Consider the following 57,671-nt stretch of genomic DNA (forward strand, 5'->3'; position numbering starts at 1 on the left):
AATTTGGTCAAGTGCAGCTTGGAGTTCTTCTCCTTCAAGAGAAAAATCATCCATAATCTCAGGAGCGAGTGTTCTATATTGGGTGCTTACGGCCATTTACTGAATTGCTATTGTTTTGCCATGTGTTTGTTTTATTATTCTTGATATTACTTTAGGAAACGATGCAGCTATTGTAACAAGTATGTTGGTAATGGTTTTGTGAGTTAAAATTTGAGCCAGAATTCTCCCCCAAAGCATTCTTTTTCCAAAATGAATATTCCATTCTTCAGTATACTTTTTTTCGACTATTTCGCGAGGCATTTGTTGTTCCGAAAAATATTCTAAGATTAATTCTGATGCTATTTTGGCGCTGTGTATTGCCATCGCCATTCCGTTGCCGCAAAGCGGATGAATAAGTCCAGCTGTATCGCCGATCATTAAAATATGATTTTCAACAGCTTGCTTTTTGTCAAAAGAAATTTGACTTATAGTTAAAGGCTTATCAAAGAGGAGTTGACTATTCTCAAAAATGGCCTTGAGATGTTTATTTTTATAAAGTACATTTTGTTGATAGTCTTCAATGTTTTTGTATTGTTTGAATGTTTTGTAATCTGCCAGATAACAGATGTTTATGACATTGTTTTCGACTTTAGAAACTCCGCAATAACCTCCTTTAAAGTTGTGAAGCGCCACAAGATCATTGTCTAAACTACCCGAATAGTGTGCTTTTACGGCTAACCAAGGCGATTTTTTATGAATAAAGTTTCTTGTCAAAACTTGATCTATGTTTGATCTTTTTCCAAAAGCACCTAAAACTATTTTTGCATTAAAAGTTTGATCAGAAGTATTTATGGTGAATATATCATTATTAAAAAATACGTTAGTAACAGTCTCATTAATAATAGTACAGCTATGGGCTGATGCTTTTTGATATAAAAAATTATCAAGCATATATCGGCTTACGCCAAAGCCTCCTAATGGAAGTTGTGTAGAAGCTTTTTTTGCGTTACTGGCAGTAAATTCAAATTTTGAAATGCTGGTGGGATTTAGTTCTAAAACATCGGCGCCGAGCCATTGTAAATAGGGAAGGATTTCATTAGAGATATATTCACCGCAGACTTTGTGTCTAGGATAACTGGATTTTTCGATCAAAATTACTTTTAGTTTCCTTTGAGACAAATGAATAGCCGCAGTCAAACCGGCTAGTCCGCCGCCAATAATGAGTACATCCGGATTTGTTTCCATATCACTAATTTAGAAATTATATCTTAGATAATGGTTAAAATGAGGATATTAAGTTCGTTTCGAATGATAAATAAAATAAATGATCAAGAAGTATTAAATTATCAAATAGAAAAAGCTGGATTAATAAGGCATGAAATCGTTTAACCAGCTATTTCTATTTTATACTGCTTCTTCTTTTGTAATTTGAACGGAATCATTATTATATTTATATCGTTAAATTTCAAAAGAAAGTTTTTTACCTATCAGTAATTCTATTCAAAGTACTTATGAAACATTCGCAAAAAGGGGAGTTTTACGGAGAAACAAACAAAACAGTTTGTTTTGACGGACTTACTTTGACTGATACTGTTTATACACATCCTAAAGTGGAGTGGCATTATCACGAACATGCTTATTTTACTTTTATTCTTGAAGGAAATGTGATTGAAGGAAATAAAAAAGAAGTCTATAATTGTGTTCCTGGAAGTTTGTTGTTTCATAATTGGCAAGATGCACATTATAATATCAAACCAGATGTGTTTACTAGAGGCTTTCATCTTGAAATAGAGAAGGAATGGTTTGATAAACTGTCCTTAACCAGCGATGTTTTAGAAGGAAGTACTAAAATTAGTAATCCCGATATTAAACTGCTGATGTATAAAATTTTTAGGGCCTCAAAAATTGATGATGGTGATTCAGATCTTTCTACACAAACTTTATTGCTGGAAATATTGTCTAAACTTAAAAAAAGCTCTGAAGATGTCTTGCATAAAAATCCAAAATGGGTCAAGATGATTGACGAAATTCTTCACGAACAATTTACCGATTTGCTGACTCTAGATTATTTATCGCAAATACTTAATATTCATCCGATGCATCTTTCACGAGATTTTTCGAAGTATTTTAATTGTACTTTGGGTGAATATATTAGGAAATTAAAAGTTGAAAAGGCGCTTTCGTTAATGAGTTCTAAACAGCAGTCTTTTACAGAAATTGCGTATCAATGTGGCTTTTCAGATCAAAGCCATTTCAATCGTTGCTTTAAGGAAATCAACGGTATAAATCCTTCTGCACATAAAAAGATTCTTTTCAAAAAATAGTTGTAACGTTAATTCTGTACAAGTTTTACAGTTTTAGGAGACTTATTTTTGCCTTTAATCAATCAAAAAAATCAAATCATGAATCGAATTCTTACAATGTTTCTACTTTTTCTATGCCACAATCTAACGGCTCAGAATAATAATTTGTATCCCACAGATGCCATTACAACAGATCTTCAAAAATCGAATATTGGTAAAGTGACTTTTATGAATGGAAATATTCCATTAGAGCAATATAAAAGTTCGGATATGCTAAAATCATTTGAGCTTAAACGCAAATCGGATTTAAATATCAGGGTTTTTATGGGGAATTCTGTTGTTAATTATCTGCATCAGTTAGCGCCAGATGTACCGGCAGAAAAACTTTTAGAATCTGGAAATCTTCAATTTTCCTTTTATGTAGATGGTAAGTTTATTTATAAAGAAAATATTCATTTTGGAGCTAATTTTGGATCTGGAGGAAATAAAAAAACATCTATTACTTTTCGTGTTCCTCTAACTAGTTCAAAAGGAGAGGACTGGTGGGCAATTTATATGTGGGAAAGATTTAAGAATAATGGAGGAGAAAAAGCTTTAATAGAAGGGAAGCATTTACTAAAAATAGAAATCAGACCGTATATAAAATTAAATGATGCAAGTGAGGTTAAAACGGGAAGTTTAATTGCCGAGGGACAGGTAGAATTAATTATAAAAACACCTCAATTAACGGCAAAAGAAATCGAGATTCAGGAAATACAACCCAATAGCGGCTGGGAGGTTTCGACTTTGCCATTTGACAAAAAGAAAATTGAGGAACTTAATACGGCTATTGGTCAATATAATTTAAAAGAAATAACAAGTGTGGTGGTAATTCGAGAAGGTAAATTAATGTTGGAAGAGTATTTTAATGATGCCAATAGAAAAACGTTACATGATACACGTTCTGCAGGAAAATCATTTGCTTCAACATTCATGGGATTAGCGATACAGGATGGTTATATTAAAAATGAAAATGTTACTTTAAGCAAGTTCTATGATTTAAAGCAATTTGATCATTACGACGTTGAAAAAGAGAGGGTAAAAATAAAAGATTTGCTTACAATGAGCTCTGCTATTGACGGATCTGACATAGATGGGCAATCGCCTGGCAACGAAGAAAATATGTATCCAACAGACAACTGGGTTAAATTTACTCTTGATTTACCAATGAATAAAGCTAAAACAAACGGAGGTCAATGGGATTATTTTACAGCAGGAGTTGTAGTATTAGGCGATATTTTGAATAAATCTGTTCCTGGTGGTTTAGAGAAATATGCAGCAGAGAAACTTTTTAAGCCTTTAAATATTACCGAATATCAATGGCAATATACGCCTCAAAAGGTGGTTAATACTGCTGGAAGTTTACAAATGACTTCACTGGAATATGCGAAATATGCTCAATTGTACAAAAACAACGGTATCTGGAACGGAAAACAAATATTAAGTAAAGATTGGATAGATAAAACGTTTACTAAACAAATTCAGATCCCGGAAAGAGATAATCAGTTTTATGGTTATTTGTTTTGGAATAAAACCTTTGCTTTTAAAGGTAAGAATTATGAAACTTTTTATTGTGCAGGAAATGGCGGAAACGAATTTATTGTTTTTAAAGAGCTTCCTCTTGTCATTATTATTACATCAAAAGCGTATAATAAACCTTATGCTCATGCTCAGGCAGATAAGATTGTACAGGAATATATTTTGCCTGCGTTATTGAAATAATACATAGTATTATAAAAAAATCCCTCAGTTCCATTAAAGGTGGAACTGAAGGATAATCAAAAAAAAATCAAACAAATTCTTTTAGAACGAATACCTAAGTCCAAGCTGTCCTTGGAATCTTGAGGCTAATTGATCTACAGTATAAGGTGCTGACGTAGGTTTTTGGAAAGTATAAGTAGGATCGCCAGTAGCAGTTCCGCTAATATTTCCTGATTTTGTTAACCCAAGACTTGCTGTTGAATTATAGGTATTTGGAACAAAATAACTTCTTCCCCAATCTTTGTTGATTAGATTTCCAACGTTTGCCATGCTGAATGAAATTTGGAATGTACCAACTTTATTAACTTTGATTTCGTCCATTAATTTCAAATCAGCTTGAATGTTCCATGGTGTAGTATCGCCATTTCTTTGTGTGAATGTTCCTCTTCTGCTTTTTAAATAATCATGTCCATTAATGAAAGCTTCGTAGTCTGCAACTTGTTGTGCTGCTGTAGCTGAAGGAACTCCTGCTGCATTTACTCCAATATATTTTGCTGCTTCTGCGGCATCTTTAAAAATGTAAGCCAATCCTGCTGCTTGTCCAGTTCCTGCAATTGTTGAGTTTACAAATCCCCAAGAGAACGGATTTCCTGATTGTGCATTAAAATACACATTTGCAGAGAAAGTATTATTATCAGCAAGTTTTACAGCGTATCCAACATTAGAAACAATTCGGTGTTTAATATTGAAATTCGAAGTTGCTAATTGTGGATCATTTGGTGTTAAAGATTGGTTCATTTGGAAGTTACTTTCCATCGAGTTACGAATTCCGTTTGTAACATCTTTAGAATCTCCGTAAGTATAAGCTACCATGAAGTTAAGACCAAAATCATACGTTTTTGTAATCATTTCAGTAATACTGTATCGATATCCTTTGCTTGTATTTGAAAGTAAGTAAGCATTTGAAAATGCAGGATTGATATTTGCCGCGTAAATTGGCATTTGATGATTTGTATCGTATGAGAAGTAATACGGATTATCGGTTTTATTTACTTGTTGAAATTCTAAATCACGAATTACTTTTGTATACATTCCTTCAGTAGTAAATTTATAACCGTCGATAATTTTATCAATTGCAAGTGTATTTCTTAAAACGGCTGGCATTTTAAATTTATTATCAATTAAATCTGCTTGTACTTTTGGTATTGCATCATGATAACCGTTTAAGCCATTAGCTTTTAAAGGATCTCCCGTAGCAGCTACCTGAGCTGGAGTTAAATTATTTTTATCGTAGCTTCCGTAACCTACACCATCATTATAATAAGCATATCCTAACCATGCAAAAGGAACTCTTCCTGTAAATACTCCGGATCCACCTCTTAAAACAAGCGTTTTGTCTTCGTCTACATTATAAGTAAATCCAACTCTTGGTGAAATTAATGCTGTGCTGAAAAAGTTGTTTTTTATTTGGCTTAAAGGCGTGTAAGAATACGTTGTTCCATAGTTTGGATCGGCAGGAGAGTTTTGAACTTGCGGGCTTAAATTTGGCTTAGTCGGCATATCTGTATAATCAACTCTTACTCCAGGAGTAACTTTTAATTTACTGCCAATTCTAATTTCGTCTTGCACATAAACACTGTAAAGGTTTACTTTGAATTTTGCATAAGGATTATTAAAGATCTCATCTCTTGTTGAACCGTCAAACGGATAAGTACCACGAACACGAGTAGGCAGTTTACTGTAGAAATCTGCAAGAGATTTATAGGAAACTCTTCCGTTAAGAGCGTTTACAAAACCGTAGTTAATATCGTAAAATTCGTTGTGTGTACCAAACAATAAAGTATGATTTCCTGTTTTGTACGTTAGGTTGTCAGTGATCTCAGTTGTGTTTTGTTTCATGTTAAAAACAGTCGCTTCACGATCATTTCCTAAGAATATTGTTCCTCCATTATAACCAATTTCTGTTTGGGGAAACATAATATTGCTTGATTTTGGATCACGATAATCTTTAATGGCTGAATAACTTGCAATGAAGGAGTTTGACCACTGGCTGTTGAAATGACTTTTGCATTCTAAAACAGTACTTATTGCTTGATTTTTTTGTGTAAAATCCATACTTGAGAATCTAAAGTTTGCCGCATCACGTTCTAGGTTTGAAGCTTGAGAAACTACTGTATTATTTCGCAACGAAAGAGAATGTTTATTGCTGATTTTCCAGTCTAATTTATTGAAGAATTTTTGACTTTTAGAAAAGTTGTTGTAAGAACCATAAGTTCCTGGATCAAAACCGTAATTGGTTTTTACAAAATTTGATATTTGTTCTGCTGTTGCATTATCGATCAACGAAGTTACTTTTCCGTTTGCATCAGTTTGTCCTGCATTGTAAAATAAAGGGTCAGTTCTTTCAGCATATTCCATATTAGTAAAGAAGAATAATTTGTCTTTTACAATTGGAAGTCCTAATCTAAAACCAACTTGGTAATCCCCAAAAGCATTTGGCATTTTTGAGCCGTCGCCAGCATTATTTGGTCCTGTGATTGCGGCGCTTCTTCCATAACTGTAAATAGATCCGCTTACCGTATTTGTACCGCTGCGTGTAACAGCATTTACACTTCCTCCTAAAAAGTTTCCAAGTTTAATATCATAAGGAGCAATATAAACCTGAATATCTTGTATAGCATCTAAACTTATTGAGTTAGAACGTGTACTGCTTCCCGGCATACCTGAAGTACCAGATTGACCGCCTAAAGATGGACTAAAACCAATTGCATCGTTATTGATAGAACCATCAATAGTTACGTTGTTGTATCTAAAATTGGTTCCTGCAAATGAGTTGTTTGAACTTTGTGGAACTAGTTTTGTAACATCCTGAATTCCTCTGTTGATTAACGGAAGCCCATTTACTTGTTTTTCGTTAATATTGGTTCCGTTATTTTTAGAAGAAGGTTTAGAACTTGTAATAACAACTTCTGCCAATACAGTATTATCTGCTTTATTAACTACAATTGCAGGTAAATCGTTGTCACCAAGAGCTAAATGTATATTTGCATTTGAATAATCTTTAGTGTCTGCACTTTTAATTTCTAATTCATAAGGACCGCCAGCACTTAAATTCTCGAAACTGAATCGGCCTTGTTTGTCTGTTACAGCTTTGTAAACTGAATTTGTAGGTAAATGAGTAAGCGTTACTTCGGCCTCAATTAAAGGACCTGTTCCGTCATTAACTTTTGCAGTTAAAGATGAAGTTGTAATTTGAGCAAAAATGTTTCCTACAGTAAGGAGCATTAAAGCTGAAAAAAAGAGTTTTAGTTTTGTCATTATTTTTAGTTTTTATTTGACAAAGAAACTCAGTTTGTTTCGATCGGATTTAACGTTTTTGTTAACTTAAAATGATAAAACTATTCCGTGTTATCTTAAAATTACTAAGGTGTTATTTTAATGAAAATGATTTAACGCTTTAAAATCAATGCTTTATTTAAATGTGTGAAAATTAATAGATTAGAGTTAGGTTTAAAGTAGATTAGAAAAAGATTAGAGTGTTAATTCAATGTTACGGATTGTAAAAAGGAGTGAAATAATTTAATACAGGTTTCTTGAAAAATGAAGATTTTTTTAAGGAAACAAAAGAGAAAATGAAGTGCCTTTTTTGGGTTGAGAATCCACCGTTATTTTGATATTATGAAGTTTTAATATCTGCATGGTTATAAAAAGGCCTAATCCTTGTCCTTGTATATGACGCGTGTTATCACTTCTAAAAAAGAGATCAAAAATGGCATCTTTATCATGATCTGAAATTCCAGGTCCCTGATCTATAATTTTTATTAGAAGTTTATCATTTTCTGAAAAAGCAAAAACATTCACTTGCGCAGGCGATGAGAATTTAATGGCGTTATCTAAAATATTGTACAAAGCTATAAATACCATGTGTTTATTGACGTAAACAGAAAGCAGATCTTCATGATTTGCGATGGCGTCTAAATTTACCGAAACTTTAGATTCAGGATATTCAATAGCTTTTTTCTCCAGAACATTCCATAGAATTTCATCTATTCTCACCGTTTCCATCTGCTGCGGTTCAGAAAGTTCAAGTCCAGATAATACTAATAAACCTTCTAGAGTAGCTTTTAAGTGTAAAGTGTCATTTCGGAGCGATTTTAATATATCCTGATATTGCTCGTTTGCTCTTGGCTGCTGCAATGAAACATCAATATCTCCAATAATAATCGTAAGGGGGGTTTTTAGTTCGTGAGAAACATTTTTCAGAAAGTTTTTCTGAATCATAATCCCTCTTTCTAATCTTTCTAACAGATAATTGAAAGTGGTTGCCAATTCTTTAATTTCGTCTTTATTGCTGGTTTGCGGAATTTCTAATCTAGAATGAAGATTTTCTGTAGTTATGGTATTTACTTTGGCAATAACTTCTTCAAATGGACGAAATGTTTTTCTTGACAAAAAAGTGCCTAAAAAGTAGTTTAAAGGTATGCCAATTAAATAGAACAGTAAGAACATTAATCCTAATGTTTCAAGCTGTCTATTGCCGGCACGATCAATTCCTGAAACAACAATTATAAAATCTCCTTGATTGTCTTTGTAGAATAATCCAACAAATTGTCTGTCATTAATAGTAAACGACATCATTTTGTTTTTGATTATATGGTCTAAATATTGATCATTTAAATCAATATCAATATTGTCGCGTACATAAAGTTTTTTTGTTTTGGCATCGTAAACCCGAATAGATTCGTTGTCGATTTTATTGTATTGAATTTCAATCTGTCGATAACGCTCGTTGTTGATTTCCTTAATTTCATCTTTTTCAAAGTAAAAAAGGGCAGTAGTCATGGCATGATCTTCCAGTGTATCGATGTACAAATCTTTCATATGACTTCTAAACAAGAAAAAAGCACCTGCCATAAGAAGCCCCATCGTAAAGGCAAAAAGCAGAGTCGAATTTAAAGACAGTTTGTTTTTAAGATTCATGACTCTTTTGTTTGAGCATATATCCTGTTCCTTTAATAGTATGAATTAATGGAACTGCGAAGTTTTTGTCTATTTTATTTCTCAGATAATTAATATAAACGTCCACCGTGTTTGATGTTGAATCAAAATCGATACTCCAAACGGCTTGAGCAATTGCAGTTCGAGATAAAGCCTTTTCCCGATTCTTCATAAAAAAGATTAAGAGTTTTAACTCTCTGGATGAAAGATTTAATTCCTTTCCGTCTCTAGAAGCACTTTGTTCTTTCATATTAATTTCGACTCCGGCATACGATTGAAAATCTAGAATTCCGTTACTAAATTCGGCACGACGAAGCTGAGCGTTTATTCTTGCCAGCAGTTCTTCGAACATAAACGGTTTTGAGAGATAATCATCGGCACCGGCTTGCAATCCTTTTATTTTTTCTTGTGGTGTATCGAGCGCACTTAAAATGAGAATTGGAACTATAATTTTTCTGCTTCTTAAGGCTTCGCAAACTTCAAATCCTGTTATATCAGGAAGCATAATATCTAGAATGATAATATTATATTCATTTTCAGTAACTTCTTTTATGGCTTCAAAACCTTTTGCTATTGTTTTAACTTCATAAAGATGTTCTTCAAGTCCTCTTTTAATAAAGGAAGCAACTCTTGGATCATCTTCAACTAATAATACTTTATTCATAATTAGATATAATTGTAATGCTGACTATTATAAACTAAGAAATACAATAATCATTTGAGTTTTTTATTGGAGTTACTTTTTTATTATTCAATTCTAAAAGTGTGTTTTCTATCATTTGCGACATTGCATCTAGAGCAAGATCGTTGGGCTGAAGTCCAAAAGGATTTTCTAACTCATCAGCAATTGCTTCAAGTGCAACAAAGGTATAGGCAATAAATACAATTATAAAAGGTGTAATCCATCCCATTGTTTCTACAAAGCCAAAAGACAATAAAAAACAATAAATGTAAACGGTTCTGTGTAATAATACACTATAAGTATACGGAATTGGTGTGCTCGCGATTCTTTCGCAGCCGCCAACTATATCGGAGAGTTTGTTTAGGTTTTCTTCAAAAGCTAGTTGGGTAATGCTGTCAATCTTGTCTTCCGATTTGGCATTTTTTACCCAAAGACCTAATTCACGTAAAATGATGATAGGTTTAAACTGAACTTCTTTAAGCTGTTCTGCAAGTTCTTTTGGAAGTAGCCGAGTCATATCATGTGCGGAATCTGTTTCTCTAAGCTGATGTTTTAAGCTGTAAACAAAAGCAATAAGTAAGTTAAGAAAGTTATCACGTTTTGCTTCATAAGTGTTGTCATTAATCAAAGTAATGCTTTGTCTGGCTAGAGATCGAGTGTCGTTAAGCAGTGCGCCCCAAAGTTTTCGACCTTCCCAAAATCTGTCGTAACTTACACTGTTTCTAAATCCGAGGAAAATAGCCAGTGCAATACCAAATAAAGTAAAAATGGCAGGATTTATATGTAAGTTGTATTGAATAAGATAAGGCTTAAAATAAACTACTGCAAAGGAGAATAACAGCAATAATACAAGTCTGGGAAGAAGCTGAGGCAGAACAGAACCTTTCCATTCAAAGAGCATTTTAAACCAAGTATCTTTTTTCTTTATAATCATCTGAAAGCGGAGAAATTATTGACCATAAAAATAGTTAAAAGTACAACCTGTTACAAGAAAAATAATAGAGAATGTAGGATAGTATTATTTATATCACGTGTAAGTAAATGATTTCAGAAAAAGTTTATATTTGGTTCTTAAATTTATCATTCAACAAAACAATCAAAATTTTATTGTTAACTAATTGATCGCAGTTTATGAAGTTTTTTTTAATCAAAACAATGGCATTTTTACTGTTACTAACTTTTTTAGGCTGCGACAGCAAAAAGAAAAAACCAGAACCAAATTCTTATGAGGCTGGCGTAATTTTATCTTTTGATGATGCTTATGTTGATGAATGGTTTGAGGCTGATCAGGCTTTGAAGAAATATGGATGGAAAGCCACTTTTAATGTGTGCAGAATTGATTCTATTGGAGCTCCTCAAATGAAAAAACTGCTGCAGCTTCAAAAAGAAGGACATGAAATTGCAGGCCATGGTTATCATCATTATAATGCAGTAAAGTTTGTGCAGAAAAATGGAATTGATGAATACATGAAGCAGGAAATTGATCCAATGATTGTTTCCATGAAAAAGAAATCTTTTAAGGTGACTTCGTTTGCATATCCTTATGGAGAAAGATCGGATGCTCTTGATAAAGCGCTATCTGCCGATTTTAAAATTATTAGAGGAAGAGCTTTTGGAGGTGAAGTTCCAGAAAAACAGGATAGCTATTTTAATAATAAAAAAATAGTATTTGCTTTTGATATTGATAACAGTCATATTCATTTTAGTATTCCTTATGTTTTAGAATTACTTGATTATGCGAAGAAAAACAATAAAATTTTGCTTTTGTGCGGTCATAAACCAGTGAAAAATGTAACCGAAAATTATCAGGTAAAAATTGAAACTTTGGAGTTTATCTGCAAGTACATGAAACTAAATGATCTTAAGTTTTATAAACTGTCTGATTTAGATGATCTTCTTCCTCAGAAATAAATAATAGTAAGAGATTATCTTTAATAATCTGAAAATCTTTGTTTTTTTGACTTTAAGACTTTTTACTTTCTACTCAGCTTTTAATTACTTTTGCTAGAACCTGCGGAATTTGGAGCAGATCGTAATCATCATTAAAAACAATATATTGATTTTGCCATGATGGCGAGAATTTCTCTTTAAAATCGCGGAGACATTTATAATGCGAAAATGATTTTAGTTTTTCGTAAGCATATTTCATTGATTTTTCTTGAATAGTCTGCGGGTTTTCGATTCCGCTCATTGGCGCAAGACCAAGATCTACAAAGGAAACATTTTGTGATTTTAAATGATTAAAAAGTGCTACCATCATAAAATCGATAATACCATTTGGTGCATCATTTGTTTTTCGGATTAAGTCATAAGTATTTTCGTTTTTTTTATAATCGGGAATGATATTTAAGAACGCAAGAATTTTACCTTCGCTATTTTCTACTGTAATAATGGTTTGTTTTTTGAGTTCTTCCCAAAGAAAAATACCCTGAGAAAAAAGGACTTCTTTTCGTGAAGTTTCCATAAGCCATTGATCGCTTACGGCTTTTATTTGCTGGAGTAAACCATCTTTTATTGGAGGCTCATTAATAACAGCTCGCAAACCTAAATCGGTGATTTTTTTTATAGAATTTCGCAAAGACTTTCTGTTTTGTCCTTCAAGATGAAACTCCTGTAAATCTACAACTGCAGCCTGACCAACAAAAAAGTATTTTTTCCCCATTTGAGTATACATTTTTAAGTTTGCTTCTGGAATACGATAAAACATACTTCTTAATCCATAATCATAACAATATTGGTCAAATTCAAGAATGCAAGAACGGATTTCCTGTTCATCACGTCCAACAGGATTTTCTAGTACAACCGCAAAATTTCCTGATAATCTATAAGAAAGAAACGCATTTTGATTCTTTGAAATAAAAAGCAGTTTATCAAAATAGGTTTTGAAATAATCCAAACTTGATTTACCGTATTGTTCTAGAAGTGCATTGGCAGTTTCTTTTTCTTGTTGAGTGACAGTGTTTTTTAGAATTGAAGGTTTTACCAATGTAAAAATTAAGAAGGCAAAAGAAAGAAAGCCGCTAATTTTGAGTGATAGTAAAAAATGCATCGCAAAAGTTCCTGTTGGATGCAGGTTATCACTGCCAATTAAAAAATAGTTTTGAAGTGTATATCGAATAGATTCCATAAAACTAAAATCAATATCAAAATGTTTTTTGTCGAAGAAATAAAAGCCTAGAACTCCATAAATTAAAACGGCTAATATGCTTAATAATGAAGTTTGTAAACCGATGAGTCCAAGTTTTGGATTGGTTTTTATGTAATATTCTTTTCGTGTTCCAATTAAAACACAAAGTACTAAAAAAGCAATAGTAGATTCTTCAAAATCAATGGCTTTGGTAAGATTCCCAATTAATGAAATTATAGATAATAATACGGCAAACCACCAAGCTACTCGAAGTCCTTTTAGCATAAAAGCTGCCGTTACCAAGAGAAATAAACCTGTTGTGAGCACCAAATAGTTTGAGGTATGTATGGCTTCAATAGGCAGAATATCTTTAAGAGTTAAAAGCCTGCTGTGAATGGCAGGCGTTACAACCGAAATAATATTTATAACACCTAGTACAAACAAAAGTAGTGCAGGAACTATTCGTAAAATTAGTTTTTGGATTCTTGAAGCAAACAAAAATACAGCCGCAAGCAAAGGCAGCCAAAATTCGAAAACACGATAGAATAGTGTTATTGCAACGGCTTCCATATTATTGAATCCATATTTTATTAAAATATAACTCATAGAGACTTCTACGGCGCCAAGACCTCTTAATAAAGGAGAGACGATTAAAAAGATCACGGCAACTACATAAGCAACTGAAGCGGCTATGAAGGAAGCTTCTAGCTGCATTGCTTTCATTCCGATGTAAATATGTATAATTCCAGTAAGATCAATTAATAAAGAACAAAGTACAATTTTAAGAAAGTTTTTTCTATTGATTTTATGCTGCTGCAAATCGCTTAAAAAAGGTTCTGTTTTAGGGAAGCTTTTCAGTAGAAATTTGTAAAAACTTCCTTTTTGAATTATCGAATTGATTAAAACAAAAAGTAATGGCAGAATAAAGATAACAAGTGCTAGAACCAGCCATTCGCTGCAGCCAATACTTCCCTTTAGCAGAGAAAAGAGAAATAGAGGTATTGCAAGAAGTACAACTGATAAAATTCCAACAAATCCGTATAAAGCAGAGGCTAAATGAATTTCAGTTTTAGTTGTTCCTTTTTTTGATAAACGTTCAGTAAAGAACAAAAGTGAAGTGATGCCGCCGGCAGGAAGAAATACACTAATAAAGTTTCTTTTTATAAACAGGGCATTTGCATCTTTCCAGCTGACTATGGCGCCAATAGCCGAAAATGAAACGACATATAATAAACCCTGAAGAAAAATATATAGAATTGTAACAAGTAAGGCAATAAGAATCCATTGAGGCTGCGCTGCGGTTATGCTGTTTTTTATTTGATACAACTCACTTTGTTCTTCTTTTATAAACCAAAAAGCAATTATAAAGAAAACTAAGGTCAAAGTAATTTGACCTAACAATTTTCCGTTTTTTAAGAAAAAAGCAACAATTTGTTTTTGGAGCGAGTGGAAAGCAGTTTTGGTTTTGTTTATCTCTTTCATAAGAAAAGGACTTATTTATTTTAGGATTAAAACAATCTATAAGTTCTGTATTCTATAATTTTTTAACTCTTTTTTTAAAGGAATGATTGCAAATGTTTAAAACTGAATTTTAAAAAGAAAATAACAGTTAAAAATACGCTTATTTTTTGTAAGATAAAAATTTGCGTTTTTTAGAATTGTTATAGCAAATGAAGTAGAAAAGAGTGCTTTTTTTGTACTATTTTCTTTTCAGGTTGGCCATTTTTCAAATTAAATTCCTGTACTTTGCATCTTAAGATTTACTTAAGAAAAGAAGTAAAAAAGTCTAAGCTGTCGTTTTTTAAATGCAATATTATTTAAGACATTGAGTTAAGACTAATTATCGTATTTGCATTATGGACAATAGAAAGTTTATATTAAGTTTAAAAAATGGTAATGAGGAGGCTTTCAAAAAAGCGTATCTAAGTTATTATGATAAGCTTATTAGTATTGCCAAACGATTTGATTTTACAGTTCTTACTCCACAGGATTTTATTCAAGAAACTTTTTTAAGACTTTATAATAAAAGAGAATTACTTAATGAGGATGTTTTGTTTGACAAGCAATTGTTTACGATATGCAAAAACATCATTATAAATCATGTTAATAGAGAAAACAAAGTAATTCAACTTGATTCGTTACGATTTGAGTTTGAAGAGGAAGATACAGATACCACAGTTTTTGAAGAAAGAAAAGAAAAACTGTATAACTTCATAAATCAGCTTCCTGAACAACAGCAAAAAATATTTACACTACATAAACTGGAAAACCTTAGCTATAAGGAGATTGCAGAGCTTACAGATCTTTCTGAAAAGACTATTGCCAATCATATTTATCTTGCCAGTAAATTTATTCGAAAAAAAATAGAAGATCATTAGGAACTTTTCTGTTCTCGTTTGTTATATATAAAAAAGAGAACTTAAAATGCATATTGAATCTTATAAAACAGATGTAAAAAGCAAGGAAGACGCAAGCTTTATGGTTGCGCTTCTGCAGTTTATCATTTCTGATTGTATCATGAATTTTGATTTGGAGGATTCTAATAAAATTCTTCGAATTGAAACCAATAGAGAAATAAAAGAAATGGTTTATGGCGTTTTTAATAAACAGGGATTTCATTGTCAAAAACTTTAGCGCTCAATAGATATGGATGAAAAGAAATTAGAGGAAGAATTGAAAAAAATATGGGACGAAACTCCTGTTGCGCATTCTGATAGTGAAAAAGAAGCTTCTTGGGAAGCCTTTCAGGCAAAAGCATTTCCTGTAAAAGAGAGGAAGTTTAAGCCATGGCGTTATTATGCGGCAGCGGCAGCGGTGCTGGTTTTTATTTTCATTGGTACAGGAATTTACTTTAATAAAGATGTTACGGCCAGCAGTGTAAATCTTGCTGGAATTACAATCGAAAATTCGACTTCAATATTAAAAATTGTGGCATTGCCAGACAGTTCAAGTGTAGAATTGAGCCCAAATTCTAAAATTGTATATGCCAACAATTTTGCTGTTGACAGAAAAGTTGAAGTTACTGGTCGTGCCTATTTTAAAGTTAAGAAAGACAAAAAGCATCCGTTTCAGGTTTTTTGTAATGAAACGACAACGACCGTATTAGGAACTTCTTTTACAGTTGAAGGCTATACTAATAAAAGTGTGACTGTTGAGCTTTTTGAAGGAAGTGTTGAGATGAGTGTGAAAAATCAAGATAAGAAATGGATACTTAAACCAGGTGAAAAATTTACTTACGGAGAAGAAACTGCTTCAGTATCTCACTTTAATAGATTTACAGATTTTGATAACGAAAAACTCAGCGTTGTCTGTACTTACATAGAAACAAATTATGGTTATAAAGTGACTATTCCTGAAGAATATCAAAGCCAGAGAATCACAGTACGAATAAACAAAAAAGAAGATTTAAAAACAATTGTTCAATTAATATCAGAAATGTATAACCTAAACTTTGAAGTAAATGAGAAATTAAAGCAGATTACTTTTCAGTAGAAAAGAAAAGGATGTCCTAGCCGCGAAACTAAACATCCTTCCCATAGTCAAGACAGCACGAAGCTGTCTATTTAATAATATTCAAAAATACAAAATTTCATGAAGTGTATAATTTCAGCATGCTTTTTTTTATTCAGTTGGTGTATGTGTGCCCAAAACATAAGCGTAACTGTAGATCAAACAGTAACATTAAAAGAATTTTTTAAGCAAATTGAAAATCAAACGGATTATAAATTTGCCTTTACGGATCAGATAAATACCAATCAGAAGTATTTTACTCAAAAAGGGGTTTATAACAATGTCGAAATAAAAGAACTTATTAATCAGCTTAATAAAACGGCATTGGTTCAATTTTCGGTTGTAGGTAATAATATTTTCGTAAAGCATAAAGCTGCAAAAACAACTAAAAAAAAAAATAAGCTGACAGGACAAGTTCTCGATGAAGACAAAGAACCTGTTATTGGTGCTAATGTATACATTAAAGAGATTGCTGCAGGGGCTTCGACAGATGCTAACGGAACGTTTTCTATGGATTTAGAGAAAGGCACTTATACGGTTGTAATAAGCTATGTTGGTTTCAAAAATAAAGAAAAGCAAGTTACAGTTTCTGATGATACTAAGGTAAGATTCAATATGGAGCCAGACAGTCACGAACTGGAACAGGTCGTAATTACCGGTAACAAAGCTGTTGATGTTAGAAATACACAAATGAGTGTTAATAAGCTTTCGATGGCAGAAATTAAAAGATTACCAACGGCGATGGGGGAACCAGATCCTTTAAAATCATTATTGACTTTACCGGGTGTTACAAATGCAGGCGAAGCTTCTTCTGGTTTTAATGTGCGTGGAGGTGCCGCTGATCAGAACTTAATTCTTCTGGATGGCGCTCCGGTATATGGTGACTCGCATATGTTTGGTTTCTTTTCTATTTTTAATGCAGATGTCGTTAGCGGATTAGATTTATACAAAGGAGGTATTCCGTCTAAATTTGGAGGTCGTGTTTCGTCAGTTCTTGATGTAAGTCAGCAAACAGGAGATCTTACTGATTATAAAGTAAATGGTGGTATTGGTCTAATTTCAAGCCGACTTTTAGTACAAGGTCCTTTAAAAAAGGATGTTGGTTCGTTTATTATTGCTGGTCGTGCTTCTTATGCTCATTTATTTTTAAAACTTACCGATATTAAAAGTTCTGTCATGTTTTATGACATTAACGCTAAGTTAAATTATCGTTTAGGCGCAAATAACTCGATTGCTTTTTCGGGTTATATGGGAAATGATTTATTTGATATTAATAATTTTTTTGCCAGTACCTACGGTAATACAATGGGAACGTTTAGTTGGAAACATAGGTTTTCAGACAACTTAAATACAAATCTTTCTCTTTTTTACAGTGATTACAAATTTAATCTGCAAATACCCTTTCAAAAACTTGAATGGGATAGCAAGATTACCAACTATGGTTTAAAATACAACTGGAACCACACGATATCAGACAATTTTAAACTTAACTATGGTATAGACGGTTTATATTATGATTTTAATCCGGGAACTGTACAGCCGTATGGTATTGATTCACAGTATAATTATAAACAATTAGATAAAAAATACGCTTTAGAAACTTCTGCATATCTCGATGTTGAGAATCAAATTACAGAAAAATTAAATCTTCGTTACGGACTTCGTTACAGTATGTTTAATCGTTTGGGCGGCGAAAGTATCAATATTTATGAAAATGGAGAAGCAGTAGTTTATAATCCGTTATATCATATTTATGAAGAAGGAACTCCAATTGGAAGTACTTATTACGGAAAAGGAAAAACCATTAGTACTTTTAATAATTTTGAACCAAGATTGGCATTATCATATGCTTTTAATGATGAAACTTCTGTAAAAGCGAGCTACAACAGAATGGCTCAATATATCCACATGTTGTCTAATACCCGTGCTCCTTTGCCTATGACAATCTGGACACCAAGCGGACCTTTTACAAAACCACAATTGCTGGATCAATATGCAGTAGGGTATTTCAAAAATTTTAAGGATCAAGAGTACTCTTTTGAAGGTGAATTATTTTATAAAAAGATTCAAAACCGTATTGATTACATCGATGGAGCAAATTTGTTAGGTAACAATAATATTGAACAAGATATTTTGAATGGAAAAGCCAGATCTTATGGTATGGAGTTATTATTGAGAAAAAACACGGGTCGTTTTACAGGATGGGTTTCTTATACTTTGTCTAAAGCAGAACAAAAAACACCTGGAAGAACACCTGAAGAACCTGGTATTGCCAATGGCGATTGGTATTTGTCTGGTTATGATAAATTGCATAATTTGAATATTACAGCAAATTACGAATTCAATCCTAAATGGTCTTTCAATGCTAATTTCAGCTTACAATCAGGTCAGCCCGTAACATACCCAAATGGTTATTACGAATTTGGCGGAAGAAACATACCTAACTATACGTTGAGAAATTCAAACAGACTTCCAACTTATCATCATTTAGATATTGGCGCAACTTATACTCCTAAACCAGATAAAAAGAAAGGATGGCAAAGCTATTGGGTATTTAGTATTTACAATCTTTATAATAGGCAAAATGCCGCAGCGATCACGTTTGCACAAAATAATGATACAGGAATGAACGAGTCTAGACAATTATCTATTTATGGATTAGTTCCTGGTGTTTCTTATAATTTTAAATTTTAATAGTATGCTTAGATTAAAACAATACAATTTTAAAAGTAAAGCGTTTACGCTATTCAGTCTTCTTTTTGTTTTACTTTTTTCATCTTGTGATAAGGTTGTAGAACTTGATTTAGAAACAGGAGATCCCAAAATAGTAATTGATGCTGAAATCATTTGGGAAAAAGGAACTGACGGTAGTCAACAATCGATAAAAATAACCCGAATGGCTCCTTATTACAGTGCAACTGCGCCAAAGGTTTCGGGAGCACAGGTGAGAGTGGAGAATAGCAATGGAGTTGTTTTTAAATTCAATGAATCTGAGCCGGGTTTATATGTCTGTACTAATTTTGTTCCTGTAATTAATATGGAATATAAATTATTTGTAGACGTTGATGGACAGAGTTTAACAGCGACTGAAAAATTAATTAGTGTACCGCCAATTGACAGAATAGATCAGGAATTTATGGCCGATATTACAGGACCAGACCTTATTGTGGTAACATTTTATTATAAAGACCCTGCCGATCAGGCAAATTATTATCTGACAGATTATAAAACTGATTTTCTGCCTTTTCCGGAATACACATCTACAAGTGATGAATTTATTAATGGAAATGAAATAAATGAAAAATTTACTGATACAGACTTAAAGCCGGGAAAAGTTTTAAATATTACACATCGTGGTATTTCTAAAAACTTCTCTAATTATATGAGTTTAATTCTGGAAGTAACAAATTCGAATCCGTTTGCTGCCGCACCGGGTAATATAAGAGGAAATATTATTAATACCACTGACGCAAACAATTTTGCACTTGGTTATTTCAGGGTTTGCGAAGCAAACCGAATGACCTATACTGTAAAATAAAAAATAGTTTTTAAGATTGATTTGTATGTACATCTGGCATTTTATAATGTCAGGTGTATTTTTTTTGCAATAAATCTTAGTAATCTTTAAGTTTGATTTAGATAAATCTATTGTTTTTTAAAACCGCTGGAGCTGAATTTTCTAGTTTCTACACGTTTCTCCTTAATATTTAAAGTAAATTTTATTTCTTTAATAGCATTAGGTTCAGCACTTACAAGCTGATTATTATCTTCAACCTCAACATATTCTGAAAGACCTGTTTTTTCAAGACTTACAGTGTAAGATCCTTTTGGTACATACAACACAAAGTTTCCGTTTTCGTCCGTTTTGGTTGTAAATGCTTTTCCGTTATCGCCAATTGCAATGAGCGGCAAACCACCTTTTTTCTTTGTTATATCAAAGCTTCTATCAGTTGTAATGTAAGTTATTGATCCTTTAATGGCAGCTGTTTTATTTAAACCAATAGCAATTTTAGTGTCTTCATTTACATTCACTTTTACTTCGTCAGCATACCATTCATTTGTATTAACGGGTTTTACAGAATATGAACCTGCGGGTAATGATCTGTATTTCAGAATTCCATTTGTATCAGTTCTAAAGGCTTTTCCTTCAATAATTACAAGTTGGTTTACAGCGGGTTCGTTTTTGTTTCCCGTTTCATAGTAAACATAAACCTCAAGTTCATTTCTTGATTTATCAATTTTTATAGGATTAAAACGCTTTGTAAGACCAACTTGAATTGTATTTAAAGTGTTTATACTAGTCGAAAAATCGCTGTAATAATTGTAAAGAAAAACTGTAAAATCTTTTGTTACATCATAATCCAAACGTCCAGTAAACTGAAGCGATTCACTGATTATGCTGTTTTTAGAATACACCATTCCAACATTAACATTAAGTTTATCATTAAAAAACTTGTGCTGCAAGTTAGGAGAGACGGTAAGATTGGTGTATATATCGTTGATGCCTAACTGTGAATTGGCAATGATTTCTCCTAAATAAAAATTATTGTATTGATAGAACGCTAGAAGATTAAAGAATTTCCAACTGTAAATAAAGTTTGTTTTAAAATGAAACTCTTTGTTTTCGATTGTATTAGCAGAAAAAAGTCCGCCCTCAAAAGACAGCGATAAATTTTGTTTTGTAGGTGCATTAAAGTATGTTAAACCCAACGTCATTCGAGCAGCTTTCATTGAGTATTCTTCTGGAGTTAGCGTGCTTGTAAGTTGTTCTTTACGACTTTCAGTATAGTAATAAGGAGACAGCGATAGTACTAATGAAGAAAATCGTCGAGATGCTCCAATGTCATAACGTGCTGTCGAGAAATGCGTAGAGGTAAATTGATTTCCAAATGCTTCTGGTTTTGCCGACAAATAATTATAAACTCCCCAAAAGTTAAATTTACCGACAGGCAGATTTATTCGTTCATTTAGGTTTACAACTCCTTTTCTCATTCCTGAAAAATAACCAGAACTAAGGTAATTGGAACTGCTGTAGAACAATTTTTTAAATTTACCATTAAACTGAAGTTCTCCTGCACCGCCGAGTTTGTTTCCAGCTTCCATATTAGAAGTTAGATTACTTACAGCACCGCCAAATCTAAGGTTAAAACTTTCTGATGTATACAATGAAAAACGAGACGATGCCAGATAGTTTTTGGTTCCAGAATAAGTGTCATCATCGTAGATAATTGTATTCTCGTAACCGTTTTTCTGCATCCATCCGTTATTGTGCGTGAAAACAGCCCATGCCGATTTACCAAAAGACAAACTAGGATTGTCGATCAGATTAAATGTTTTATCAATTGCACCGGCTTCAATAGTGCTTTTTTCGTTGGGTTTATAAAAAGCTTCGGCACCTCTTCCAATTAGATTCATGTCAAAAAACTTCGATACATTTCCAATTGTAGCTCCAAAGTTCTTTTGGCTGTATCCAAGCCAAGTATTTCTTAAAAATACTTGATCGGAATTCTCCCACCAGTTCATATCTAAATTTGCCTGTAAAGTGCCTTTGTTTATTTCGGCTTTAGCATTGGCATACAAAAAATAAGCATTTGTATTGTCGCTGTTATGCTGTACACTTGCCGTAACCTGATTGGTTTGGTTAAAGTCATAATTATAATCAGGGTTGTATGGCATAACATATCTTCGGTCCTGCCTAATAGAACTGGCTCTTACTGTACCGTTAGTGATAATATCACCATTATGATATAGAGCCGTAATATTTATGGTAAAATCCTCTTGATTTAATATAGTCTTGTTTACTATTTTTTTTAAAACTACAATAGTATCAGTAAATGGCTGAATATTGATATCCTTGCTTTCTATGGCACTTCGAGTAATAAAATCGGGATAACGGGCTAAAATGGTGACTTTTTGAGCGGTATTACCTTCGTTAGAAATACGAATTGGTATCGCCAGACTATCACCAGTTCTTTCGTAGATTATGTTTGTTTCCAACAGCATAACTTTTACCAGTTTGCGTTCACGAATAAATACCGGTAAAAAAACACTTTTAGTAACTGAAGTTCCAGAGATCGTAAATATGGCCTCAATTGTGCTTTTATTTCCCGCTTTGGCAGTTGCAGAAACTATAGCTTTTACAGGAATAAAAATACTATCGTGAGCGGCTAGTGTTATGTTTTTAGCTTTTCGCTGCGAAAGGTAAATATCTTCGTGACTGCTTTGGGTATCAAAAATTCCTTCAATAGGATCGGAGCTGGTGTTTACAATTTTTAAGTAAGCCTCTATAACTTCTTTGCTATTTGTTTCAATTTTGTTATTTGTAAATTCTATAGTAAAGCGGCTATCTTGTGACCAAGCGCTTAAACTTGATCCCAAAACAGTAAAAAACAATGCTATTTTATAGAATTTACTCAGCATTATAAAAAAGGTTTAATTGGGCATTATTACAAAATATACTCTAGTACTGTATGTTCCAGGATTAACATTTAGTCCCGGACTATTAGCTGGAATGAAAAATTTCACATTGTATGTGATATCCTGAGGCGTACTGCTGGATCTAATCGATACAGGCTGTGTTGTGGTCGATAATGTTACTGGAGAAATTATTTGTAATCCTTTATAAGTTTGATTCGTGCTTAATTGTAATTTTAAGTTAGAAAGCGGCAGTGTCTGCGATGATGTTGACGATATAAAATCGCCAGAAGCTTCTACAGCCAGCTGCGAATTATAAGTGTTAACTCGAAGCGCATTTGGAATTGTAACTGATTTTTCTACCGTATAATCAGATGGCGTATTGTAGTTTAAGTTAAACTGTTGTGCACCATTTTGTAATATAACACTTTGACTTCCAAAATTTCCTCCAAAAGACAACTGAAACCTTGCATCACCAATAGGTGATGTGTAGATGCCAATTAATTGTTCTGTCCCATTGCTTATTTTATAAAGCTTAAATTCATAGGATGTATTATACATTCCGTTTGGACTTACCAATAAATGATTTCCTCCTTGAATGGTTAAGTTATATCTAAAAAGGCGGTTTACGGCACCATTTAAGTTTACATTGCTGTGAATAAGTGTAATTTCATTGTATTTACTCAGCTGAAATACTTGGTTTGGAACATTGATAAATATTCCATTTGCTGATCCGCTGTTTTCTTGACTGTTAAATTTTAAATAAGCATATTGCGCACCTACCGTATAAGCACTATTTACTTCACTCGTAAAATCCTGCGTAAGTCTTGCAGTAAGTTTCCATTCGTTTACATCCATATTAGCACCGTAATACTGTATTGGAATAGAAATTTGATTGTTTAATGTTTTTCCTGAAACCATTTCTGCATAAGTAGAAAATACAGGCTGACCATTATTATAAGCTCCCAGCATATACTGTGCAACAGCATTATATTGCATGCATAAGAAAAAAACGATAAAGATTATTATTTGTTTCATAGACTAAATTCTAACTCAGCAATTTTTATAAGGTCGTTTTCGCCATAAGTTAAAATGGCCGAAACGGTATAGTTGCCTTTAGCAAGATCTGCTGGTAATTGTTGTTTTAGGATTCTAATGTCCTTTGGAAGTGTGTAAAATTCAGACTCTTTTAAAGTGCTTTTTTTACCGGTACTATTATTAAATAATTCCCATTTTACCTTTCCATCAGTCCATAAATCGCCCTGATTTTCGATTTTTAGTTCAATGATTTTGTTTTTATTATCATCAGCGTAACTTGTAAAATCAACAAAATCTACAAGAACTTTATTTTCTTTAATAAAACTATGATACACTTTTACACCCATTCTTACGGTTACTTGTATAGCAGCACCGTTTTGATCGGTTGCCGTTCCGGGATTAAGCTGTGTAAAGAAAATCATGCCCGTATGAACAGGCACAGAGGAATTGGCAGCTGCAGGAACTTTAAAAAGCACCTCAACTTGTTTAGTTTCACCCGGTTTTACAACAAAATAAGACGACGGTAATATTTGTATCCAATCTGTACATGAAGTAGGAAGCGTATTTGCCGGCACAATTTTATTGTTACCCGATGGTTCATATTCCCAGTCACTAAAAGAAACACCTACTTCAAGCTCTTTATCCGTAGGATTTGTTAAAGATACATATTGAGAACCTGATGCCCCAGAGTTTAATTTATAATATAAACGTCCTGGCGATACAGATATTCCTGCCTGAGCTTGAATCTGATTTGCCATGAATAACCCAACTAAAACCAATATAAAATTCTTCATATTTTTATTGTTTGTTACTAGTAAATATACCAATTATTGCGGAATTAGGGTGTACATAATTGTAGTACTATAGGTGCCTGATTCGCGATTAAGATAACTTGGTGATTTTGTTTCAGGTATTGCGTAGTTCACATGAAATCCGCGTCCCCATTCTCCTGCGGGAGATTTTATAATAGTTGCAGGCAGCGCCGAAAGCATAATTTGAGGCACTACTTGAAGTCCAGCAGGCGGCTGAGCATTAGAATTTGTAAGGCTGCCGGTTACTGTTTTTACAGCAATTGTATTTACAGGTAATGAAGTGCTATTTCCATTATGAGAAAAATATTCCGTGCTTGCTTTTACAGTTACTTCATAAGCAGTACTCGAACTCACTTTTATATGATTCGTTTGCTGTCCAGAATCATTTCCCAAAAGAAAATGAGAAGGCTTAGCCATACTTATGTTAACAGTTGGCTGAGAAATTTGTATGCTTTGTACCTGCGCAATAGTCACATTTACCTGTGTTTGCGCAGAGCCTATATTTTGTGCCATTGCGACTATAGGACAAAGCAGTAAAAATAAATCTTGTATGTTTTTAAGAGTTTTCAAGCCTAATTATATTCCTAAAATGGTTAAACAATACCCCTCAGAAAACAACTAATTCTGAAAATAATAGAGATAAAAACGGCACTAACCGCATAAAGCAGATTAGTGCCATTTTAGTAAAAGTTTTTATTATTAGTTTGCTACTATCGTGTAAGTAAGCAAAGTACTGTAAACAGCTTCAGGTTTGTTCAAGTATACAGGAGCACTTACCGGAGGAATAGTGTACTGTACATTAAATCCGCGAATATCGCCTGTAGTTGATGAGATAAGTTCAACTGGAGCAGTTACACTAAGTGCCGGCGCATTTGCAGGAAAAGCTGCGTTTGATCCTGCATCAATACTGCCTGGAGCACCAGAAAAAGTTCCCGGTGTAGTTTTAACAACAACAGTCGATACTGGAATAACATCATTACCAGGTGATGTCAAGTCTGTAGCAGCCTGAATAGTTACTTTGTAACCATTAGTTGCACTTACTTTAACATGATTTGGTAAAGAACCTGTAGTGTTACCTTCTGTAAAATTAGCTGCAGTATTCATTGCGATAGTAACTGTTGGATTAGTCACTTCGATAGAATAAACGTTTGCAAGATTTACGTTTAAATTAGTTGTTTGAGCAAAAATAGAATTTGCGGACAACGCAATAATTGCAAATGATGCAGCCATTAAAAAATTTTTCATTTTATACATTTTTTTTAGTTTAAGCCCTTTTTGGTTGAGGCTTATTATATTTGGTGCAAAATTACTTTCGTGCAGAACGAAAGTCAAAGTCAAAAAGGGTGTATTTGGTGTCATTTTGCGGCAAACACTATTTTTAACTTTTGTTTAAGATGCATTATAACAATAAGTTAAAATAAAGGCACACGAAAGCGGCAGCAAAAAAATCCTTAAAAGGACTGCTGTAGAAAAAAGAGGAATTTTTAGGTTAAGATTTGGGGCTTACAGCCAGAGTTTTAGCAACAATTTAAACTAGTTTACTTTTGGGGATGTAAACTCTTTTTTCTTCAAATTGTGTTCTGTAATTTTTGGGAGATATTCCAGCGGCATTGGTAAAAAAACGAATGAAATTGCTTGGGTCCAAAAAGTGGAGTTGAAAAGCTATTTCTTTGACACTCATATTAGTGTATCGAAGTAAACGTTTGCTTTCGATTACAATTTCTTCCGTAATTACCTTCTTTGGTGACATACCATAAATCGCATTGCATATTTCGTTCAACGACTTTACGGGTATATTAAGCAAATCAGCATAATCTTTAACAAGTTTAAGCTGTTTCAGATTGTCTTTTACCAATTTTCTAAATTGATTGGCGATATTGACATCTCCTTTCTTAAAGGTTTCGATTGGACTGTAAGCTCTGTCTAATAATTCTTTCTGAGAGAACAGCAACAAACGCTCCACAGTATTATGAGCAAAATGATACATTAAGTCATCAAACGGCTTTCTGCATAAATGCGACAGCGATTGATAGTATTGCTCAATGATCTTTCTTAAAGAGTTGTGCAGTTTATATTTTAAAGCATGTTCTGAATTAAAAAAAACGCAAGAGGTCAAAAACTGTCTGTCAAGATCTGTTCGACAGTAAAAGTCTTCATCAAAACAAACAAGAAGCACTTCAAAACTAGTTTTGGTATCAATACTGAATACTTGATTTATACCTACAAAACCACATTCAAATTTGTTTATATCGATTAGATTATTATCGATATTTAAAGTTAACTCTCCAGATTTTAACCAGAACATTTGATAGAATGAACTTCTAAGGGAGGTATTCAGGAGTGGACTCTCTTGAGATTTAATTAAATGTACGCTGTATCCGCTAGGGAAGTGTTTTTTGTCAAGGGTAAGAATTTCAATCATGTTATTTTTGTAAAGTCAATATAACTCCTAAAGATAGCAAAATTGGTGCAAATTGATAGGTGTAGATTGAAAAGAAATGTGCAGAAATATTACTTAAATAAAGCAATTAAATAGAAGTTGTTAAGTGCTAGTTTTTTAGTGTTTTATTATATAGATTTATTGCAAACTGCAAAAGAATGGAATTAAAAAAAAAGAATTTAATCGGACCAATCAATTATAGAAATTAATCATAGGAATTAGAGTTTGTTGTTTTTGATAAAGAAAAACTCATAAAGTTTGATTTTTACAAATAAAATGAGAATTAACATTGTATAAAGCCTGATTAAATTATAAATTATATAAATTAGCAATTCCTCATATAATTTGATAAAAAATGATTTTTAGATTACCCTTCATTAGCTTATTAAGCCTGTTTTTTCTACTCCTAAGTACAATTGTAAATGCCCAGACACAAAACACTTTTACAGGGTGGGGTGCTTTATTTTCGAGTTATAAACTAAATGATAAATTCAGCATTCATTTTGACGGACAAGCAAGATCTACAGATGAACTAAAAGATCTGCAGTCTTATATTATTCGTCCAGGATTAAATTACCATGTAAAGGATAATATGATTGCAACAGTAGGTTACGCTTATATAGGAAATTATAGAAGTGTTATGGATGTTGACGGCTGGATACCTGAACACAGAATATGGGAGCAGTTTATTTACAATCAGAAATTTACCTTGTCTAATCGTCCAGTTACTTTGCAGCACCGTTTTAGATTAGAGCAGCGCTTTATGGGACAGCCGGTGATTGATCAAAACGAACTTGTGACTGATAATTTTGAGTTTGCACAGCGATTACGCTATTTCGCTCGTTCCATTTTTCCGTTATCCCAGACAACCAGTTTTACCAACGGAGCATTTTTAGCATTACAGAATGAAGTTTTTGTAAATGTTCAAAACGCTCCAAACGATAGTTTTTTTGATCAAAACAGAGCTTATTTAGCGTTAGGATGGCGATTAAGCCCTAAGTTTGATATTGAAGCAGGATATATGAATCAGTACATTCTTGGTAAAAATGTTAATACCGTAAATAATATAGTCCAAGTAGCAGCTTATGTAAGGCTTTAAACGCATTTAATACTTATAAATTTTAAAAACATCCCAAGAGGAATTTTTCTTTTTGGGATGTTTTTTTTACCGAATTATTTTTATCACGTATAGCAAGTAAATTTCTATAAATCGAAACTTGGTTATACTAATTTATATATTCTTAAATATTTGTAAAATAAAAAATTAGATATAATCACTTGTACTTTTATTTTAAGTAAATTCTATTTTGGTTTTTTGATTTTTTTTCTTTCAAAAAAAGAGGTATCTTGCACAAAGTTAAAAGCACTTGTAATAATGACTATTTCAAATTTTTATTTAAAAAATAACAGCTTGATGCGCCTAATGGGCACGTTATTATATTTGCATGACGATACTTTCTTAAAAAGTTCGAAAGAGTTTATTAATTAAGCCCTGTCAAAACTCTAGACAGGGATTCTTTCATTCAGACGGCTCATTTATTTAATCTTCAATTTTTATTTAGGATTAGGATATCATTGAATTTACACGCTTAAGAGCCATAAAAACGTTCAATGATGAGTTATATATCATACCTAGGAAAAATGGAGCAAACAGAAAGTTATGTCACAATTACAAAATATCATTTTAACAACGGGAATATACGATTTAATTAAAGATCACGTAAGAAGAAAAAAGGTAACCATACAAGAAGAAAAATTACTTCTAGATGAACTTAAAAAAGCAACACAAGTACTGAGAAGAGATTTACCAGAAGATATTGTTTCTGTAAACCGAAGAGTAACTTATAAAGATCATGCAACAAATGAAGAGAAAACGGTTGTGTTTGTAGGTCCTGAGAAAACAAAAGTTAGTAAAAATAAAATTTCAATTCTTTCCGATGAAGGTATTGCAATGGTAGGATACAAAGTTGGAAATCTAGTAGAGTGGCCGGCTAAAAAAGGCGATTTGAAATTCGAAATCCTAAAAGTAGAAGAAGTAGCTTAAAACTTCTTTTTTAATCAAAAAATATCCCATAAGGAGTCTTTCTTTATGGGATATTTTGATTAATATCTAATATTAGCAAAGCAGTTTTAAATAATCTCTTCGAGAGATTGGCTTAAAATGGCAACAGCATTTTCCATTTCTGTTTTCTCTAAATGCCCGAAACCTAAACGAGTAGCGGTTAAATCTTTCGTTTGATACAAAATTGTTTTTGGCAGGAATAATCCATTTGCAATACATTGCTTTTGCAGCTTTATTAAATTAAAGCGGTCAAGCCATTCTACCCAAATCGCTAAACCTCGAACAGGAATCTGAAACTTGATTTTTCCGTCTAATTTTTCCTTTAACAATAAAACAAAATAATCTCGGCGTTCTTTATAGATTTTTTTATTCTTTTTTGAAAGACGATGAACTTCACCTTCCGTAATCCACTCTGTTAAAACTTGCTCTTTGATAACATCAATGTCGGGTTCCAGAATATTTTGATGTTTCTCCAGTTCTTGAATAAATTGCGAAGGGGCAGCTATAAAACCGTAACCAAAACCTGTTGGTAAAGACCTTCCAAATGATCCAATATAAACGACTCTTTCATTGGAACCTAAAGCCGCCAAAGGTAATACAGGGTTATTATCATAGTGAAAATCGAAATCGTAATCATCCTCAACAATAACAAATCCGTATGTATTAGCTAGTTCAAGAACTTCCATTCTTCTTTTAGCACTAAGAGAAGTCGTCGTTGGATAATGATAATTAGATGTAAGATACAATAATCTGATTTCTTGAGTTTCGCAAATTTGCCTTAAGTGTTCTGTATCGATTCCGTCCTTGTCAACAGGTATTGAGATTATTTGTGCTCCGCTGTCAGACAATGTCATATTAGACATATAGTACCCCGGAGAAGCAACAACAACTTTGTCATTGGGAGAAATAAGTAATTTTGTAACCAGATACAAACTGATTTCATGACTTGATGTTGTGAGTAAATTTGACGTAGAAATGCGTATGCCTCGTGTTAAATTTAAAAAATTAGAAAACTGTGTTTTAAAATTTAAATGAGATAACGTCTGAATTTGTTCCCAAGTTTCTATATGTTTTTTTCTTTTTAATTTAGAAACATAAAGCCTTGCCAGAACATCAGTTTGAACAAGTCGCAAATCAGGCAAACCGTCGTTAAATTGATAAGGTAAGGTACTCGTTTCTTTAGGATTTTCAAGAATTGTAGAACGTTTAAAAGTAAAAGGCTGACTTTTTTTTAAAACATTTTGAATATCACTTGGAGTAAAATCAGCTTTGTTTTTTTGTTTTTTCTCTGACAATATAAACGTCCCTTTATTTGGCAAAATTTCTATCCAGCCTTGCAGTTCTAAATCCTGAAAAGCTTTGATAAGTGTATTTCTATTAACTTCTAATAATGTGCATAATATGCGTGTTCCTGGAAGTTTTGTGCCTTCGGGAAGCAAACCTGTTTGTATGGCTTTTATAAACTCAAAAACGATCTGTAAATATATAGCTGTTGATTCTTCAGGCTTAAGCTGAATGAAACTTTTGAAAGGAATTTGAACCGGACTATCCATTTTTATAAAACTGGTACACATTAGTAGTACGGCAAGATACTACTTTTGCAAAAAAATAAAAAAAATGACTAAGATTTATTTTGCTTTATTTGCCTTTATGAGCATTGGCGGATATGCTCAGGTGCAAAAAGACACTATTAAAATTGACGAAGTAATAATTAACGAAAACAGATTTAGCACGCCTATTTCTAAAAAAAATAGAAATGTATATGTAATTGATAAAGCGGCGATTGAAAAATTGCCAGGGAAAACCATTCAAGAAGTTCTGCAATATGCTAATGGTGTCGATTTAAGACAGAGAGGCCCGTTTGGAAGTCAGGCGGATGTGAGTATTGATGGCGGAAGTTTTGAACAGACTGTTGTGCTTATAAACGGAACTAAAATTATCGATTCTCAAACGGCGCACAATATGCTTAATTTACCGATTCCGGTTGAAGTGATCGAAAGAATTGAAATAATTCGAGGACCAGCGGCGCTTACTTATGGAATAAATAGTTTAACGGGAGCGATAAATATTATAACCAAAAAGCCTACACAATCTGGATTTTTAGTAAATACTTATGCAGGTTCTAATTTTGAAAAAGATACGCAAGATACAGGTGATACATTTTATGGTACGGGAATTCAGGTTGGAGGAGTTTTAAGTAAAGAGAAACAACAACATTCGCTTTTTGCTTCTCACGATAAAAGCAACGGATATCGATACAATACGGCTTTCGAGAATAATAAAATATTTTATCAGGGAAATTTTCAGATTAACGACAACAATGAAATTTTAAGCTCATTTGGTTATATCAATAACGGATTTGGTGCAAACGGATTTTATGCTGCTCCGGGTGATAGAAATTCGAGTGAGGTTGTACAAACCACATTTGCATCTGTACAATCAAAACATCAATTGTCAAACAAATGGGCACTTATGCCTCGAGTGAGCTATAGATATAATTATGATGATTATCGTTATTTTGGAATTTCTAATCTAAAAGCGGGCAGAAGCCAGCATTATACCAACTCATTAGCTGCCGAAGTTAATACAACTTATAAGATGGAAAAGGGAGAATTGGGTTTTGGTGCCGAAGTGCGCTCAGAAGACATTAGTTCCTCTAACATTGGTGACCATGACAGAGAAAATTTTGGAGTTTATCTGCAATACAGAACTACTTTTATTGAGAAGTTAGATGTGAATTTAGGCACTTATCTTAATTATAATTCAGATTACAAATGGCAGGTTTATCCGGGACTTGATGCAAGTTATGCGGTTACAAATGCTTTTAAAATTGTTGGAAATATTGGAACAAGTCAGCGTATACCATCATTTACAGATTTGTATTTAAATCAGCGTCCTGGGAACATTGGTAACCCAAATTTGGTAACTGAAAATGCATTTCAGAGCGAGATTGGATTCAAATATACCAAACAGAATTTCAGTTTTAATGCTAACTATTTTTACCGAAAGATCAGCAATTTTATAGATTGGACAAGAGATGTTACTACTCAGCCATGGCAAAGTAACAACTACGGAAATCTGAATACAAATGGTTTTAATTTGCGTACCAACTATAGAGTTAATTTTTCTAGTGATTCTAGGTTAAACATTAATTTGGCATACTCATATTTAGATTTTAAATTTCAAGATGTTATCGATGATCTTTATGCTAAATATTTGGTTTCGTCTCTGGAACATCAAATAACAAATACAATCGATTTTCAGCATAAAAAGTTTACTGCTTTATTTGCTACTCGTTTTAATAAAAGAATAACTGGTCCATCATACTGGATTAATGATTTTAGATTAAGTCAAGCCATAAACAAACTAACAATTTATGTTGATGCACAGAATATCTTCAATGCTAAATATTATGAAGTTGGAGCAATTCCGCTTCCTTCTAGATGGTTTAGCTTGGGCGTAAAATTTGTGACTTTTTAAATATTATAGATTACGTTTTTTAAACCGCAGAGAGCACAAGGGATTACGCAAATAACAAAAGTTTAGTGTAATCCCTTGTGCTTTCTGCGGTTAATTATTTACTTACAGATTAAAAACTTTGCGATCTTAGCGTAATCCCTTGCGTTCTTTGCGGTTGAACTTTTTTTACTCACAGACTATAAAACTTTAGCGCCTTTTGCGGTTAAATTTTCACAATAAACTCTTAAGTTATATAATCGGTCACTTTTTGGGCTGGATATTCAAACAGTTGGTATTTGTAGAATGATTAATTGAATTTTAGTGGTAGATTTGTTATTATTATAAATTTAATAAAATCCTGATCTTATAAGGCTATGAGTACATTATTCGTAAAAAACATGGTTTGTAATCGCTGTATAATGGTAGTTCAAAATGAACTCGAAAAACTCGATTTAGACTTTACAAATATTAAACTTGGAGAAGTAAGCCTGACAAAAGAACTTAGTTCAGACCAAAGAAATTTGCTTGAAGAAGCTTTAGTTTCTTTAGGTTTTGAGGTAATTGATGATAAAAAAAGCAGGATAATCGAAAAGATAAAAAATATCATCATCGATTTAGTACATCATCAGGATAATGACACAAAGAATAATTTATCAGATATATTAAGCGAAAAAATCAATCATGATTACAATTATCTTTCAAATTTGTTTTCTGAAGTTGAAGGGACTACGATAGAAAAATATTTTATTGCGCAAAAAGTCGAAAAAATAAAAGAGCTTTTGGTTTATGATGAGTTATCGCTGAGCGAAATAGCTTTGCGCTTAAACTATTCAAGTGTTGCGTACTTAAGTAATCAATTTAAGAAAGTAACGGGATTAACGCCAAGTCATTTTAAGCAGATTCGATCAGAAAAAAGAAAGCCGCTGGATAAGGTTTAAGTAAATGTTACAAATCAAATCCATAATTACGCAATAAAACTTACTGCTATTGTTGCCAACTTTGCATAATAAATTACAACGAGTGAATTATGGCAACAAATAATAATACTAAGGAAACAATTTTCATTCCGCTGGAAAACGTCGAGAGTGAGCACTGTGCTTTAATCGTAGATAAAGGATTAGCAGAGGTAAAAGGTGTTGAAACTCATAAAGTAGAAGTAAACAATCGCAGAGCTGTTATTACCGTAAAAGGAAATGAAACTGTTGGTAATGCTGTAAAGGCTATCAAAGACTTAGGATATGGTGTCCCAACCGTAAAAAAAACTTTTCCTGTTCTAGGCATGACGTGTGCATCTTGTGCAGGCAGCGCAGAAAGTATTGTATCGTATGAATTAGGAGTAGTTGATGCATCGGTAAATTTTGCAACTGGAAATTTAACGGTGGAATATCTTCCGAATTTAACAGATGCAAATAAACTTCAAAAAGCGGTACAAGCTGTTGGTTACGATTTACTTATTGAAGACGAAGCTAAGCAGCAAGAATCTTTAGAAGCTATTCATGCCGAGAATTTCAAAAAATTGAAAAATAAAACCATTTGGGCAGTTCTATTATCACTGCCTGTGGTAACTATTGGTATGTTTTTTATGGATATGCCTTATGGTAATGAAATTATGTGGCTTTTTTCTACACCGGTAATTCTGTGGTTAGGGAAAGACTTCTTTATAAATGCATGGAAGCAAACCAAACATGGTTCTGCCAATATGGATACGCTGGTGGCTTTAAGTACAGGAATTGCGTATTTGTTTAGTGTATTCAACATGTTATTCATGGATTTTTGGCATCAACGAGGATTACATGCTCACGTATATTTTGAAGCAGCAGCAGTAGTTATTGCATTTATTCTTTTAGGTAAATTATTAGAAGAAAAAGCCAAAGGAAATACTTCATCAGCAATAAAAAAACTTATGGGTTTACAGCCCAAAACCGTGATGGTTATTCAGCCTGATGGCACTGAAAAACAAACAGCTATTGAGGATGTAAATGCTGGAGCAATTATCTTGGTAAAACCAGGTGAAAAAATTGCTGTAGACGGAATGGTGATTTCGGGAAATTCGTACGTTGATGAAAGTATGTTGAGCGGTGAACCAGTTCCTGTGTTGAAAAAAGAGAATGAAAAGGTTTTTGCTGGGACAATAAATCAAAAAGGAAGTTTTCAGTTTGAAGCTGTTAAAGTTGGTAGAGAAACCATGCTTGCGCAAATCATTAGAATGGTGCAAGATGCTCAAGGAAGCAAAGCTCCTGTGCAAAAATTAGTAGATAAAATTGCAGGTATTTTTGTTCCTATAGTTATTGGTATAGCAATATTGACTTTTATTGCTTGGATAGTTTTAGGAGGTGATAATGCTGTGGCGCAAGCTTTATTGGCTGCTGTTACGGTATTAGTAATTGCTTGTCCTTGTGCTTTAGGTCTTGCAACACCTACGGCTATTATGGTAGGAGTTGGTAAAGGTGCCGAAAATGGTATACTAATTAAAGATGCCGAAAGTTTAGAATTAGCCAGAAAAGTTACTGCTATTGTTTTGGATAAGACTGGAACTATTACCGAAGGAAAACCACAAGTAACAGGTGTTAAATGGTTAGATAATAATGACGTAACAAAAGATATACTGCTTAGTATCGAAAAGCAATCTGAACATCCTTTGGCAGAAGCCGTAGTGAAAAATTTAGATGGTGTGCAAAGTGTGTCTTTATCAGATTTTGACAGTATTACTGGTAAGGGAGCGAAAGCAGTTTATAATAACCAAACCTATTTTGTAGGTAACAAAAAATTATTGGCTGAAAATAATATTACGATTGCTGATTCATTAGTAGAGCAAGCCGATGCTTGGGGTAAAGAGTCTAAAACTGTAATTTGGTTTGCCAGTAGTAAAGAAGCGCTTTCAGTTATTGCAATTTCCGATAAAATAAAAGAAACATCTGTAGAAGCGATTAAACAAATGCAAGATATGGGTATAGAACTCTATATGCTTACAGGTGATAATGAAGCTACTGCAAAGGCTATCGCTGATCAAACAGGAATAAAACATTATAAAGCAGAGGTAATGCCTCAGTATAAAGCTGATTTTGTAAAAGAATTACAGCAGCAAGGTAAAGTGGTAGCAATGGTTGGTGATGGTATAAACGACAGTACGGCATTAGCAACTGCTGATGTAAGTATTGCAATGGGCAAGGGAAGTGACATTGCAATGGATGTAGCAAAAATGACTATTATTTCATCAGATCTTAATAAAATACCTCAAGCTATTCGTTTGTCTAAACAAACAGTAGCAACCATAAAGCAAAACTTATTCTGGGCATTTATTTATAATCTAATTGGTATTCCTCTTGCTGCGGGAGTATTGTATCCAATAAACGGATTCTTGCTAAATCCAATGATTGCTGGAGCTGCAATGGCCTTGAGCAGTGTAAGTGTAGTAAGCAACAGCTTGCGTTTAAAATGGAAAAAGTAAACCTTGATGCGTTTGCAAAAACGGCGGTTTCCTAATTTATATGCCGCCGTTTTAAATTAATTTTTAGTTTAATTGATTTATTTATTGACCTCGTTTTTCCTCTTCATTGCGATTTTTGAAGCAGGTTAAATGAGGTCTTTTTTTTTTTTTGAAATAAAATTCTATAATAACAAAGTATGTAAAAAACCTTCGAACCTTTGTTTCTCAGAACCTCAGTATCTCAGTATCTCAGAACCTCAGTATCTCAGAACCTCAGTATCTCAGAACCTCAGAACCTCAGAACCTTTTTGCAAAACAATCAGTAAATATCACAAATCAAATACGGAATATTATAAGCAGATTGAGGCAAAAATGGCGGAAATTTGCTGTATCAAATAATTATAAAACATCATACAAAATGGAAAATAAAAATCTTCAATTCAAAACAACCCTTAATTGCGGCGGATGTGTAGCAAAAGTAAAATCTGATTTAGACAATGCTAAAGGCATTACTCAATGGAATGTAGATACTGATAATGCTGATAAAATACTTACTGTTCAATCAGAAGGAGCAACAGAGGACGAAATAGTTGCTATTATTAAAAGTAAAGGTTTTAAAGCAGAGCCTATTTAAGCTTAGGCTTTTTCTTGTCTTTTTAAAATACAATTTCGTTATTGTTTAAATGCAAAAAGCGTCAATTTTCAATTGAAAACTGACGCTTTTTTTATTCATATAGAATTTTAATTTTCGCAGAAAGAACCTATTTGCTTTAAATGTCTCTCTGTTTGATATTTATTAAAGTTATCCCACTTAGGAGGAAAGTTTGTTTTTTGTCCGTACATAGCGTCCAAACAAATATTATTTTCTTTGTATTTATGATGCAAAACTTCTAGAATTTTAAAGAAGAATTCATCTAGCATTACAATGGCTTCAAATTCAGTTTTTAATGTATTATAGTTTTCATCTGAAGAATTTAAAAGCTGTAGTAAATTTAAAACTTCATTCTTCTCTTCTTCATTGATTTCAGTTGAATAACCCATTTTTAAAGTTTTAAAAACGAGATTATTCCACGCTTTGCTGTCATGCGCCCATTGTACATTAGGTAAGTTCAATGAATGTTCACAAATTAAAATAATCGAGAAAAGAACATCATTTAAGTATTGTGTCGGAAACTCATCAAAACTTCTGAATTCAAAACCGCTTTGGTACATTTTTTCCTGATTAAAATCAAGACCAATTTCCGAGAGCATCTCGTATTCCATTTCGGCTTCAACTTGATCACGCCACCAAATGTTTTCTTCTTTTTTAAACTTCAGTAATTTTCTAAAATCATCAACTTTATAAGTTAGGATTTTTCCTTTTGGCATTGCTTTGTTGTAAGTGCCTACGCCTATGTAGCGAGACATTGCGTTGCGCATAGAACCCAAAGTAAATTTTTTGTCCATGCTGTAAGTGTCACTTATTACTCCCATAATATCGGGGCTTCCAAGAGTAGCTATGAAAAATGGCTCAAACCATTGCAATAGATAAATAGCGTTTGAATGTGTTTTTTCAAAATCATTATAATCTACAATTCTGCTGTCTTCAGTTAATGATGGTAAAGTAATATGAAAATGATACGTTCCATTATTAAACAAAACCAGATTTTCCTGATTTGTCATAAACATATTAAGGCCATTGTTGTAATCTGGAAAATCTAATTTTCCGTTCAATATGCGTGATTCGTTTATTTTATCAATAAAAAGCTTTTTGGTTGCTTTTAGTTCTCTGCACGAATCAACTACCGTTCTGTTTTCAAAATATTTAGTTACAAATTCGATAGAATCACCATCAAAATGAACAGATCCCATCGTTTTGTTTCTTTGAGTAATCATACTCTGAATATTATAAGGCTGATCTTCTAAGAAAAGTTCCATAATAGATTTTCCAAGATAATCAGGATTCTCACGCGGCTGTGTATTTACCTCGCCATTTTCTGTATTGCTTAATGACTTTAGCGGCGATAATGTTTTATGCTGATAATTTATATCGAGTTTTTCCAAAGAATGACTATTCATCATTCTGCTAACTGTATAGCTTTCATTCAAATTAAAAGCTTTTTTTAAAACAGGAGCAAGGCTTTCTGGTTTGTAACATTTTCTATAATCAATACTGTATTTCTCAAAACCAATTTTTTCTTGTATAAATTCACCAGAGACTATCAAGGGATCTGCAAATTGCAAATAGGTTTCATTCTCTAATCCAATTCCCCAATAATACTTTTTTGTCTGATTGTCTTTCATTTATACTTTTTTCTTTTTTATGGTTGATAAAACTTTTTTAGATTGATACTTTTTATTCGTAAACGCGAGCCTAATTCTGTTAAAATTAGGGACAAGAAACCTTGTAACGGATTAAGCATTATTGTTGCCTCCATTATAAAAGTTTTTCGTTTACTTTTAAAAATATAGGAAATTATCGTTTAGAAATTGTGCATTTATATCGACTGAAAGAGGAATAAAAAAATAAAATTTTACAATTGGGTTATAAAATAGTTATCGTTATTAATCGCTTTTATATCAATAATTTAAGCTGTAGTATAGCGTAGACGGAACTTTTGCAATACTTGTTTTTTTCTAAGCTGCAAAAGTAGTGAATAATTAGATTATTTCCAAGCTGTTAGTGCAATGGAAATGAATATGTTTTTTTAGGGTTTTAAAATAAAACTCAAATGCTTTTTATTCGTGATAATAAAAAACATAAGAAGAGTACAATTCGTCATTCCACCAATCTTTTCTAATTTCCGAAAAGTAGTTGTAATTCAGCTTTCCAGCTTGCGATTGCAGCGGATAAATTACCATACCATTCTCTCTATAAGCTTTGTGCAAATCAGTTTCGGGAACAACAGGAACAATATGCCCAGAGAGTCCTTTCTCCCTTCTTTTCGCGCAAATTATTCCAATGCCGCCATTAGTATTTACTTTATTTTGAATTTCATCAGGACTAAACATTCTTTCCCAGCCAAAAGCAGAACCCCATTGCAAAAACCAATCGTGTATTGCGCTAGAGTAAATACGATCAACCGTTTCTTCAAAAACTGCTTCGACCTCTTGTCCATTTAATATTTTTTCTAGAGCTTCATTAGTCCACCAAACCGTTGGGAGATACACTTTAGAAAACCAGCAATAATCATAAGAATAGACATTACAATAGGTGTCTTCTACAGTTCTTTGATATCTAATGTTTTTTTCAACATCCAATTTGTCTATCAGCCGCGCAATACTTTCTTTTTTACTCGCTGCATTTGTTAAATCTCTATATGGAATGTCAGAATCAGAAAGAGGAGTTTCCTTCATTTCCATCGAATCTAATCTGGATTTTAGATTAGGTAATAAATCGGCTTTTACTATTTTATCATTTGACACAGGATTATTTTCTAAAGCTAATGATCCTGCTGCTATGTTGTATTCTGTCATCTTGAATGCTTAAAATTAATGGACATAAACCAGCAGGAATTTGTATTCGTGCCATTTGGTTTTATCGCCAAAAAAGTAAATATAGGGATTTTGAACTTTTCTAACCCTTATAGAAACGGACAAATTATGAAAATATTAGGATTATTTTCGTTTTCATAATTGGTCTTTCTTTTTAATTAAGAATTATCCATTAGCTTCCAGCGTGAGTTTTCTCTATCTTTGCATTTTTAAAAATACTTCATGAATTCCCCCATTAAAGCCGTTCATCCCATATATAATCTTCAGTTTGGATTAGTTTGTTTAAGTTCATTACTCTTTTCAGCTAGTTTCAATATGCTGATTCCTGAACTCCCTGAATACCTGAGTAAAATGGGCGGAGCAGAATATAAAGGATTAATTGTAGCGTTTTTTACATTAACGGCAGGAATTTCAAGACCATTCAGCGGTCGATTGACCGATACTTTAGGTAGAGTTCCTGTTATGGCAGTAGGCTCAATCGTATGTTTTGTCTGTGGTATTCTGTATGCCGTTTTAGGAACTGTTTCTGGTTTTTTGTTTTTACGATTAATTCATGGATTTTCGACAGGATTTAAACCTACAGCAACTGCAGCTTATGTTGCGGATATTGTTCCAAGAGAACGTTGGGGAGAAGCTTTGGGTTTACACGGACTCTGTTTTTCTATCGGAATGGCTTTGGGGCCGGCGATTGGGAGTACGATTAAAATATATTCCTCTATGAATATGCTCTTCTATGCCTCTTCTGTTTTTGCACTTTTGTCTATTGTGATTTTAATGAATATGAAAGAAACGTTGAAACACAAACAACGTTTTAGTCTGCGTATCCTTAGAATTTCGAGAAAAGACATTATTGCTGTAGAAGTACTGCCGGCAGCTATAGTTACTTTTCTTTCTTATATGGCTTACGGAGTAATATTGACATTAATTCCTGATTGGAGCCAGTATCTAGGAATAACGAATAAAGGTTTGTTTTTTATGGTCTTTACAATTACTTCGGTAATGATTCGTTTTGGAGCAGGAAAAGCATCTGATAAATATGGTCGTTTGCATTTAATAGGTATTGGACTTTTCTTTTTAATTATATCACTAGTAATTGTCGGGTTTTCAACATCAATCAGCGGACTTTTAATAGGCGCAGCAATCTACGGAATCTCGACAGGAATTGTATCACCAGCTCTTAATGCTTGGACGGTTGATATGAGTTTTCCAGATCATCGAGGAAAAGCAATGGCAACAATGTACATTGCACTTGAGGCAGGAATTGGTCTTGGCGCTCTTGTAGCTGGATGGATGTATCAAGATGTAATTGCAAAAATTCCGATGCTTATGTACGCCAGTGCTGCAATGGTTTTTCTGGCTCTTACTTACGTTTGGATGCGATTGCGAAATACTAAAAGTGCTTAATTTTAAGATCCCATTGCTGTAAAATTGTTAATGATAATTTAATGATATAGTTTACTGCATCTGATTTCTAGTATTTGGAATATATTTACTTTTCAAAAAGGAAATCAAAATGAGAAAAACTACTTTATCATTATTATTTACGCTGATTAATCTATCTTTTGTTTTAGCTCAAACAACCCAGCAGGAATTATTTGATACTCCCGAAAAAACTGCAGGGGTATATTATGCTTATCCAGAAAAAGATATTGTACCTCTTACACCTGTTCCAAAGGGGTATGAAGGATTTTATATTAGTCATTTTGGGCGTCACGGCTCTCGTTATTTAATAAGTGATAATGATTATAAAGATGTCATCAATTTATTTGAAGATGCTGATAAAAATGGATCTTTAACTGATTTAGGTAAAGATGCTTTGAAGCGCTTACAGCAGCTTTGGACTGAAGTTGAATTTAGAGGAGGTGATCTTTCCCCGTTAGGGCAAAGAGAACAAAGAGGTATCGCGGAACGTATGTATGCAAATTATCCTAAAGTGTTTGCAAAAGAGGCTCAAGTAGAGGCAAGTGCGACATCGGTATTGCGAGTTGCACTAAGCATGGATGCTTTTTGCGAACGAATAAAAGAATTTAATCCAAACTTAGAGATTACTCGAAATGCTGGTGTAAAATGGCAGCAATATTTGAATTATCATACAAAAGAAGCGATTGCTTTTAGAGCAGCTAAAGATACTTGGAAAGAAGATTTTCTAAAATTTGAGGCTGCTCATACCCAGCCAGATCGTTTAATGAAATCCTTATTTTCTAACAACGATTATATCCTTAAGAAAGTGAATCCAAATGATCTTATGAATAAGTTATTTGCGATCGCAGGAGGAATGCAAAATACCGAAACAAAGTTGTCATTTTATGATTTGTTCGAAAAACAAGAACTCTTTGATTTATGGCAGACCAGTAATTATCGTATATATGTAAATGATGCAAACGCAGCTCTTAATAATGGGATTATGTTTGAAAATCAAAAACCTACGCTGAAAAATATCCTTGAAAATGCCAATAAGATGATTGCATCAAAAGAAAAAGGCGCAACACTGCGTTTTGCACATGATGGCAATATAATTCCGTTGGCAATGCTGCTTCATTTAGACGGAAGTTACAATAGCATTTCAGATTCGAGTAAATTTTACGAAGCTTGGAGCAGTTTTAAAATTGCGCCTATGGCAGGAAACATACAAATTGTATTTTTCAGAAAACGAAAATCAGATGATATTCTTGTGAAATTTCTTTTGCATGAAAAAGAAATATTGGTTCCAACTATTCAAACAGACAAAGCACCTTATTATCATTGGAAAGGTGTAGAAAAGTATTACAAAAATTTGCTTTCGACTTAAAAATGAAAAAAATGATGAGAATTTTAATCTCATCATTTTTTGTTTACTGCAATATCAAAATGATATGATCGTATCATTTTGATAGGACAATCATTCGTTTAGGAAAATCTCATTATTGGTATAAACTAAACACAGACAGCTTGTAACACGTTCAAAAGAGTTGTGACGCCAGAATTGGTATATGTTTTGGAAATATTATTTTGTATCAGCATTATTAATTAAATCAATAAGCTAAATAAAATATGAAAACCCAACAACCTGTTTTGGACTTTTTAGGCAAAGACTTTTTACTTTCTGAGCCAGCGATTTTATCAATCAATAATCAAGGGATAGAAGAATTACCAAATTTTATAATCGAAATTGCCAATGTTAATCATGTATTTTGGTTAAATGAAATTTGCAATACGACGCTGTCATCAGCTTTAGCTAGGGGAACAGGAATCTCAGGGCGTTCTCCAGAATTACTGGAAGAAAAAATGAAAAAAGGTGAAGCTGTGATTGCTTTTGGATCAGATGGAACGTGGGCTGGCTTTTCCTTTATTTCTGCTTGGAATAATGGGGAGTATGTCTCTAATTCGGGATTGATAGTGGCGCCGCAATTTAGGCATACGGGTTTGGCAAAAAAAATTAAGCAAAAAATTTTCTGGCTCAGCCGTCAAAAATATCCTGAAGCTAAAATATTTAGTCTGACTACAGGATTGGCTGTAATGAAAATGAACCATGAACTTGGCTTTGAACCCGTCACTTATTCTGAATTAACTACTGATGATGCTTTTTGGGAGAATTGCAAATCCTGTGTTAATTGTTCTATTTTAATGAGTAAAGAGCGAAAAAATTGTTTGTGTACAGCCATGCTTTATAATCCTTAACAAGATAACATATTGTAAGTGTTTAATGTCTATGTTGCTTATTAATAATGTTTTAGATGTAAATGTTTTAGCTTTTATTCTAAAATAATTAGTTAATTGTAATTGCTTCGTCTGTACGTTTCGTTCGGACGATTTTTTTTTATTTAAACACATGAAAACGTAGGTTTTATGGCTAAATAAAATCTCGTGAAAAATACTTTAAGATAAAATTTAAAAAGACTATAATTCTTAAACAGTATATTGCAATACTAAACAAGCTTTCTTTCTATATACCATATAAGAGAATTTGCTGTAATAAAATTTGATTGGAATGAAATTGAGGAGAAAAAGAAAAATAACATTAAAAGACTATTTTGAAAAAAACTTTAATAATGATTTAGCAGTAGAATCTTATAGCGAAAATGTAGAACTGCTTGTAAAACTAGTAAATTTAATTCGGCCGAAGAACCCAAAAACACCTGTTGTAGTTGACTTATCAGAGTTAATTAAGCTGCTTCACGAAAATCAAAATTACCGCAATGGATTGATGATTTGCATTAATGCGCATCTAGAAAAAAAGAAGTTTAATAAAATCCTTTCAGATGCAGGTATTCTTCAAGATGCCAATTTCTTTTTTGAAGTACGAAAAAGGATTTTTGCTAAATTAATTCCAGAACAGCCGGAAAAAGATACCTTACAATTTATTCTAAATCAGATATTCTTTGTCAATACAGACCCAATATGGATTAAAAAAGTACCTAAAAAACAAATATTCGAATTATTTTCATTGTTGCAATTTCGTTCTATTTATGAATTGAAAGAAGATAATGCATCATTTAATGAGCTTATTTTTGCAATGGAGGTGATTACCTACCGTATTTGCGGATCAGCAATGGAAACCGATGTAATACGGATGGTTCCTGAATATGAAAATCTCGAAAGTCCCTTTATTGCTTTTCAACGAGAATTATTGCTGATGAATGAAAGACTAATCGAATCTTCTGAAAAATCAATAAATGAGGATGATTTAGGCTACAAACAGTTAATTATTTTGCACAAGCAATGCGTTGATTATATTGAAACTGCATTTAAAAACAGTAATAAATTTGGAATTTCATTACATGTAAATCAAAGTCTTTTAAGAATCCGTCAGCAGCTTAAGCGTTTGAAATCGCTTTTACCAATTTTGATACAAGGTAATGGGGAAGAGGCTACAAGAAATACAATTTCGCTGTCGTATAAACTCATTAAATACAATTGTGACAAAAACAATATTCGAAAATTGGTCAATGAAAGTACTCAGCTTTTATCTTATGAAATTACCCAGCATACGGCCGATACAGGCGAGCATTATATCACCAACGATCGTAAGGAATATTACAAAATGTTCTTTTCGGCAGCTGGAGGTGGTTTTATAGTTGGAATTTTATGTATTATCAAACTCTTGTTAGGAAAGGTTGAAACCAGTGGATTTGGTCATATCTTTTTATACAGTATGAATTATTCGATTGGATTCATCATTATCTATATTCTCGGATTTACACTTGCGACAAAGCAGCCGGCAATGACTGCTTCAGCATTAGTTAGAGCTTTGCAAGAAGGATTTAAGCAAAAAACACAAGACAAAAAAAACTACAAGTATAAAGAGTTTGCCATATTTTTTGCACGAGTGTTTCGTTCACAGTTCATAGCTTTTGTAGGGAATGTGATTATTGCTTTTCCGGTTTCATTGGTCGGAATCTGGGCTATCGATCAAATATTTCATTATAACATTGCCAAGGAAAAATGGCCGACTTTAATTTACGATTTAAATCCTATTTATTCAGCAGCAATATTTCATGCGGCTATAGCAGGTGTGTTTTTATTCCTATCTGGAATTATTGCTGGTAGTATTGCTAATCGCGATAAGCATAATCATATTTATTATCGTATTCAAGAGCATCCTTTATTAAAGTTGAGTTTAGGTAAAAAATGGACAAAGAAGCTGGCATCATTATATGAAAGCAAATGGGCAGGAATTGTTTCTAATTTTTGGTTTGGTGTTTTTATGGGAAGTACCGTTTTCATTGGGATATTTTTTGGATTAAATATAGATGTCAGACATATAACTTTCGCAAGTGGAAATTTTGCAATGGCATTATATGGCGCCGACTTTTATCTTACGCAAGAAATATTTTTGTGGTCTATTTTAGGTATCGGGCTTATTGGTTTAGTCAATTTTATGGTAAGTTTCAGTTTATCACTAGGACTTGCATTTCGTTCTCGAAATATTCCTCTTTTAGAACTTAGACAAGTAGCGCGAGCTATCTTTAGATATTTTTTAAATAAACCTTCGCATTTCTTTTTCCCGCCAAAAAAGAGTACACCATAAAGACCTTTTTTGAGTCACCTTTTTTAGGATTTAAACAGCAAGAGTATTAAAATGATACTTGCAACCCCAAAAAAGAAAAGTAAAATAATAAATGATTTTTTTAAGTAGATAATAAAAAGGCGCTAGTTTCATCAGAAATTAGCGCCTTTTATACTATTTGTTGTATCTCAATAAAAAATTGATTTATACTTAGACAGTTTGTATTTTTGCCACTATGAATGATAATTTTACAAACGAATACTTTGGAATAGGAATACAAAATGGTAAAACACCAGAAAATTTAGGTGTTTTGTGGCGATCAGCTCAAAACTTGGGTGCTACTTTTATATTTACCATAGGGAATCGATATGCCAAACAAGCCTGTGATACTCACGATGCCGTAAAAGCAATTCCGTATTTTCATTACGATACTTTTGAAGCTTTCCTTGAAAACTTGCCTAAAGGAGCGCGATTAGTAGGTGTTGAACTAAACGAAAGAGCTTCGGATTTAGAAACCTACGAACATCCAAGACGTTGTGTATATTTATTGGGCGCAGAAGATCACGGTCTATCCAAAAAAGTAATGGAAAAATGCCACCATTTAGTAAAATTCAAATCAGTAAAGAGTTTAAATGTTGCTGTGGCGGGAACTATTGTTATGTATGACAGAAACTTGGCTAAACCGCGTTCATAAGAGATTAATATATTTACCCTAAACCTTATTGTAATTTATAGATAAAAGTAATTCCTCAATTTAAATTCTAAATTTAAATTGAGGAATTAAATTTTGATAACCTTAACTGAGAAATACAGATAACGTTTTATTTAATACAATATCATTTTAATGGTATTTTATATTTCTTCAAAAAAATCTATGTCAATTCTCTTTAATTGAATAGTTTCATCGACTTGAACACCAACATTAAATTCGATAGCTAAATTGGCTAATTTTTTGCCATCAATAAGTATTATTTTGTGTTGTTTACTTTCTAAAGCAGTTTTTATTGCGTCTGGAGAAAATGAAGAAGTTGTTAGAAAAACTCCTTTACTAAAGCCTTTGATGGCTAATGAACCAATGAAATTTCTAATATCTGGTGAACCTACATTTCCATCTTTAAACCTTTTTGCCTGTATACCTACTGATTCTAAACCAAGGACATCCTGTAAAATTATACCATCAATACCATTATCTCCACTTGCACCAGTAACCATTCCTGAATCTTTTCTGAATCCTCCATAGCCCATTGATTGAAGTAATTGAACCACAAATTTTTCAAAATATTGGAAAGTATTTCCTTTTAAATTATCTAATATGTCTGATGCTAATTGTTGATTAATGGCATCGATTGTTGTAGTAAGTCTTTCTTGCGGTGTCATTTCTTCCTCTTGAATCTTATTTGATTCACTTTCTAGCTCTTGTGAGCCAGTAATTGAGTTAAAAGTAGATCGCCATTCATTATACATTGGGAATTGCAGCAATTCCTGCATTCTTAATTTCTCAGGATTTGTTTTTAGAAAATCTAAGCCAACTGGAGTTATTTGGTATACACCACGTTCAGGATAATGAATCAATCCGGCATTTTTTAGATAGCTTCGCGACCATCCTACACGATTTCTAAATAATCCCATTTTTCCACTAGGAACTTGTAAAGCTAGATCGTCGGCAGTCAATTTGAAATGACTTGCTAGATTTTCCATAACTTGATTTAGGGACTGTTTCTTGCCGTCGTTTAAGTTTTGTAAAAAAGGTAACATTATCGTTTGAAAATCTGGTACTGACATTTGTGTATTTTCTAATTAATTATTTTAAACTAGCAATAATTGCTCTAAAGCTATCTAAACTTGCTTCTATATTTTCTACTATTTCTAATGCTAATACATCAGGATCTGGCAAATTATCAAGATCAGCCAAAGATTTATCTTTTAACCAAGTGATATCTAAACTTGTTTTGTCTCGTGCAATAATTTCATCGTACAAGAATTTTCTCCAACGTCCTTCTGGATTTGTTTCGGCATTGTAAGTCTCTTTTCTTTTGTTTCGGTTTTCAGGATTATAAAGAGAGATAAAATCTTTTAAATCACTTAATTTTAAAGGATTTTTCTTTAAAGTATGATGAACATTTGTTCTGTAATCATATACCCAAGTTTCTTTTGTCCAGGGATCTTTGCTTGATGGTTTTCCATCGAAGAAAAGAACGTTGGCTTTTACTCCATTGGCGTAAAAAATTCCTGTAGGTAAGCGTAATATAGTATGTAAATCAGTTGTTTCAAGTAATTTTTTACGAACGGTTTCTCCAACGCCACCTTCAAACAAAACATTATCAGGTAATACAACCGCAGCCATTCCTGTTGTTTTAAGCATTGTACGGATGTGCTGTACAAAGTTTAATTGTTTATTACTAGTTGTAACCCAAAAATCCTGACGATTATAAGTTAGATCTTCTTTTTCTTGTTCTCCATCCTGATTAGTAAAAGTCATACTGCTTTTTTTACCAAAAGGTGGATTTGCTAAAATATAATCGTAGCGAGTTCCAGAGTCTGTTATTAGAGAATCGTTTGGAGAAATGAAATTATCAGAATCTATGTCTCCAATATTATGAAGGAATAAATTCATTAGAGCTAATCGTCTTGTGCTAGCTACAATTTCGTTCCCGAAAAAAGTTTCATATTTCAAGAATTGCTTAGCTTCTTTATCTAAATCTCTATTATCTACAAGCCAATCATAGGCAGTAAGGAAAAAGCCTCCTGTACCACAAGCAGGATCGGCAATTGTTTTTAAAGGTTCGGGACGCAAACATTCTACCATTGCTTTAATTAATGGGCGAGGAGTGAAGTACTGTCCAGCACCACTTTTTGTATCTTCAGCATTCTTTTCTAGTAAACCTTCATAAATATCACCTTTGTCTTTTACGCCCATCAAAATCCAATTTTCGACATTGATAAGAGCAATAAGTTTATAAAGTTTTGCAGGATCTTGTATCTTATTTTGACTTTTAATGAATATTTGACCTAGAATTCCTTTTTCTCTTGCCAATTCACGAAGCATGACATTGTAATGTGACTCCAATTCTGTGCCGCTTTTATCATTCAAAGTTTCCCATGCATATTCTGCAGGAATCGGCATTTTTCGATTGTGAGGTGGTTTTGTATATTCATCAGCCATTTTTAAGAACAGTAAATAGGTTAATTGTTCTAAATAGTCACCGTAGCCAACACCGTCATCTCTAAGAGTTTGGCAGAATGCCCATACTTTAGAGACTATACTAGAAGTGTTTGCTGATTTTTCTTTGCTCATTAAAATTTAAAATTTAGTATATCTAAAACTCTTTGTTTTATTTGTTGTCTGTTATTATATTTTGCCAATTTTTTTTCAAACATAATTTGTTTTGCTCTAGCAGTTGTATGTGCTTCCGAAGCTAAGCCAAATAAATCTATTGAAAACATTCCCTGAGGTGAAGTAGATGAAATCAATATTTCAAATTCACCAGTTGACCAACTAAAATGGTTATTTGGATTATCAAAATATGGATGAACTAGCTTAAATGTACAGTTACTATAATTTGTTAAATCAATATTATTTAATACATCAACTTGACCTTTTTTAGAAGAACTGTTGCAGTATTGGCAACATATAACCAGATTATGAGGAGTAAATGTAAATTCAATATATGCAGGTCTTTTTAACCCTCCTTTTTTTGCAATATGGTCTAATTCGGCTCTTCCACCTTCATTTACAGCTAGCCCACAAAAAGCACATTTATTATTTTGAATCGATAACAATTGATTATGAATGTGATTTTTTATATAATTTAAATTTCTATTATCCCATAATCCCGGAGTGAAAGGTATAAAAGAATTCAAATATTCTTGTTGTGCAATATCTAATTGAAATGTTTGATTTATTCTGTTTATCATAATTTATCCAAATAAATATTAGCTTCAGTTAAAACTGCTGTGAGAGGATCATTTTCGGAAGTTTGCAAATGATTTAATTTATTAACGAGTGACTTAATTTTGATCTTATTTGTTGAATTTTCTGAAATTAATCCTAATAAATCAGTTAAATCAGCTTGAATAAAATAATTTCTGACGCTTCGGACATTAAATACATTATATAAAATATCTTCAGCCGACCATCCAAAAGTATCTGCTTTTATTAATGTAGACTCTAATTTATTATCCTTATTTCTTCTTAATGCAGTGACAGCTGAACTTTCTCCTTCTAAATCGGATAGTAAAAAGTGAGAATGTGAAGTAAGTATAAAATGACAGCTTGGATAATTAGAAAATACTTTTTTTAAAAAAGTGATATATTTCATTTGCCAATTGGGATGCAAACTTATTTCAGGTTCATCAATTAATACTAAAGAATTTTCTTTTATTTTAGAAAAAACTCCAATAAGCGATATTAACAAGTGATATTCTCCTGAACTAATGTCATTAATGTTCAAACTAGAATTATTCTTTTTTAAATTTATACCATTAACGTTTATTATATCAAGTTTTTCAAGATCAATTATTTTCCATACCTCATTTTTATCTATTCTGGATCCAATAAAATCAACTTTTAAAAACTTGGACGTTGATTTATACTTATCTGCTAACTTACCAGATGTAGTTATTTCATTAAGAAAATCAACTACTCCTTTGATTTTATTTTCATCATTCTTATAATATTTGTCGTAAAAAGGTTTGCTCCAAATAGGATTATTCCTTGCTCTCTTTGAATATATGAATTTTTCATCCCACCAATATTCATAATATTGTTTAAAGTCATTTACCGTCAAATTTCCTGTAAAAAAGAGCTTATGGAGTTTAGTATTGTATTCTACTTCAAATTTGTTTTCAAATTCAAGAAAACCTAATAATTCATTTAGATTATCTAAGAAATCAGGATTATTAACTGATTCATTAAATAATTTATTTATCACCCCTTTTACAGCAGATTTTGTACTAGCTGTTGAACTTGTTGATCTTGCTCCTAGGTATTGATAGAAATCATTCGATAAACTATTTTTAAATAGAAAGCGATCATTTAGCATTACTGAATTTACAATGATATGATTGGGAAACAATACATTTGCAAATTTTATTTCATGTGATTTAAAAAGATTGGTCGTTTTTAATGTAATATGTTTTACTATAAAAGGTCTATTTTTATAAAACAAATAAGTCTTTTTCTCTTTTGACTTTGTTAAAGCTTGCAAATGAGAAATTATTTCAAAAGTATCATTTCCTAATTTATAACGAATATGGAAATCAAATGGTAGGTTAATATTTCTAACACCACTTGTCTGAAAAATATTAAACTGTGTAAAAATATCTGAAATAGTTCTCAATATAAAACTTTTTCCAGTACCGTTTGGACCAATAATAACCGAAGTGTATGGTTTAGCTACATTGTTTACTTCTACAATATCTGACAGAAATAATTCAATTTTTCCTAATTGAGGATGGTTAGACAAACTTAAATATTCAATTCTAAACATTTTTTGGAATTATTATTGTTATTTTACTTTTTTTCTTTGATACCATATTCTATTATTTAAATCATCTATTTGGTATATGGATAACCTAATTTATTTCATCGGTATCAATTATAATTAATGCCTCAGGATTAAAATAATCATTTGGTTTTTCAGTCCTATTTTGAAAATCTTGAGATAGCTTTTCAATGCTTGAATTCAGAACTGGAATTAAATCCTCATTTTCTCCAAGAAAATCTTCAAAACCAAAAGAGAAAAAAAAGAAAAAATTCAATTTCTTATTTCTTTTTTGTATTCGATTATACAATTGATTTATTTTTTCAGCTTTTTCAATTGTAAAATAAGAAAGTTCATGGAAGGGGATTGCAAGATTATTTTTACTTCCGTTATGATAATAAAATAAATCTGGAAAATGTCTTAAACTGTAAAACATAGGATCAATTCTAAGACCTTCATTATTATGATAATCGGAAAATAGATTACTTTTCATTTTTTTTACTGAATATGCAGATGTTAAAGTAATTCCAAGACTTTTTTTATCAAAAGAGGAACATGAATTGTAGTGGTTTTGTAAAGTTAAATTATTTTCCAAAAGATGATTATAGAATGCATACATGCCTAGACTAGAATGTTTTTTAGAATAATCAAGTAATTGATCTGTCTGTTTTAAATCTAATTTCAAGTTTGTATAATTACTTTTTATTTTATTTCCAATTAATCTTTTGCTCTGTATAAAGAGTCTAACAAATTTTCCTTTTGCTTTACTCCCAATAACAAGCTCAAAATCATATCCTGCAATTTTTTCTAATTTTGGAGGAATCATCACAATTTTTTCAATCTGAGTACAATTATACTTTTCCATTTTTTTTATCGCCATAGACGTTAGAGCTTCTTCCCTTACTTCGTATATTGAATATTTTGGATTATTTAAAGGTTTCAGTTCTTTCCAAACCTTATATGCCGCTTTTTTTAATACATCTTCTAATATCATAATTTTTAAAGTTTTAAACTAATTTTCCTTCAAACGCTTTTTTCAATATACTCTGTCTCAAAGCCTCAGCTTGCTGTAAACTTTGATTAATACTTTCTTCCATTTTATCGGCTACACTCAAACGTCTTTCAATCTCATTTATGACTTTTTGCTGCTCTTTTAAAGATGGTAGCGGTAGTACAAAACGTTTAATTGAAGCAATTCCTATATTTGCTTGAGTCGTTTCAACAACATATTTTTTTATTTCATCTGAAATCTTTGGCGATAAAGAATATAAATAAATATACTTTGATAGTGTAAGGTTATGATTTGGTTTAATAATAGCGCAAGAATAGGATACAAGAAATTCTTTGTCAAAATCGATCAATATATTTTTACCAATTGTTCCATAGCGAGGAAAAATGATATCTCCTTTTTCGGGCTTAATTTTTCTAGAAAGATTCAAATAATCTTCCTGAGAAATAAATTTAGCCTTATCAAAGGATATTTTTAAATCATTAGTAAAATCTTTGGTGGATATATAAGGATAACCTTTATCTAGTTGTTTTGGCATTTTATGATCAATATCTCCAATTTTTACACATACTTTTTCAAAATTAGTCCATTCCCAACCATTAGGCAAAACACTTTTCTTAACTTTTTGATTAGTTAATTTCCCTTCAAAAGCCCATTTTAAAACGCTTTGTCTATAAATTTTAAGTTGTTGTTGAGAAGTTTTTAAATCTTGAATACCTTTGTCTAATTCGCTAAAAAGTTCTTCAATTTTTGAAACTATCTTAGCTTGGACTTTTATTGAAGGTAAAGGAATTAAAATATCGGCAATTCTATATAATGATAATTTAGGCTGAGTAGTTGTTTTTGTATTTTGCTTAATTTGAGATTGACCGTCAACTGATGAAAGAAAGAGAGATAAATATTTTTTATCACAATCTTTTAATTCAGTTATTTTTGCAGCATTTTCAGTAAGATTTGCTCCATTAAGTTTTTCCGGAATAATTCCCGTTAATCCAATTGTACCTGCAATAGAAATGTAAATGTCTTGACTAGAAATTGTATAATTTTTAATAGCCAGTTGAGTATCTCTTTCTAAATATTTTAATTTTTCCAAACTTATTGTTTGATTTCCAAAGTCCGTTACTCGAATATAAGGGAACTTTGTTATATCGGCTGAATATGAATGTCCTTTAGGAAGTCTTTTACCACCTTTAACTTTTGCAATATTGCCTATATTAATAGAAATCCAATCTTTTGGTAATTTATTATTTTGTAACATTATATTTTAATTTCTTTCGACTGAATTGCTGAATTGTTTTGAACTGTTTCTAATGCTTCATTAGCATTATTAATTTGAGTAGTTAAAAATTTGCACTACTTCCATAAATGGAGTATTTTCCGTTAGGATTGATAACTTTAGATTGATTTTTCCGCTTTTAATCTCGAAAAATTCTCTCAGTTCCTTTATTTTTAAACCTTTAATTTTTTTTATCAGAGGATTTCTTCATATGAAGATTTTTTTTCAAGTGTTTTTATATTTTAAAGTTGCGGCAAATTTAAGTCTTTAAGCTGCTAAAACTTCATTTAATTCCTTAATAATCTCATCTGTTTCTTCTCCAAACAATTGCCACATTTTGCTCAAACCACCTTCAGCATTAAAAGGGCTTAAGTCGAAATCGTCCTTTTCTATACTAAAACTATTGGCAACATAATCTTTCATCATTCGCAACCATTGCATTTGTGTTTCAGTAAAAGCATTGTGTTTTCCTGCGTTTTTTTTGAAAATCCAGTCTTGAAAGTTTTTATCTACTGTTTTGTCATAAGATGTTAGTGTGGTATCAATTCCTATTACTTTTCTAATTAAAGAAACCAAAGCGATTAATTCATTTTTAGCAGATCCATTTGTTTTCTCTAATTGTTCGTACGCTTTCCAAATTGCTAATGGTGCTAATAATGGTTTATCTGCTTTCAGTTTTTCGCATAAATCCTTTATCATTTTATAAGTAAAACTTCGATGTCTGAAATCTTGTGCGTAAAAAATTTGCAAAGCAGTTATTTCATCTTTATGATTTTCGATCCAATTTTTAAAATCGGTTATTACTGTACTGGCCTCTTCATTTTGATCTTTTACCCAGCCAATTTTAGTAATGGTATCAATATTTACTACATCAATAATCTGATCATATTTTTTACGAACATCAATTATGAACTCTCTTAAATCAGGATTATCAAAGAAACCTACGGCATTTTCGATTAAAAGCTTTCTTTCTTGTTCTATATTTTGCTCTATTTCAAGGGGCGCAAATCCTCGCAATTTTGTTTTAACTGCTATTTCAGTCTTTTCAATGGTATCAGGATCATACGCATTAAGCAATTGTTTAACAATATGATTAATTGTATATCCGTTAGATTGTTCAACAAATTTGAGTTTGTCTTTTTCTGAAAGCTGTCTTTCTAAACGTATTAAACGATTGGCTAATGTTGTCAACATATCTTCAGATGTGTTTCCCATTACAATAGAATCCAATACATTTTTTAGAGAAACGCCAGGAGCTTTTTCTAAAGGTCTGCTATCTGTTTTTTGAGAATTTTCAACTCCAATTGCATCAATTATTACAAAATGATCTTTACTGAATTTTGCAGATGGTGTTCCTTTTGCTTTCAATTCTTCAATAGAACAAGTTCTTGTCCCGCGACCTTTCATTTGTTCGTAATAACTTCTACTTTTTACATCTCGCATAAAAAGCAAAACTTCAAGCGGGCGAATATCAGTTCCAGTCGCAATCATATCGACAGTTACAGCAATACGAGGATAATAATCATTTCTAAATTGCTGAAGAACAGATTTAGGATCTTCATCGCTTCGATATGTTATTTTTTTGCAGAATTTATTTTCTTCAGCAAATTCTTCACGGACAATTTCAATTATATCTTCTGCATGACTATCTGTTTTTGCAAAGATTAAAAGTTTAGGAACTTCAAAATTTCCGTTTGAATCTAGTCGATCAGGAAACATTGCGGGTAAATTTTCTTTTACGGCTTTTATAATTGTTCTAATTGTACTTGGATTTACAATGTCTTTGTCTAATTGTCTACCACTGTATTCTATATCTTCATCTACACTTTCCCAGAATTTTTTTCGGGTTAATCTTTCGCGCTTATCTACTTTTTCGCCAAGTTTAATTATGTTTCCGTTTCGGGTAATTTCTGTTTCAACAGTAAATACATTATACGGAACTAAGACACCATCAATCACAGCTCTTTCATAACCATAATCACAAACTAAATTTTGATTAAAATAACCAAAAGTTCTGTTATCTGGAGTTGCTGTCAAACCAATTTGAAAAACGTCAAAATAATCTAAAACTTGTTTCCATAAATTATAAATACTTCTATGACATTCATCTATAACTACAAAGTCAAAAAACTCAATTGGCACTTTTTCATTATATCCAACCGGAGTTGGTGTTTTTGGTTCAAAAGCTATTTCATTTGGATTTTTTTCTTCTTCACTTTCATCTAATTCTGTTTCTTTCAAAATAGAATACATACGCTGAATTGTACTTATGTACACTTGGCTGTCATTAGGAATAAAAGAACTGCTTAATCTTGTAACACCATATAATTCTGTAAACAAACGATTATCTTCATTAGCAGTATAAGAACGAAATTCTCCTTCGGCTTGTTCGCCTAAGTTTTTAGTATCTACCAAAAAAAGAATTCGTTTTGCTTTGCTGTATTTTAGTAAGCGATATATAAATGATATGGCAGTAAAGGTTTTTCCTGAACCGGTTGCCATTTGAATTAAAGCTTTGGGCTTTTGTTCTTTAAATGATTTCTCTAAGTTAGTTATAGCTGTGATTTGACAATCGCGCAATCCATCTATTGGTAAATCCGGAATATCGTGTAAACGGCCTCTTAATGTTTTTGATTCTTTAATCCATTGGTTAAAGGTTTCAGGACGATGAAATGTAAAAACATTTCGAGAACGCGGTTTAGGATCTCTATAATCTGTAAAACGGGTAACCTCGCCCGTACTTTCATACACAAAAGGCAAAGGATCATTATTCAATAAACGTAATTTAGCATTGGCATATTGAACAGATTGTTCCTGAACTGTAGAAGTAAGATGCAGACCTTCTTCTTCACGTTTTGCTTCAATAATTCCAACAGCTTTTCTATCTATAAACAGGACATAATCAGCTGGACCAATATCCGTTTGATATTCTCGAATAGCAATTCCAAGCCCTGCTGCAAGATTTACTTTTTTCTTATCCTGAATGATCCAACCGCAAAGTATCAACTGTTTGTCGATATTGTCTCTAGCGATTTGTTCAGGATTTTGATTGATCATTTAACTTAAATAAATTTTTTACTAAGTAGCCATGCAAAAAAATGAAGATTTTGATGGCTTTTATAAATTTTATACTTTTTCTAAATAATATTAATTCTTTCTTAATATTTAGAAAAACTATATCTACTCAAAATACAAACATACAGAAAATGATTTAAACATGAATATGGAAAACCATAAAGTAATTAAGAAATATCTTTCTATTTTTATTCCTTAAAGTAAATCTATTGGCTTAAAAAGTACTATACTAAATTGAAAAACTTCTATTTAATATTGTAAGCAGTAAGGGATATTCAAGATTCACTAAACAAAGTGTTTGTTTTTTCTTGATGACTAGTTTAGCTTTTCAATACTTTTTATCCTCAAACAGTGTTCAGCACCTAAGTAGAGCGGATTTCCGTGTTTTTCAGACCAGAATCCATCCAGAACATCTTTGGTTAGGCATCGATAGACAGCAACTCCTTTGTAAGTTTTGTTGTCTTCATCTTTGTAGTTGAAATTGATAACCAGAATATTGTCCTTAAAGAAACCAGAACCTTTTTGTTCTTGTGAATTATTAATAAGCCATTTCGCTTTAATTCTATTGTTTTTATCTAATGATAAACTCAAAACACCTTTATAGGTAATTTCATGGTTTTCGTCTTGATTCTTTCCTGAAATAGAATAGTCACCGACTAAATCTTGTATTGTCATTTATTTCCCGATGCAATATCTAACTTTCTTTTATTTGTAAGGGTCTACGAGGGTAGAGGTGTACAAGAGGTGTAGTGATATTATTCATAAATGAGTATTTAGAATAATTGAAAGAAAAGAATAATATTAATTTCTCTTCTTTACTTCTTCTAAATCATAAGTAGCCTGCAGACGTAAAAAGAAATCTGCTTTACCTCCAAGAACATTTTCAAGTCCTAATGCTATGGTTGGAGTGATTTCTTCTCGACCATTTAAAATATTAGAAATACTTAAAAGTGAAGTGTCTAGCAATTTCGCAATTTTACGCATTGAAAGTTTTCTTCCTTCAATAAGTTCCATTTTTAAAATCTCTCCAGGATGAACGTTTCTCATTTTTCTTTCCATGACTCAAAGGTTTAGAATGATGAAGTGACAAATTTAAGTTTTATAATGATTGTTTTATTTGATTTTCTTAGAATTTGTCGTTTAAAATATAGTGAGTACTTCTTCCGCCAGAATCAGCCTTAATCAAAATACCTTTGTTGACTAAATCGGTTATATCTCTAAGAGCAGTATCTGGAGAAGTTTTAGCCATTTTTGCCCATTTACTAGTATTTAAGTTGCCTTCAAAATTATCCATAAGTTTATTAAGCATAGTTTGTTGACGTTCATTACTTATTTTACTTGCATATTTTACCCAAAAATGATGCTTTTTAACCACTT

45 protein-coding genes (2 of these 45 cut by a window edge) are annotated in these 57,671 nt (G+C 32.2%); 19 read left to right on the forward strand and 26 right to left on the reverse strand.

Going from position 1 to position 57,671, the window contains the following annotated elements; all coding sequences use genetic code 11:
- Window positions 1-96, reverse strand: partial view of a methyltransferase domain-containing protein gene (locus tag B0A75_RS14595; RefSeq protein ID WP_089055016.1) — the start only. It extends 618 nt beyond the left edge of the window; only the first 96 of its 714 coding nucleotides appear in the window; it begins with the start codon at window positions 94-96; the stop codon falls past the left edge of the window.
- Window positions 97-1,224 carry an NAD(P)/FAD-dependent oxidoreductase gene (locus B0A75_RS14600; protein ID WP_089055017.1) on the reverse strand — a complete coding sequence of 376 codons (1,128 nt, stop codon included), beginning with the start codon at window positions 1,222-1,224 and terminating at the stop codon, window positions 97-99.
- A 266-nt stretch (window positions 1,225-1,490) separates the two neighbouring features.
- On the opposite strand from B0A75_RS14600, the gene B0A75_RS14605 reads away from it, so the two are divergent.
- Window positions 1,491-2,303, forward strand: a complete 813-nt coding sequence (locus B0A75_RS14605) for a helix-turn-helix domain-containing protein (RefSeq protein ID WP_089055018.1) — start codon at window positions 1,491-1,493, stop codon at window positions 2,301-2,303.
- 78 nt (window positions 2,304-2,381) lie between these two features.
- Window positions 2,382-4,043 carry a serine hydrolase domain-containing protein gene (locus tag B0A75_RS14610; RefSeq protein WP_089055019.1) on the forward strand — a complete coding sequence of 554 codons (1,662 nt, stop codon included), beginning with the start codon at window positions 2,382-2,384 and terminating at the stop codon, window positions 4,041-4,043.
- Window positions 4,044-4,124: 81 nt separating this feature from the next.
- Here B0A75_RS14610 and B0A75_RS14615 read toward each other — a convergent pair whose 3' ends face one another.
- The 4 genes from B0A75_RS14615 to B0A75_RS14630 form a co-directional block, all read right to left on the reverse strand.
- The gene (locus B0A75_RS14615; protein ID WP_089055020.1) at window positions 4,125-7,340 is read right to left on the reverse strand and encodes a TonB-dependent receptor; all 3,216 of its coding nucleotides are present in this window, start codon (window positions 7,338-7,340) and stop codon (window positions 4,125-4,127) included.
- Between the two features lie 294 nt (window positions 7,341-7,634).
- Window positions 7,635-9,002 carry a sensor histidine kinase gene (locus B0A75_RS14620; protein WP_244284405.1) on the reverse strand — a complete coding sequence of 456 codons (1,368 nt, stop codon included), beginning with the start codon at window positions 9,000-9,002 and terminating at the stop codon, window positions 7,635-7,637.
- On the reverse strand, window positions 8,992-9,684 hold the full coding sequence (locus tag B0A75_RS14625; RefSeq protein WP_089055021.1) for a response regulator transcription factor: 693 nt from the start codon (window positions 9,682-9,684) through the stop codon (window positions 8,992-8,994). The genes B0A75_RS14620 and B0A75_RS14625 overlap by 11 nt, the downstream gene beginning before the upstream one ends.
- 34 nt (window positions 9,685-9,718) lie before the next feature.
- On the reverse strand, window positions 9,719-10,636 hold the full coding sequence (locus tag B0A75_RS14630) for a bestrophin family protein (protein ID WP_089055022.1): 918 nt from the start codon (window positions 10,634-10,636) through the stop codon (window positions 9,719-9,721).
- 221 nt (window positions 10,637-10,857) lie between these two features.
- On the opposite strand from B0A75_RS14630, the gene B0A75_RS14635 reads away from it, so the two are divergent.
- Entirely contained in the window at window positions 10,858-11,613 is a 756-nt protein-coding gene (locus B0A75_RS14635) for a polysaccharide deacetylase family protein (RefSeq protein ID WP_244284406.1), read from the forward strand.
- Between the two features lie 73 nt (window positions 11,614-11,686).
- Here B0A75_RS14635 and B0A75_RS14640 read toward each other — a convergent pair whose 3' ends face one another.
- Window positions 11,687-14,311: a phosphatidylglycerol lysyltransferase domain-containing protein gene (locus tag B0A75_RS14640; RefSeq protein WP_089055024.1), complete on the reverse strand. Its 2,625-nt coding sequence runs from the start codon at window positions 14,309-14,311 to the stop codon at window positions 11,687-11,689.
- 374 nt (window positions 14,312-14,685) lie between these two features.
- Between B0A75_RS14640 and B0A75_RS14645 the strand changes: the two genes are divergently transcribed.
- The 5 genes from B0A75_RS14645 to B0A75_RS14665 all read left to right on the forward strand — a co-directional run bounded on the left by B0A75_RS14645 (window position 14,686) and on the right by B0A75_RS14665 (window position 19,877).
- Window positions 14,686-15,207, forward strand: a complete 522-nt coding sequence (locus tag B0A75_RS14645; RefSeq protein ID WP_089055025.1) for an RNA polymerase sigma factor — start codon at window positions 14,686-14,688, stop codon at window positions 15,205-15,207.
- Window positions 15,208-15,253: 46 nt separating this feature from the next.
- The gene (locus B0A75_RS14650) at window positions 15,254-15,463 is read left to right on the forward strand and encodes a hypothetical protein (protein ID WP_089055026.1); all 210 of its coding nucleotides are present in this window, start codon (window positions 15,254-15,256) and stop codon (window positions 15,461-15,463) included.
- 12 nt (window positions 15,464-15,475) lie between these two features.
- Window positions 15,476-16,321: a FecR family protein gene (locus B0A75_RS14655; protein WP_089055027.1), complete on the forward strand. Its 846-nt coding sequence runs from the start codon at window positions 15,476-15,478 to the stop codon at window positions 16,319-16,321.
- 99 nt (window positions 16,322-16,420) lie between these two features.
- Window positions 16,421-19,033 (forward strand): TonB-dependent receptor, encoded by a 2,613-nt coding sequence (locus B0A75_RS14660; RefSeq protein WP_089055028.1) that lies wholly within the window; start codon window positions 16,421-16,423, stop codon window positions 19,031-19,033.
- A 4-nt stretch (window positions 19,034-19,037) separates the two neighbouring features.
- Window positions 19,038-19,877 carry a DUF4249 domain-containing protein gene (locus tag B0A75_RS14665; RefSeq protein WP_089055069.1) on the forward strand — a complete coding sequence of 280 codons (840 nt, stop codon included), beginning with the start codon at window positions 19,038-19,040 and terminating at the stop codon, window positions 19,875-19,877.
- 107 nt (window positions 19,878-19,984) lie between these two features.
- Here the strand turns inward: B0A75_RS14665 and B0A75_RS14670 are convergent, their stop codons facing one another.
- The 6 genes from B0A75_RS14670 to B0A75_RS14695 all read right to left on the reverse strand — a co-directional run bounded on the left by B0A75_RS14670 (window position 19,985) and on the right by B0A75_RS14695 (window position 27,025).
- The gene (locus tag B0A75_RS14670) at window positions 19,985-22,759 is read right to left on the reverse strand and encodes a carboxypeptidase-like regulatory domain-containing protein (protein WP_089055029.1); all 2,775 of its coding nucleotides are present in this window, start codon (window positions 22,757-22,759) and stop codon (window positions 19,985-19,987) included.
- 12 nt (window positions 22,760-22,771) lie between these two features.
- Window positions 22,772-23,791: a hypothetical protein gene (locus B0A75_RS14675; protein ID WP_123872377.1), complete on the reverse strand. Its 1,020-nt coding sequence runs from the start codon at window positions 23,789-23,791 to the stop codon at window positions 22,772-22,774.
- Window positions 23,788-24,585 carry a fimbrial biogenesis chaperone gene (locus B0A75_RS14680; RefSeq protein WP_123872379.1) on the reverse strand — a complete coding sequence of 266 codons (798 nt, stop codon included), beginning with the start codon at window positions 24,583-24,585 and terminating at the stop codon, window positions 23,788-23,790. The genes B0A75_RS14675 and B0A75_RS14680 overlap by 4 nt, the downstream gene beginning before the upstream one ends.
- A gap of 33 nt (window positions 24,586-24,618) precedes the next feature.
- The gene (locus tag B0A75_RS14685) at window positions 24,619-25,116 is read right to left on the reverse strand and encodes a hypothetical protein (protein WP_089055032.1); all 498 of its coding nucleotides are present in this window, start codon (window positions 25,114-25,116) and stop codon (window positions 24,619-24,621) included.
- Between the two features lie 186 nt (window positions 25,117-25,302).
- Entirely contained in the window at window positions 25,303-25,848 is a 546-nt protein-coding gene (locus B0A75_RS14690) for a hypothetical protein (protein ID WP_123872381.1), read from the reverse strand.
- A gap of 283 nt (window positions 25,849-26,131) precedes the next feature.
- A complete protein-coding gene (locus B0A75_RS14695; RefSeq protein WP_089055034.1) occupies window positions 26,132-27,025 on the reverse strand; it encodes a helix-turn-helix domain-containing protein in 894 nt (297 codons plus the stop codon).
- A 373-nt stretch (window positions 27,026-27,398) separates the two neighbouring features.
- Here B0A75_RS14695 and B0A75_RS14700 point away from each other — a divergent pair, with 373 nt between their 5' ends.
- Window positions 27,399-28,142 carry a DUF2490 domain-containing protein gene (locus tag B0A75_RS14700; RefSeq protein ID WP_089055035.1) on the forward strand — a complete coding sequence of 248 codons (744 nt, stop codon included), beginning with the start codon at window positions 27,399-27,401 and terminating at the stop codon, window positions 28,140-28,142.
- A 561-nt stretch (window positions 28,143-28,703) separates the two neighbouring features.
- On the forward strand, window positions 28,704-29,087 hold the full coding sequence (locus B0A75_RS14705) for a GreA/GreB family elongation factor (protein WP_089055036.1): 384 nt from the start codon (window positions 28,704-28,706) through the stop codon (window positions 29,085-29,087).
- An 86-nt stretch (window positions 29,088-29,173) separates the two neighbouring features.
- On the opposite strand, the gene B0A75_RS14710 is transcribed toward B0A75_RS14705, so the two are convergent.
- On the reverse strand, window positions 29,174-30,658 hold the full coding sequence (locus tag B0A75_RS14710) for an aminotransferase-like domain-containing protein (RefSeq protein WP_089055070.1): 1,485 nt from the start codon (window positions 30,656-30,658) through the stop codon (window positions 29,174-29,176).
- 64 nt (window positions 30,659-30,722) lie between these two features.
- Between B0A75_RS14710 and B0A75_RS14715 the strand changes: the two genes are divergently transcribed.
- The 4 genes from B0A75_RS14715 (at window position 30,723) to B0A75_RS14730 (ending at window position 36,625) form a co-directional block, all read left to right on the forward strand.
- The gene (locus tag B0A75_RS14715) at window positions 30,723-32,585 is read left to right on the forward strand and encodes a TonB-dependent receptor plug domain-containing protein (protein WP_089055037.1); all 1,863 of its coding nucleotides are present in this window, start codon (window positions 30,723-30,725) and stop codon (window positions 32,583-32,585) included.
- Between the two features lie 353 nt (window positions 32,586-32,938).
- A complete protein-coding gene (locus tag B0A75_RS14720; RefSeq protein ID WP_089055038.1) occupies window positions 32,939-33,502 on the forward strand; it encodes a helix-turn-helix domain-containing protein in 564 nt (187 codons plus the stop codon).
- An 89-nt stretch (window positions 33,503-33,591) separates the two neighbouring features.
- Complete coding sequence (locus tag B0A75_RS14725) at window positions 33,592-36,012, forward strand: heavy metal translocating P-type ATPase (RefSeq protein ID WP_089055039.1); 2,421 nt, start codon at window positions 33,592-33,594, stop codon at window positions 36,010-36,012.
- Window positions 36,013-36,409: 397 nt separating this feature from the next.
- Window positions 36,410-36,625 (forward strand): heavy-metal-associated domain-containing protein, encoded by a 216-nt coding sequence (locus tag B0A75_RS14730; RefSeq protein WP_089055040.1) that lies wholly within the window; start codon window positions 36,410-36,412, stop codon window positions 36,623-36,625.
- Between the two features lie 107 nt (window positions 36,626-36,732).
- On the opposite strand, the gene B0A75_RS14735 is transcribed toward B0A75_RS14730, so the two are convergent.
- Both B0A75_RS14735 and B0A75_RS14740 read right to left on the reverse strand, forming a co-directional pair.
- The gene (locus B0A75_RS14735) at window positions 36,733-38,274 is read right to left on the reverse strand and encodes a hypothetical protein (protein WP_089055041.1); all 1,542 of its coding nucleotides are present in this window, start codon (window positions 38,272-38,274) and stop codon (window positions 36,733-36,735) included.
- Window positions 38,275-38,709: 435 nt separating this feature from the next.
- Window positions 38,710-39,447: a hypothetical protein gene (locus tag B0A75_RS14740; RefSeq protein WP_089055042.1), complete on the reverse strand. Its 738-nt coding sequence runs from the start codon at window positions 39,445-39,447 to the stop codon at window positions 38,710-38,712.
- 240 nt (window positions 39,448-39,687) lie between these two features.
- Here B0A75_RS14740 and B0A75_RS14745 point away from each other — a divergent pair, with 240 nt between their 5' ends.
- From B0A75_RS14745 to B0A75_RS14765, 5 genes are all read left to right on the forward strand, one after another.
- On the forward strand, window positions 39,688-40,869 hold the full coding sequence (locus B0A75_RS14745) for an MFS transporter (protein WP_089055043.1): 1,182 nt from the start codon (window positions 39,688-39,690) through the stop codon (window positions 40,867-40,869).
- A 109-nt stretch (window positions 40,870-40,978) separates the two neighbouring features.
- Window positions 40,979-42,253: a histidine-type phosphatase gene (locus B0A75_RS14750; RefSeq protein ID WP_208861278.1), complete on the forward strand. Its 1,275-nt coding sequence runs from the start codon at window positions 40,979-40,981 to the stop codon at window positions 42,251-42,253.
- 329 nt (window positions 42,254-42,582) lie between these two features.
- Complete coding sequence (locus B0A75_RS14755) at window positions 42,583-43,122, forward strand: GNAT family N-acetyltransferase (RefSeq protein ID WP_394335289.1); 540 nt, start codon at window positions 42,583-42,585, stop codon at window positions 43,120-43,122.
- Between the two features lie 310 nt (window positions 43,123-43,432).
- Window positions 43,433-45,472: a site-specific recombinase gene (locus tag B0A75_RS14760; RefSeq protein WP_089055046.1), complete on the forward strand. Its 2,040-nt coding sequence runs from the start codon at window positions 43,433-43,435 to the stop codon at window positions 45,470-45,472.
- Between the two features lie 214 nt (window positions 45,473-45,686).
- Window positions 45,687-46,145, forward strand: coding sequence for an RNA methyltransferase (locus B0A75_RS14765; protein ID WP_089055047.1), 459 nt, complete (start codon window positions 45,687-45,689; stop codon window positions 46,143-46,145).
- Between the two features lie 158 nt (window positions 46,146-46,303).
- Here B0A75_RS14765 and B0A75_RS14770 read toward each other — a convergent pair whose 3' ends face one another.
- The 10 genes from B0A75_RS14770 to B0A75_RS14815 form a co-directional block, all read right to left on the reverse strand.
- Complete coding sequence (locus B0A75_RS14770; RefSeq protein ID WP_089055048.1) at window positions 46,304-47,233, reverse strand: restriction endonuclease; 930 nt, start codon at window positions 47,231-47,233, stop codon at window positions 46,304-46,306.
- A gap of 19 nt (window positions 47,234-47,252) precedes the next feature.
- Entirely contained in the window at window positions 47,253-48,746 is a 1,494-nt protein-coding gene (locus B0A75_RS14775; protein ID WP_089055049.1) for a class I SAM-dependent DNA methyltransferase, read from the reverse strand.
- On the reverse strand, window positions 48,746-49,366 hold the full coding sequence (locus B0A75_RS14780; RefSeq protein WP_089055050.1) for an HNH endonuclease family protein: 621 nt from the start codon (window positions 49,364-49,366) through the stop codon (window positions 48,746-48,748). The genes B0A75_RS14775 and B0A75_RS14780 overlap by 1 nt, the downstream gene beginning before the upstream one ends.
- A complete protein-coding gene (locus tag B0A75_RS14785; RefSeq protein ID WP_089055051.1) occupies window positions 49,363-50,940 on the reverse strand; it encodes an AAA family ATPase in 1,578 nt (525 codons plus the stop codon). Before B0A75_RS14785 ends, B0A75_RS14780 begins: the two co-directional genes overlap by 4 nt.
- Window positions 50,941-51,025: 85 nt before the next feature.
- A complete protein-coding gene (locus tag B0A75_RS14790; RefSeq protein ID WP_089055052.1) occupies window positions 51,026-51,928 on the reverse strand; it encodes a DUF6615 family protein in 903 nt (300 codons plus the stop codon).
- A gap of 13 nt (window positions 51,929-51,941) precedes the next feature.
- The gene (locus tag B0A75_RS14795) at window positions 51,942-53,201 is read right to left on the reverse strand and encodes a restriction endonuclease subunit S (protein ID WP_089055053.1); all 1,260 of its coding nucleotides are present in this window, start codon (window positions 53,199-53,201) and stop codon (window positions 51,942-51,944) included.
- A gap of 285 nt (window positions 53,202-53,486) precedes the next feature.
- Complete coding sequence (locus B0A75_RS14800) at window positions 53,487-56,276, reverse strand: type I restriction endonuclease subunit R (RefSeq protein ID WP_089055054.1); 2,790 nt, start codon at window positions 56,274-56,276, stop codon at window positions 53,487-53,489.
- A 333-nt stretch (window positions 56,277-56,609) separates the two neighbouring features.
- Entirely contained in the window at window positions 56,610-56,969 is a 360-nt protein-coding gene (locus tag B0A75_RS14805; RefSeq protein WP_089055055.1) for a hypothetical protein, read from the reverse strand.
- Window positions 56,970-57,095: 126 nt separating this feature from the next.
- On the reverse strand, window positions 57,096-57,353 hold the full coding sequence (locus tag B0A75_RS14810; protein ID WP_089055056.1) for a HigA family addiction module antitoxin: 258 nt from the start codon (window positions 57,351-57,353) through the stop codon (window positions 57,096-57,098).
- 67 nt (window positions 57,354-57,420) lie between these two features.
- Window positions 57,421-57,671: the 3' portion of a Fic family protein gene (locus B0A75_RS14815; protein ID WP_089055057.1), read on the reverse strand. The gene runs 850 nt beyond the window's last position; 251 of the gene's 1,101 nt are visible here — the last part of the coding sequence; the start codon falls outside the window, past its right edge; the stop codon is at window positions 57,421-57,423.

This window comes from Flavobacterium oncorhynchi (assembly GCF_002217355.1).
In the GTDB taxonomy this organism is placed as follows: Bacteria; Bacteroidota; Bacteroidia; order Flavobacteriales; family Flavobacteriaceae; genus Flavobacterium; species Flavobacterium oncorhynchi.

Coding starts and splice junctions, on each gene's coding strand:
- B0A75_RS14615 (WP_089055020.1), bottom strand. CDS start 7,340: ATGACAAAACTAAAACTCTTTTTTTCAGCTTTAATGCTCCTTACTGTA.
- B0A75_RS14715 (WP_089055037.1), top strand. CDS start 30,723: ATGACTAAGATTTATTTTGCTTTATTTGCCTTTATGAGCATTGGCGGA.
- B0A75_RS14730 (WP_089055040.1), top strand. CDS start 36,410: ATGGAAAATAAAAATCTTCAATTCAAAACAACCCTTAATTGCGGCGGA.
- B0A75_RS14655 (WP_089055027.1), top strand. CDS start 15,476: ATGGATGAAAAGAAATTAGAGGAAGAATTGAAAAAAATATGGGACGAA.
- B0A75_RS14685 (WP_089055032.1), bottom strand. CDS start 25,116: ATGGCACAAAATATAGGCTCTGCGCAAACACAGGTAAATGTGACTATT.
- B0A75_RS14660 (WP_089055028.1), top strand. CDS start 16,421: ATGAAGTGTATAATTTCAGCATGCTTTTTTTTATTCAGTTGGTGTATG.
- B0A75_RS14630 (WP_089055022.1), bottom strand. CDS start 10,636: ATGATTATAAAGAAAAAAGATACTTGGTTTAAAATGCTCTTTGAATGG.
- B0A75_RS14690 (WP_123872381.1), bottom strand. CDS start 25,848: ATGAAAAATTTTTTAATGGCTGCATCATTTGCAATTATTGCGTTGTCC.
- B0A75_RS14645 (WP_089055025.1), top strand. CDS start 14,686: ATGGACAATAGAAAGTTTATATTAAGTTTAAAAAATGGTAATGAGGAG.
- B0A75_RS14700 (WP_089055035.1), top strand. CDS start 27,399: ATGATTTTTAGATTACCCTTCATTAGCTTATTAAGCCTGTTTTTTCTA.
- B0A75_RS14635 (WP_244284406.1), top strand. CDS start 10,858: ATGGCATTTTTACTGTTACTAACTTTTTTAGGCTGCGACAGCAAAAAG.
- B0A75_RS14810 (WP_089055056.1), bottom strand. CDS start 57,353: ATGGAAAGAAAAATGAGAAACGTTCATCCTGGAGAGATTTTAAAAATG.
- B0A75_RS14805 (WP_089055055.1), bottom strand. CDS start 56,969: ATGACAATACAAGATTTAGTCGGTGACTATTCTATTTCAGGAAAGAAT.
- B0A75_RS14760 (WP_089055046.1), top strand. CDS start 43,433: ATGAAATTGAGGAGAAAAAGAAAAATAACATTAAAAGACTATTTTGAA.
- B0A75_RS14710 (WP_089055070.1), bottom strand. CDS start 30,658: ATGGATAGTCCGGTTCAAATTCCTTTCAAAAGTTTCATTCAGCTTAAG.
- B0A75_RS14605 (WP_089055018.1), top strand. CDS start 1,491: ATGAAACATTCGCAAAAAGGGGAGTTTTACGGAGAAACAAACAAAACA.
- B0A75_RS14785 (WP_089055051.1), bottom strand. CDS start 50,940: ATGTTTAGAATTGAATATTTAAGTTTGTCTAACCATCCTCAATTAGGA.
- B0A75_RS14665 (WP_089055069.1), top strand. CDS start 19,038: ATGCTTAGATTAAAACAATACAATTTTAAAAGTAAAGCGTTTACGCTA.
- B0A75_RS14795 (WP_089055053.1), bottom strand. CDS start 53,201: ATGTTACAAAATAATAAATTACCAAAAGATTGGATTTCTATTAATATA.
- B0A75_RS14610 (WP_089055019.1), top strand. CDS start 2,382: ATGAATCGAATTCTTACAATGTTTCTACTTTTTCTATGCCACAATCTA.
- B0A75_RS14740 (WP_089055042.1), bottom strand. CDS start 39,447: ATGACAGAATACAACATAGCAGCAGGATCATTAGCTTTAGAAAATAAT.
- B0A75_RS14640 (WP_089055024.1), bottom strand. CDS start 14,311: ATGAAAGAGATAAACAAAACCAAAACTGCTTTCCACTCGCTCCAAAAA.
- B0A75_RS14750 (WP_208861278.1), top strand. CDS start 40,979: ATGAGAAAAACTACTTTATCATTATTATTTACGCTGATTAATCTATCT.
- B0A75_RS14745 (WP_089055043.1), top strand. CDS start 39,688: ATGAATTCCCCCATTAAAGCCGTTCATCCCATATATAATCTTCAGTTT.
- B0A75_RS14720 (WP_089055038.1), top strand. CDS start 32,939: ATGAGTACATTATTCGTAAAAAACATGGTTTGTAATCGCTGTATAATG.
- B0A75_RS14680 (WP_123872379.1), bottom strand. CDS start 24,585: ATGAAGAATTTTATATTGGTTTTAGTTGGGTTATTCATGGCAAATCAG.
- B0A75_RS14725 (WP_089055039.1), top strand. CDS start 33,592: ATGGCAACAAATAATAATACTAAGGAAACAATTTTCATTCCGCTGGAA.
- B0A75_RS14770 (WP_089055048.1), bottom strand. CDS start 47,233: ATGTCAGTACCAGATTTTCAAACGATAATGTTACCTTTTTTACAAAAC.
- B0A75_RS14705 (WP_089055036.1), top strand. CDS start 28,704: ATGTCACAATTACAAAATATCATTTTAACAACGGGAATATACGATTTA.
- B0A75_RS14775 (WP_089055049.1), bottom strand. CDS start 48,746: ATGAGCAAAGAAAAATCAGCAAACACTTCTAGTATAGTCTCTAAAGTA.
- B0A75_RS14650 (WP_089055026.1), top strand. CDS start 15,254: ATGCATATTGAATCTTATAAAACAGATGTAAAAAGCAAGGAAGACGCA.
- B0A75_RS14600 (WP_089055017.1), bottom strand. CDS start 1,224: ATGGAAACAAATCCGGATGTACTCATTATTGGCGGCGGACTAGCCGGT.
- B0A75_RS14800 (WP_089055054.1), bottom strand. CDS start 56,276: ATGATCAATCAAAATCCTGAACAAATCGCTAGAGACAATATCGACAAA.
- B0A75_RS14670 (WP_089055029.1), bottom strand. CDS start 22,759: ATGCTGAGTAAATTCTATAAAATAGCATTGTTTTTTACTGTTTTGGGA.
- B0A75_RS14620 (WP_244284405.1), bottom strand. CDS start 9,002: ATGAATCTTAAAAACAAACTGTCTTTAAATTCGACTCTGCTTTTTGCC.
- B0A75_RS14735 (WP_089055041.1), bottom strand. CDS start 38,274: ATGAAAGACAATCAGACAAAAAAGTATTATTGGGGAATTGGATTAGAG.
- B0A75_RS14780 (WP_089055050.1), bottom strand. CDS start 49,366: ATGATAAACAGAATAAATCAAACATTTCAATTAGATATTGCACAACAA.
- B0A75_RS14695 (WP_089055034.1), bottom strand. CDS start 27,025: ATGATTGAAATTCTTACCCTTGACAAAAAACACTTCCCTAGCGGATAC.
- B0A75_RS14790 (WP_089055052.1), bottom strand. CDS start 51,928: ATGATATTAGAAGATGTATTAAAAAAAGCGGCATATAAGGTTTGGAAA.
- B0A75_RS14675 (WP_123872377.1), bottom strand. CDS start 23,791: ATGAAACAAATAATAATCTTTATCGTTTTTTTCTTATGCATGCAATAT.
- B0A75_RS14765 (WP_089055047.1), top strand. CDS start 45,687: ATGAATGATAATTTTACAAACGAATACTTTGGAATAGGAATACAAAAT.
- B0A75_RS14625 (WP_089055021.1), bottom strand. CDS start 9,684: ATGAATAAAGTATTATTAGTTGAAGATGATCCAAGAGTTGCTTCCTTT.